49 protein-coding genes (2 of these 49 running past the window's edge) are annotated in these 57,671 nt (G+C 59.8%); 21 read left to right on the top strand and 28 right to left on the bottom strand.

Going from position 1 to position 57,671, the window contains the following annotated elements:
- The 8 genes from tldD to mreB all read right to left on the bottom strand — a co-directional run.
- Positions 1-933: the 5' portion of a metalloprotease TldD gene (gene tldD, locus PspS35_RS05090; RefSeq protein WP_159933014.1), read on the bottom strand. The gene continues 510 nt to the left of window position 1, outside the view; only the first 933 of its 1,443 coding nucleotides appear in the window; it begins with the start codon at positions 931-933; the stop codon falls past the left edge of the window.
- 16 nt (positions 934-949) lie between these two features.
- Positions 950-1,798: a carbon-nitrogen hydrolase family protein gene (locus PspS35_RS05085; protein ID WP_159933013.1), complete on the bottom strand. Its 849-nt coding sequence runs from the start codon at positions 1,796-1,798 to the stop codon at positions 950-952.
- Positions 1,799-1,846: 48 nt separating this feature from the next.
- The gene (locus tag PspS35_RS05080) at positions 1,847-5,662 is read right to left on the bottom strand and encodes a YhdP family protein (RefSeq protein WP_159933012.1); all 3,816 of its coding nucleotides are present in this window, start codon (positions 5,660-5,662) and stop codon (positions 1,847-1,849) included.
- Between the two features lie 76 nt (positions 5,663-5,738).
- The gene (rng, locus tag PspS35_RS05075) at positions 5,739-7,196 is read right to left on the bottom strand and encodes a ribonuclease G (protein WP_159933011.1); all 1,458 of its coding nucleotides are present in this window, start codon (positions 7,194-7,196) and stop codon (positions 5,739-5,741) included.
- 70 nt (positions 7,197-7,266) lie between these two features.
- The gene (locus PspS35_RS05070) at positions 7,267-7,863 is read right to left on the bottom strand and encodes a Maf family protein (RefSeq protein WP_159933010.1); all 597 of its coding nucleotides are present in this window, start codon (positions 7,861-7,863) and stop codon (positions 7,267-7,269) included.
- Positions 7,864-7,914: 51 nt separating this feature from the next.
- Positions 7,915-8,403: a rod shape-determining protein MreD gene (gene mreD, locus PspS35_RS05065; RefSeq protein WP_003171788.1), complete on the bottom strand. Its 489-nt coding sequence runs from the start codon at positions 8,401-8,403 to the stop codon at positions 7,915-7,917.
- Entirely contained in the window at positions 8,403-9,512 is a 1,110-nt protein-coding gene (mreC, locus tag PspS35_RS05060; RefSeq protein ID WP_159937983.1) for a rod shape-determining protein MreC, read from the bottom strand. Before mreC ends, mreD begins: the two co-directional genes overlap by 1 nt.
- Positions 9,513-9,650: 138 nt before the next feature.
- Positions 9,651-10,688 carry a rod shape-determining protein MreB gene (gene mreB, locus PspS35_RS05055; protein ID WP_002555108.1) on the bottom strand — a complete coding sequence of 346 codons (1,038 nt, stop codon included), beginning with the start codon at positions 10,686-10,688 and terminating at the stop codon, positions 9,651-9,653.
- Between the two features lie 210 nt (positions 10,689-10,898).
- On the opposite strand from mreB, the gene gatC reads away from it, so the two are divergent.
- From gatC to PspS35_RS05025, 6 genes are all read left to right on the top strand, one after another.
- Positions 10,899-11,186, top strand: coding sequence for an Asp-tRNA(Asn)/Glu-tRNA(Gln) amidotransferase subunit GatC (gene gatC / locus PspS35_RS05050; protein ID WP_003188556.1), 288 nt, complete (start codon positions 10,899-10,901; stop codon positions 11,184-11,186).
- A gap of 16 nt (positions 11,187-11,202) precedes the next feature.
- The gene (gene gatA, locus PspS35_RS05045) at positions 11,203-12,654 is read left to right on the top strand and encodes an Asp-tRNA(Asn)/Glu-tRNA(Gln) amidotransferase subunit GatA (RefSeq protein WP_159933009.1); all 1,452 of its coding nucleotides are present in this window, start codon (positions 11,203-11,205) and stop codon (positions 12,652-12,654) included.
- 10 nt (positions 12,655-12,664) lie between these two features.
- Positions 12,665-14,110 carry an Asp-tRNA(Asn)/Glu-tRNA(Gln) amidotransferase subunit GatB gene (gene gatB / locus PspS35_RS05040; RefSeq protein WP_159933008.1) on the top strand — a complete coding sequence of 482 codons (1,446 nt, stop codon included), beginning with the start codon at positions 12,665-12,667 and terminating at the stop codon, positions 14,108-14,110.
- Between the two features lie 158 nt (positions 14,111-14,268).
- A complete protein-coding gene (locus PspS35_RS05035) occupies positions 14,269-14,640 on the top strand; it encodes a septal ring lytic transglycosylase RlpA family protein (protein ID WP_159933007.1) in 372 nt (123 codons plus the stop codon).
- 59 nt (positions 14,641-14,699) lie between these two features.
- Positions 14,700-15,746, top strand: coding sequence for a calcium/sodium antiporter (locus tag PspS35_RS05030; protein WP_159937982.1), 1,047 nt, complete (start codon positions 14,700-14,702; stop codon positions 15,744-15,746).
- Positions 15,743-16,123 carry a carboxymuconolactone decarboxylase family protein gene (locus PspS35_RS05025; RefSeq protein ID WP_159933006.1) on the top strand — a complete coding sequence of 127 codons (381 nt, stop codon included), beginning with the start codon at positions 15,743-15,745 and terminating at the stop codon, positions 16,121-16,123. Before PspS35_RS05030 ends, PspS35_RS05025 begins: the two co-directional genes overlap by 4 nt.
- On the opposite strand, the gene PspS35_RS05020 is transcribed toward PspS35_RS05025, so the two are convergent.
- The 5 genes from PspS35_RS05020 to kdgD all read right to left on the bottom strand — a co-directional run bounded on the left by PspS35_RS05020 (position 16,120) and on the right by kdgD (position 22,714).
- A complete protein-coding gene (locus tag PspS35_RS05020; RefSeq protein WP_159933005.1) occupies positions 16,120-17,061 on the bottom strand; it encodes an AEC family transporter in 942 nt (313 codons plus the stop codon). The two genes, PspS35_RS05025 and PspS35_RS05020, sit on opposite strands and share 4 nt — an antisense overlap.
- Positions 17,062-17,274: 213 nt before the next feature.
- Positions 17,275-18,828: a galactarate dehydratase gene (gene garD, locus PspS35_RS05015; protein ID WP_159933004.1), complete on the bottom strand. Its 1,554-nt coding sequence runs from the start codon at positions 18,826-18,828 to the stop codon at positions 17,275-17,277.
- Positions 18,829-18,839: 11 nt separating this feature from the next.
- A complete protein-coding gene (locus tag PspS35_RS05010) occupies positions 18,840-20,204 on the bottom strand; it encodes an MFS transporter (RefSeq protein ID WP_159933003.1) in 1,365 nt (454 codons plus the stop codon).
- 98 nt (positions 20,205-20,302) lie between these two features.
- The gene (locus tag PspS35_RS05005) at positions 20,303-21,748 is read right to left on the bottom strand and encodes an aldehyde dehydrogenase family protein (protein ID WP_122309626.1); all 1,446 of its coding nucleotides are present in this window, start codon (positions 21,746-21,748) and stop codon (positions 20,303-20,305) included.
- Between the two features lie 54 nt (positions 21,749-21,802).
- Positions 21,803-22,714: a 5-dehydro-4-deoxyglucarate dehydratase gene (gene kdgD / locus PspS35_RS05000; RefSeq protein WP_106578655.1), complete on the bottom strand. Its 912-nt coding sequence runs from the start codon at positions 22,712-22,714 to the stop codon at positions 21,803-21,805.
- A gap of 234 nt (positions 22,715-22,948) precedes the next feature.
- Between kdgD and PspS35_RS04995 the strand changes: the two genes are divergently transcribed.
- The gene (locus PspS35_RS04995) at positions 22,949-24,103 is read left to right on the top strand and encodes a phospholipase (protein ID WP_159933002.1); all 1,155 of its coding nucleotides are present in this window, start codon (positions 22,949-22,951) and stop codon (positions 24,101-24,103) included.
- A gap of 146 nt (positions 24,104-24,249) precedes the next feature.
- Positions 24,250-24,492: a hypothetical protein gene (locus PspS35_RS04990; protein ID WP_159933001.1), complete on the top strand. Its 243-nt coding sequence runs from the start codon at positions 24,250-24,252 to the stop codon at positions 24,490-24,492.
- 65 nt (positions 24,493-24,557) lie between these two features.
- Here the strand turns inward: PspS35_RS04990 and PspS35_RS04985 are convergent, their stop codons facing one another.
- The 8 genes from PspS35_RS04985 to rplM all read right to left on the bottom strand — a co-directional run bounded on the left by PspS35_RS04985 (position 24,558) and on the right by rplM (position 30,351).
- Positions 24,558-25,304: a FadR/GntR family transcriptional regulator gene (locus PspS35_RS04985; RefSeq protein WP_159933000.1), complete on the bottom strand. Its 747-nt coding sequence runs from the start codon at positions 25,302-25,304 to the stop codon at positions 24,558-24,560.
- A 157-nt stretch (positions 25,305-25,461) separates the two neighbouring features.
- On the bottom strand, positions 25,462-25,881 hold the full coding sequence (locus PspS35_RS04980) for a ClpXP protease specificity-enhancing factor (RefSeq protein WP_159932999.1): 420 nt from the start codon (positions 25,879-25,881) through the stop codon (positions 25,462-25,464).
- Between the two features lie 17 nt (positions 25,882-25,898).
- On the bottom strand, positions 25,899-26,516 hold the full coding sequence (locus PspS35_RS04975; RefSeq protein WP_159932998.1) for a glutathione S-transferase N-terminal domain-containing protein: 618 nt from the start codon (positions 26,514-26,516) through the stop codon (positions 25,899-25,901).
- A gap of 149 nt (positions 26,517-26,665) precedes the next feature.
- Positions 26,666-27,445, bottom strand: coding sequence for a cytochrome c1 (locus tag PspS35_RS04970; RefSeq protein ID WP_159932997.1), 780 nt, complete (start codon positions 27,443-27,445; stop codon positions 26,666-26,668).
- The gene (locus PspS35_RS04965) at positions 27,445-28,656 is read right to left on the bottom strand and encodes a cytochrome bc complex cytochrome b subunit (RefSeq protein WP_032886244.1); all 1,212 of its coding nucleotides are present in this window, start codon (positions 28,654-28,656) and stop codon (positions 27,445-27,447) included. The genes PspS35_RS04970 and PspS35_RS04965 overlap by 1 nt, the downstream gene beginning before the upstream one ends.
- Positions 28,656-29,249, bottom strand: a complete 594-nt coding sequence (gene petA / locus PspS35_RS04960) for a ubiquinol-cytochrome c reductase iron-sulfur subunit (RefSeq protein WP_159932996.1) — start codon at positions 29,247-29,249, stop codon at positions 28,656-28,658. Before petA ends, PspS35_RS04965 begins: the two co-directional genes overlap by 1 nt.
- 266 nt (positions 29,250-29,515) lie before the next feature.
- Positions 29,516-29,908 carry a 30S ribosomal protein S9 gene (gene rpsI / locus PspS35_RS04955; protein ID WP_003216038.1) on the bottom strand — a complete coding sequence of 131 codons (393 nt, stop codon included), beginning with the start codon at positions 29,906-29,908 and terminating at the stop codon, positions 29,516-29,518.
- A 14-nt stretch (positions 29,909-29,922) separates the two neighbouring features.
- A complete protein-coding gene (rplM, locus tag PspS35_RS04950; protein WP_003171742.1) occupies positions 29,923-30,351 on the bottom strand; it encodes a 50S ribosomal protein L13 in 429 nt (142 codons plus the stop codon).
- 248 nt (positions 30,352-30,599) lie between these two features.
- Here rplM and PspS35_RS04945 point away from each other — a divergent pair, with 248 nt between their 5' ends.
- Entirely contained in the window at positions 30,600-31,640 is a 1,041-nt protein-coding gene (locus PspS35_RS04945) for an NADP(H)-dependent aldo-keto reductase (protein WP_159932995.1), read from the top strand.
- 112 nt (positions 31,641-31,752) lie between these two features.
- On the opposite strand, the gene PspS35_RS04940 is transcribed toward PspS35_RS04945, so the two are convergent.
- Positions 31,753-32,889 carry an acyl-CoA dehydrogenase family protein gene (locus PspS35_RS04940; protein ID WP_159932994.1) on the bottom strand — a complete coding sequence of 379 codons (1,137 nt, stop codon included), beginning with the start codon at positions 32,887-32,889 and terminating at the stop codon, positions 31,753-31,755.
- A gap of 220 nt (positions 32,890-33,109) precedes the next feature.
- Between PspS35_RS04940 and PspS35_RS04935 the strand changes: the two genes are divergently transcribed.
- Positions 33,110-34,030 (top strand): GlxA family transcriptional regulator, encoded by a 921-nt coding sequence (locus PspS35_RS04935; protein ID WP_174244858.1) that lies wholly within the window; start codon positions 33,110-33,112, stop codon positions 34,028-34,030.
- Positions 34,031-34,090: 60 nt separating this feature from the next.
- On the opposite strand, the gene zapE is transcribed toward PspS35_RS04935, so the two are convergent.
- The 3 genes from zapE to PspS35_RS04920 form a co-directional block, all read right to left on the bottom strand.
- Positions 34,091-35,185: a cell division protein ZapE gene (gene zapE, locus PspS35_RS04930; protein WP_053131627.1), complete on the bottom strand. Its 1,095-nt coding sequence runs from the start codon at positions 35,183-35,185 to the stop codon at positions 34,091-34,093.
- 79 nt (positions 35,186-35,264) lie between these two features.
- Positions 35,265-36,620, bottom strand: a complete 1,356-nt coding sequence (locus PspS35_RS04925) for a tryptophan--tRNA ligase (RefSeq protein ID WP_159932992.1) — start codon at positions 36,618-36,620, stop codon at positions 35,265-35,267.
- Positions 36,621-36,644: 24 nt separating this feature from the next.
- Positions 36,645-37,274 carry an alpha/beta fold hydrolase gene (locus PspS35_RS04920; RefSeq protein ID WP_159932991.1) on the bottom strand — a complete coding sequence of 210 codons (630 nt, stop codon included), beginning with the start codon at positions 37,272-37,274 and terminating at the stop codon, positions 36,645-36,647.
- A gap of 147 nt (positions 37,275-37,421) precedes the next feature.
- Here PspS35_RS04920 and PspS35_RS04915 point away from each other — a divergent pair, with 147 nt between their 5' ends.
- The gene (locus tag PspS35_RS04915) at positions 37,422-37,859 is read left to right on the top strand and encodes a DUF1043 family protein (protein WP_032886236.1); all 438 of its coding nucleotides are present in this window, start codon (positions 37,422-37,424) and stop codon (positions 37,857-37,859) included.
- A 70-nt stretch (positions 37,860-37,929) separates the two neighbouring features.
- Here the strand turns inward: PspS35_RS04915 and PspS35_RS04910 are convergent, their stop codons facing one another.
- The 3 genes from PspS35_RS04910 to PspS35_RS04900 all read right to left on the bottom strand — a co-directional run bounded on the left by PspS35_RS04910 (position 37,930) and on the right by PspS35_RS04900 (position 41,579).
- Complete coding sequence (locus tag PspS35_RS04910; RefSeq protein ID WP_159932990.1) at positions 37,930-39,663, bottom strand: ABC transporter ATP-binding protein/permease; 1,734 nt, start codon at positions 39,661-39,663, stop codon at positions 37,930-37,932.
- A 100-nt stretch (positions 39,664-39,763) separates the two neighbouring features.
- Positions 39,764-40,324, bottom strand: a complete 561-nt coding sequence (locus PspS35_RS04905) for a response regulator transcription factor (protein ID WP_003171731.1) — start codon at positions 40,322-40,324, stop codon at positions 39,764-39,766.
- Positions 40,317-41,579, bottom strand: coding sequence for an ATP-binding protein (locus PspS35_RS04900; RefSeq protein ID WP_159932989.1), 1,263 nt, complete (start codon positions 41,577-41,579; stop codon positions 40,317-40,319). The genes PspS35_RS04905 and PspS35_RS04900 overlap by 8 nt, the downstream gene beginning before the upstream one ends.
- A gap of 206 nt (positions 41,580-41,785) precedes the next feature.
- On the opposite strand from PspS35_RS04900, the gene PspS35_RS04895 reads away from it, so the two are divergent.
- From PspS35_RS04895 to PspS35_RS04850, 10 genes are all read left to right on the top strand, one after another.
- Positions 41,786-42,496 (top strand): SIMPL domain-containing protein, encoded by a 711-nt coding sequence (locus PspS35_RS04895; RefSeq protein ID WP_159932988.1) that lies wholly within the window; start codon positions 41,786-41,788, stop codon positions 42,494-42,496.
- Between the two features lie 169 nt (positions 42,497-42,665).
- Positions 42,666-45,971, top strand: coding sequence for a DUF6543 domain-containing protein (locus tag PspS35_RS04890; protein ID WP_159932987.1), 3,306 nt, complete (start codon positions 42,666-42,668; stop codon positions 45,969-45,971).
- Positions 45,972-46,067: 96 nt separating this feature from the next.
- The gene (locus tag PspS35_RS04885) at positions 46,068-47,669 is read left to right on the top strand and encodes an ABC transporter substrate-binding protein (RefSeq protein WP_159932986.1); all 1,602 of its coding nucleotides are present in this window, start codon (positions 46,068-46,070) and stop codon (positions 47,667-47,669) included.
- Positions 47,670-47,927: 258 nt separating this feature from the next.
- On the top strand, positions 47,928-49,556 hold the full coding sequence (locus PspS35_RS04880) for an ABC transporter substrate-binding protein (RefSeq protein WP_159932985.1): 1,629 nt from the start codon (positions 47,928-47,930) through the stop codon (positions 49,554-49,556).
- A 304-nt stretch (positions 49,557-49,860) separates the two neighbouring features.
- Entirely contained in the window at positions 49,861-51,465 is a 1,605-nt protein-coding gene (locus tag PspS35_RS04875) for an ABC transporter substrate-binding protein (protein WP_159932984.1), read from the top strand.
- Between the two features lie 170 nt (positions 51,466-51,635).
- A complete protein-coding gene (locus PspS35_RS04870) occupies positions 51,636-53,033 on the top strand; it encodes an OprD family outer membrane porin (RefSeq protein ID WP_159932983.1) in 1,398 nt (465 codons plus the stop codon).
- A gap of 80 nt (positions 53,034-53,113) precedes the next feature.
- The gene (locus PspS35_RS04865; protein ID WP_159932982.1) at positions 53,114-54,712 is read left to right on the top strand and encodes an ABC transporter substrate-binding protein; all 1,599 of its coding nucleotides are present in this window, start codon (positions 53,114-53,116) and stop codon (positions 54,710-54,712) included.
- Between the two features lie 76 nt (positions 54,713-54,788).
- Complete coding sequence (locus PspS35_RS04860; protein ID WP_017739471.1) at positions 54,789-55,799, top strand: ABC transporter permease subunit; 1,011 nt, start codon at positions 54,789-54,791, stop codon at positions 55,797-55,799.
- A gap of 10 nt (positions 55,800-55,809) precedes the next feature.
- Positions 55,810-56,721 (top strand): ABC transporter permease subunit, encoded by a 912-nt coding sequence (locus tag PspS35_RS04855; RefSeq protein WP_159932981.1) that lies wholly within the window; start codon positions 55,810-55,812, stop codon positions 56,719-56,721.
- A gap of 10 nt (positions 56,722-56,731) precedes the next feature.
- A protein-coding gene (locus PspS35_RS04850) for an oligopeptide/dipeptide ABC transporter ATP-binding protein (RefSeq protein ID WP_159932980.1) crosses the window boundary here: on the top strand, positions 56,732-57,671 show its 5' portion. 29 nt of this gene lie beyond the right edge of the window; 940 of the gene's 969 nt are visible here — the first part of the coding sequence; its start codon is at positions 56,732-56,734; the stop codon falls past the right edge of the window.

Below are 57,671 nucleotides of genomic sequence, written 5' to 3'. Positions count from 1 at the left end.
GTCATCGACGCTCAGCGAACCCCGGCGACCGGCCAGGGTGCCGTCATCGACGATGGTGCACAGCTTGGATGCAACCATTTCGCCCATGCGCCCGCTGTAGGCAGAGCTGCCCTTGCGGTTGAAGTCGCCTTCCAGGCCATGGCCCACGGCTTCATGAAGCAGAACGCCGGACCAACCCGACCCCAGCACCACCGGCAAGGTACCGGCCGGCGCGGGAATGGCTTCCAGGTTCACCAGCGCTTGGCGCAGGGCTTCACGGGCATAGCCCATGGCACGGTCGTCAGCGAGGAAGTAACGGTAGTCCGTACGCCCGCCGCCGCCGTGGCCCCCGCGCTCGCGGCGGCCGTTTTGCTCGACGATCACGCTGACATTGAACCGCACCAACGGCCGCACATCCGCCGCCAGGCCACCGTCGGTAGATGCCACGAGGATTCGCTCCCAGACACCGGCCATGCTCACGGTGACCTGCTGGATGCGCGGGTCCAGTGCACGGGTGGCCGCGTCGATACGCTTGAGCAGCTCAACTTTTTCCGCACGGCTGATCACTTCCAGGGGGTTGTCCGGCGCGTACAACTGGGCCACATCCTGGGTGCTGAACGCTTGTACCGTGCCGTTCTGGCCGGCACGGGAAATCGAGCGTGCCGCGCGAGCGGCGAGGCCCAAGGCTTCCAGAGTGATTGCGTTGCTGTAGGCAAACCCGGTTTTTTCGCCGGATTGCGCACGCACGCCGACGCCCTGATCGAGATTGAAGCTGCCTTCCTTGACGATGCCATCTTCCAGCGCCCAGGACTCGGAAATCTGCCCCTGGAAATACAGGTCGGCGGCATCGATGCCTGGCCCGGCGAGATCGCCCAGCACGGTTTGCAAGCTTTCGATGGTCACGCCACCGGGTGCCAGGAGGTGTTCACTGACTGAGGACAACAACTCGCTCATAGGTTTGGCCTTAAATTCATCGTTCCGAAGCAGGTCGCTGTGCGCCCTGCGAGAAAAAGCGCCGATGGTTGACCACCGGCATGCGCGCCCGTATCGACGCCTGTTCACTGCTATCGCGCTCGGCCAGTAACACCGCTTCGCCTTGATCCTGTTGTGCCAGCACCCGCCCCCAGGGGTCGACAATCGCCGCATGTCCGTAGGTTTCGCGCGGCCCCGGATGTACACCGCCTTGGGCGGCTGCCAGCACATAGCACTGCGTCTCGATGGCGCGTGCACGTACCAGCACCTCCCAGTGCGCGGCACCGGTCACTGCGGTAAAGGCCGAGGGCGCGGTAATCAATTCAGCCCCCGCCGCACGCAACTCACTGTACAACTCCGGGAAGCGCAGGTCGTAGCACACCGTCAAGCCCAGGCGGCCGACCGGCGTATCCGCTACCACCACATTGCTTCCAAAAGCATAGTCATCGGACTCACGATAGCGACCTCGCGCGTCCGCCACATCGACATCAAACAAATGCAGTTTGTCATAGCGGGCGACGATTTCGCCGCGATCATCGATCAGCAACGAGCAGGCATTGGACTTGCCGTTTGGATGATCCTTGGGGGGCAACGGCAATGTGCCGGCCACGATCCATAACGTGAGGTCGCGGGCAGCCTGTTTCAACCACGGGAGAATCGGGCCTTCGCCCAGCGCCTCGGCACGGCCGATGTCCGCCACGTCGCGCCGCCCCATAGCGGCGAAGTTTTCCGGCAACACCGCAAGCCTCGCACCGCCCGCCGCCGCTTGCTCCAGCAAACGCCGAGCCTGGGCCAGGTTGGCCAGCACATCGCTGTGGCTGACCATTTGAATTACCGCAAAGGACATGGGCCGACACTCCGTAATAGGCTTGTGGCCATGCTACTCCACAGGCCCTCAGTTTGGTTTTTCAAATGGCTTGTCGAACGTGATTTTCGGATCCTTCCAAGGCCCTTCCACCTTGTATTGCACGCTGGCAAAGCGCGAAACACGGTCGCCGATCAACTTGTCGATCAGGAACAACGCGCCGCCAATGGCCGGTGCGCCGACGATCAGCGCAGCGATCGGCAAGTTGTTGGTCACAGGCAATGTCACCAACAATTTGGCATTCACACGGTCGGCCACCAGGTCCAACGTACCGTTCAACTCCAGGTTGCTCGAAGGCCCGGTCAGCGTGATCGGCTCGCGGGTGACAAACACACCATCGCTTGCCGCCAGCAGGCCTTTGACCCGGTCGTAGCTCAAGCCCTTGCCGAGCAGGTCGGAGAAATCCAGCCGCAGGCGGCGCCCGATGGAGTTGAAGTTGAGCAGGCCGAACACCCGCAACGCCTGGGCGCCACCTTCCACTTCAACAAACTGGCCTTTACGGAAGGCTGCATCCAGGCTGCCGGAGAAGCGCTTTGGCCCGACCCAGGCCGGTGAACCCGGCCAACGGCCGTCCACATCCAGATGGAAATCCTCGCTGGTGACCGTGGGCGCGTACCCCCACCCCTTGAGCACATCGGCGATGTTCTTGCCGTCCAGGCGGCCTTTGTACCAGCTGCTGCTGCTCCCCGGGGCACCTTCCCATCCACCGGCGCCCTTGAGCTGCATGCCCTTCAGGCCCAAGTCCAGGTCGCTGAAGGCCAGGCCTTTTGTGGTTGGGCGGATTTTCAGCGACCAGGCGCCCACCAGGTCCGGGCCCTGGAATAACTGCGCAATGGCGATATCCAGCGCAGGGATGTCCTTGGGATCGATACTGGCCAACGGGTCCGGTGCGTTTTCATCAGCCTGCACCGTCGGGTCCACCGCCGGCAATTTTACGTATTGCAGGTTGACCCCTATCGGCGCGGCCTTGCTGTCCGGCAAGTTCACGCTGCCCTTGGCCTGCTGGCTGTCGAACTGCAGGCCCCAGGCAGCGGGCTTTCGGTCCAACTGCAGATTGACTTGATCGAACTGGGTGCCCAACCCGGTGAGCTTGCCGATCTTGAAGTCCGCGCCGCTCAACAGTTGCTTGGCACTGCCGCCCGGGTCGTTGCCGGCATACTGGTTGACCAGCTTCCTCCACGGATCGATATCCAACTCCGAGAGCACACCACGAATGCGCAGGCCCTTGGCAGCGGGCAGCACGGCATCGCCATCGCCGAGGAACAACTCGCCACGGCCGTCATTGAATTTGTCCGGCGGCGCAGCGAAGGTGAAGTTGGCCAGCTCGCCGTAGTCAAACCAGTAGCGACGCTCGGCGCCCTGCAAGGTCATGCGAAATACGCTGTCACGCCCCTGGCTGGCCGGCATGCCGAACGGCGCCGGCAAGTCCACCGCAACGCCCTTGAGGTTGGAACTGACCATCAGTTGGCTGTCGGCGCCATCCAGGTTCAGTTGCAACTGATACGGAATATCGCCGGACACTGGCAACGGCTGGCTGATTTTCAGCCAATCCGTCAGCCGCTTGACCGTCACCTGCCCCCTCGCCGCGACACGGGTGCTGATATTGCCCGGTTTGCCATCGGCAAAGATTTGCGCGGTGATCGGCCGGTCAAACGCCTGGGCCGTGATTTTCTCGCCACTCAGGCCCTTGGCGCTGTCGAAGCGGAAACTGCCCTTGAGCTGGGTCAGGTCCAGAGGCGGCTCCGCCAATTGCAGACGCGCCTTGTCGGTTTGGAAATCCACCACGATCTTGGGCTCGATGCCTTTGACCAGCGGAACGTCCAGGTCCAGCTTGCCTTGCAGGTCGCCTTCGCCTTTCCAGCCGGCAAAGGTAGAAGCAGTGCCAATCGGCGCTTCCTGAAGGATCTTCAGGCCGTCACCCAGGCCACCGGCAAAACCACCGGTAAGCAGCAGATGACTTTCCTTGCCGGACGGTGCGTGGGGAATATTGACGTAGACATCGTTGACCTTGGTATCCAGCAACTGGCCCTTGCTGGCCAGGATGCGCACGCCGGTCTCTTCGACAAACACCTCACCCTTGACCTTGCTCACATGAGGCCAACCCGGCTGGAACGCCAACTCGGCGTCATGCACCTTGAAGAACAGGCTGATATTGCGCGCAGCCGGCAGTGCATCGTGGTTCAGCGAGCCTTGGTACTGGAAGAAGCCTTGATCCACCGCGCCCTTGAGAATCGCCGTGCGCAGCCATTCATCCAACGCTGGGCTCAGCACGGCAGGCAGGTACTTGGACGTGAAACGCCCATCGCCGTCGACCATCCCGACCCGCAGGTCCATATAGTCTTCCTGGCTGTGGTCGAAATGCAGGCGAATCAGGAAGTCAGCAGCGATCTTGCCCTCTTCCCCCAGCACTTTGATATACGGGGCGATCAGGGTGAAGCCTTGTTTATCCAGCTTCCAGGTCAGGCGCGCATTGGCCTGAAGGTATTGCCAGGGCTTGGCGAAGATTGGATCGAGGTGCAGGGAAAAATCCTTGCTGTCCATGCGCAACTCGCCACCGCCCAGGTCGCCGCTGATACTGCCGGACACGTTTCGCGCGGCCGGTGCGCCGAAGTAGGCGTCAAACCCGACCCGCTCCAGGTTGGCGGCAAAACTGACTTTTTGATCGGTCGTGTCCTGAGGACGCAAAGCCACCAGCACATTGCGCAGCAGGCCGGTGGCCTTCAGATGCTCGACAGTCTTGGCGAAACCTTCCGGCAAGGGCGCCAGGGCATTGAGCAACGGCGTGATAGGGGTCAGGTCGAGGCGGTCTGCCTGCAGCTTCCAGACTTCCTGATCCTTGTCGGTCGCCAGGGTCTGCTGCACTTGCAGGCGCGACTCCCAGCGGGTCTCGCCCAAGTTCATCGCCAGCGAATCAAACAGTACCTTCAGGCCGGTATCACTGCGTTGCAGGTAAGCCGTGAGGGCTAGGTTTTCGATATGCACCGGCTTGCGCTCGGCGTAGCGGCCCTTCACCTGTGGCGAGTTGAGGCGCACTACCGCGCTTTGCACAGTGCCTTTGCCCCAGCTCAGCCAGAATTCACCGCCGGCCTTGAACTGCGTGAGTGTCCACTGCTGGGTCAGCCTGGCCGGAATCCACTTGGCCCAGTCGCTTTGCGGCAGGCTGAGATAAGCCTGGACCTCGGCGTCCTTCCATTGGCTGGCGCGAATGCGACTGCGCAGGCTCAGCGCCAGAGGCTGGCCATCCGGCAGGGTCAGGCGTGCGTCCAGCCGTTGCCGGGTGATGCCAGTGTGCAGGCTCAGGCCCACGTAGGTCAGGGTGACCGGTGCCTGGTCGAACGGTTGCAAGGTGACCTGGCTGTCGAGCAAGGACACGCGCTTGACCATCTGCATGCGCTTGAGCAACTGCTCAGGGTCCAGCGGCTGATCGTCCTGCACCGGCAGGCCCTGAAGCGCCCAATGGCCGTCCTTGTCTTCCTTGGCACTCAGTTGCAGGCCACTGACCTGCAGGTGCGCCAGGCGCACTTCACGCGCCACCAGGCTGTCCCAGATGGCCGGAACCACTTCGACCTGATCCAGGCGCAAGGCACTGCTGCCCTCGCCAACCATTACGTCATGAGCCAGCAACACCGGAGCGAAACCGCTCCAACGCCCTTCGAGACTACCGATGTGCAGCGGCATGCCCACCGCTGCCTGGGCCTTGGCTTCGACTTCGGCGCGGTATTCGGCAACCAGCGGTGTCAACTCGCGACCCAGGCTCACATACACCGCCGCCAACACCAGCAGCAACGCGCAAAGGCCCAGGCCCCAACGGGTCAAGGCGGCAAAAAAGCGTATCAGACGCTCCATGTCAGGCGACCCTCAAGGCAGTAGGCGGACGGCAGATCAAGGCCTGCCGCGCTCGAAGAAAGAAAGCGAATGGGGATCAGAGCAGCACCACGTCGTATTGTTCCTGGGAATACATGGTTTCAACCTGGAAACGGATTGTGCGTCCGATAAAACCCTCCAGCTCGGCAACGTTACCGGACTCTTCGTCCAGCAGGCGGTCGACCACTTTCTGGTTGGCCAGCACTCTATAACCTTCGGCCTGATAGGCTCGTGCCTCTCGCAGGATTTCCCGGAAAATCTCGTAGCAAACCGTTTCCGGGGTCTTCAACTTACCGCGGCCCTGGCAACTGCTGCACGGTTCGCACAGCACCTGTTCCAGGCTTTCGCGGGTGCGCTTGCGGGTCATCTGCACAAGGCCCAGCTCGGTAATGCCGATGATGTTGGTCTTGGCGTGATCGCGCTCCAGCTGTTTCTCCAGGGTACGCAGCACTTGGCGCTGGTGCTCTTGGTCTTCCATGTCGATGAAGTCGATGATGATGATGCCGCCCAGGTTGCGCAGGCGCAGTTGGCGCGCGATCGCGGTCGCCGCTTCGAGGTTGGTCTTGAAGATGGTCTCTTCGAGGTTGCGATGACCCACGAAAGCGCCCGTGTTGACGTCGATGGTGGTCATGGCTTCCGCCGGGTCCACCACCAGGTAGCCGCCGGACTTGAGTGGCACCTTGCGCTCCAGGGCTTTCTGGATTTCGTCTTCGACGCCGTACAGGTCGAAGATCGGCCGCTCGCCAGGGTAGTGCTCCAGGCGGTCGGCAATTTCCGGCATCAGTTCGGCAACAAATTGCGTGGTGCGCTGGAAGGTTTCCCGCGAATCGATGCGAATTTTCTCGATCTTGGGGCTGACCAGGTCGCGCAGCGTGCGCAGTGCCAGGCCCAGGTCTTCATAGATGACACTTGGCGCGCCGATGGTCTTGATCTGTGCGCCGATCTGGTCCCACAGGCGCCGCAGGTAGCGGATGTCCATCAGGATCTCGTCCGCGCCCGCGCCTTCAGCGGCAGTACGCAGGATAAAACCACCAGCCTCTTTGATGCCTTCGGCCGCCACGCAGTCGCTGACCACCTTTTTCAGGCGCTCACGCTCACCTTCATCTTCGATTTTCAGGGAAATGCCAACGTGGGCGGTGCGCGGCATATACACCAGGTAGCGCGACGGAATCGACAGCTGGGTGGTCAGGCGTGCGCCCTTGGAGCCGATGGGGTCCTTGGTGACTTGCACCACCAGGCTCTGTCCTTCATGCACCAGGGCGCTGATGCTTTCTACCGCTGGGCCTTCACGCAGGGAAATTTCCGAGGCATGAATGAACGCGGCACGGTCCAGGCCGATATCGACGAATGCCGCCTGCATGCCCGGCAACACCCGCACGACCTTGCCTTTATAGATATTGCCGACGATCCCGCGCTTTTGGGTGCGCTCGACGTGCACTTCTTGCAGAACACCGTTCTCTACCACCGCCACGCGCGATTCCATCGGCGTGATATTGATCAGAATCTCTTCACTCATGGCTGGGTCTCGTTCAGGCGTTTTCACAATAGTGACCGGTCGCTTAAGGCTGGGCGCTGGGGTAGTAAGTTCAGCGCGCGGTAAGGTTTTGCCAACAGGGTATGCCGAATTGAGCAAGCAGTTGCGCGGTTTCGCACACTGGCAGGCCTACAACCGCGGAATAGCTGCCGTTGAGCCCGGCCACAAACACCGAGCCAAGCCCTTGAATAGCATAGCCGCCCGCCTTGTCCTGGGGTTCGCCACTGTGCCAGTAGGCTGTCGCTTGTTCGACAGTAATCCCGCAAAACCGTACACGACTGCTTACACATTGGGTTTCACAGCGCAAGCCATCGGTGAGCGCGATGGCGGTGAGCACTTCGTGCTCGCGTCCCGCCAAGGCCATCAACATCGCCAGGGCATCAGCTTGGTCTACCGGTTTGCCAAGGATCTGGCCGTCCACGATCACCGCCGTATCGGCACCCAACACACAGGCGCCCGATGCATGTTCAAGCGCGGCAAATCCCGCCGCCGCCTTGCCGCGCGCAAGGCGCTCGACGTAGGCAACAGCCGGTTCGTTGGTAAGAGGAGTTTCATCGATAGCAGCGCTGACCACGGTGAAAGGCACACCGATCTGGGTCAGCAGTTCACGTCGTCTTGGGGAGCCCGAGGCCAGATAAAGCGAATTCATTGCAGACTCTCCCTGTGGGGTTCGATAACCAGGCAGAGCCTCGCAATCCATTCAATTGATCTTATAGCGACGACGTAACCCACGCAGGCCAAAACTGATCCAAGGCCACAGCAGCGCACTGACCAAGGCCGGCAACACCAGCGCCAGGGTAGGCTGGCGGTTGCCGGTCAGGGCGCTGAGCCACAGTTGCACCAACTGCGCCAGGCCGAAGATCACCAGGATCACCAGGCACTGCTGCCACATCGGGAACATGCGCAGACGCTGCTGCAGCGACAGCACCAGGAAGGTGATCAGTGTCAGGATCAACGCGTTCTGGCCCAGCAAGGTGCCATACAGCACATCTTCCGCCAACCCCAGGAACATGGCCGTGACCATGCCCACTTTATGCGGCAGGTTCAGTGACCAGAAGGCCAGCAACAATGCCAGCCAGAGCGGGCGCAGGATTTCCATGAATTGCGGCAACGGCGAAACGCTGAGCAGCAAGCCGATGGCAAACGTCAACCAGACAATCCAGCCATTGCGCGAATGAGTACCGGCCATTATTCCTCCCTCTGCCGCGTGGTGGCTGGCGCTGCGGCTGGTGGCTTGGCAGCGGGCGTCGTGGTGGCGGGTGGTTTCGCCGCTGTCGGTTTCACCGCAGTCGCACTATGGACCGCAGGCTTGGCCGGCGTGGCCACCGGCGCTGCCACGGCTGGCGTTGCCGCCGGAACAACGGGCGTCGCCGGTGCAGGCTTGGGCACCGTCGCAGGAATCATCGGTGCCGTGCCGTTCTTCTGGTCTTCCGCTTCCTGGGCCTGGGCGGCGTCGTTGGCGCGCTCTTCGGGGGTGCGGTTGTCGCTGAACACCAGCAGCAGGTAGCGGCTGCGGTTCAAGGCGGCAGTGGGCACGGCGCGCACAATAGCGAAGGGCTGGCCGGAATCGTGGATCACCTCCTTGACCGTCGCCACCGGGTAACCCGCCGGGAACCGCTGACCGAGGCCGGAGCTGACCAGCAGGTCGCCTTCCTTGATGTCAGCGGTGTCGGCGACGTGACGCAATTCCAGGCGCTCTGGGTTGCCGGTGCCGCTGGCAATCGCGCGCAAGCCGTTACGATTCACCTGCACTGGAATGCTGTGGGTCGTGTCCGTCAGCAACAGTACACGCGAGGTGTAGGGCATCAGCTCTACGACCTGGCCCATCAGGCCACGGGCATCCAGCACGGGCTGACCGAGAACCACACCGTCGCGCTCACCCTTGTTGATGATGATGCGATGGGTGAAGGGGTTCGGATCCATGCCGATCAACTCGGCCACTTCGACCTTTTCGTTGACCAGTGCCGAAGAATTGAGCAACTCGCGCAGCCGAACGTTCTGCTCAGTGAGGGCCGCAAGCTTTTGCATGCGCCCCTGCAGCAGCAGGTTTTCGGTCTTGAGTTTTTCGTTTTCGGCGACGAGCTCGGTGCGGCTGCCGAATTGGCTGGCCACGCCTTGGTAGAGACGTTGCGGCAGGTCTGTGATCCAGTAAGTCTGCATCAGCACCAGCGACATCTGGCTACGCACTGGCTTGAGCAGTGAGAAGCGGGCATCGACCACCATCAGCGCGACCGAAAGCACGACCAGCACCAATAAGCGCACGCCCAGTGAGGGGCCTTTGGCGAAAAGCGGTTTAATAAGCCGCTCCTCCCAGGCAAATGTTCTCTTTATTCATACGGCATCTAACCGGCCTGGATGCAGATCGAAGAGGATAAACGCCAACAGGCAGCACTGCAAAGTGCTGCCTGCGGGCAAAACATGGCGCAACCAACGATCTTATTCGCTGGAGAGCAGGTCCATGGTGTGTTTATCCATCATTTCCAATGCACGACCACCGCCACGCGCAACGCAGGTCAGCGGGTCTTCGGCGACGATCACCGGCAGACCGGTTTCCTGGGCCAGCAACTTGTCGAGGTCGCGCAGCAAGGCGCCACCGCCGGTCAGTACCAGGCCACGCTCGGCGATATCGGAAGCCAGCTCCGGCGGCGATTGCTCCAGGGCGCTTTTCACAGCCTGAACGATGGTGGCCAGGGACTCTTGCAGAGCTTCCAGCACTTCATTGGAGTTCAGGGTGAAGGCACGTGGAACGCCTTCGGCCAGGTTGCGACCGCGAACATCGACTTCGCGAACTTCGCCGCCCGGGTAAGCGGTACCGATTTCCTGCTTGATGCGCTCGGCGGTGGATTCGCCGATCAGGCTGCCGTAGTTACGACGTACATAAGTGATGATCGCTTCGTCGAAACGGTCGCCGCCTACGCGCACGGATTCGGCATACACCACACCGTTCAGGGAAATCAGGGCGATCTCGGTAGTACCACCACCGATATCCACCACCATCGAACCGCGAGCTTCTTCAACCGGCAGGCCGGCACCGATCGCAGCAGCCATTGGCTCTTCGATCAGGAACACTTCACGGGCACCGGCGCCGAGGGCCGATTCACGGATGGCACGACGCTCCACCTGGGTGGATTTGCATGGAACGCAGATCAGCACACGAGGGCTGGGCTGCAGGAAACTGTTTTCGTGAACCTTGTTGATGAAGTACTGCAGCATCTTCTCGCAGACACTGAAGTCGGCGATCACGCCGTCTTTCATCGGACGAATGGCAGCAATGTTGCCTGGTGTACGGCCGAGCATGCGCTTGGCCTCGGTGCCAACGGCAACGACACTTTTCTGATTACCGTGGGTCCGAATGGCCACAACCGATGGCTCATTCAGAACGATACCGCGCTCGCGCACGTAAATAAGGGTGTTGGCAGTGCCCAGGTCAATGGAAAGATCGCTGGAAAACATGCCACGCAGTTTCTTGAACATGGGGAAAGGACCCTAGGCAACGCGTGGGTAAAAAAGTGCGGCAAACTCTAACAACGACAGGGATTTTGGGCAAGGCGCCAATGTGCTAAATTGGCCGACTTTCTGTGCACCAACCCCCACAATCGCGGCCATATGACCGTAGAAATGCGGTAGTGTTCCGACAATCTAACACACGGACAGCCTCCGTTCTGTTTTCCACTGGAGATTCCCATGGCGCTTGAACGCTCCGACGTGGAAAAAATCGCGCATCTGGCCTCGCTTGGCCTCAATGACGCCGATCTTCCACAGACCACCGCAGCCCTGAACAGCATTCTCGGGCTGGTTGACCAAATGCAGGCCGTGAATACCGACGGCATCGAGCCTCTGGCGCACCCGCTGGAAGCCAGCCAGCGCCTGCGTGCAGACGTCGTGACCGAGCGCAATAATCGCGAGGCCTACCAGTCCATCGCACCAGCGGTCGAAAACGGCCTGTACCTGGTTCCGAAAGTCATCGACTAAAGGGAAAGAGCCTTTCATGCATCACATGACTCTGGCCGAGATCGCCCGCGGTCTCGCCGACAAAAAGTTTTCGTCCGAAGAGCTGACCAAGACCCTGCTGGCGCGTATCGCCGAGCTGGATCCCAAGGTCAACAGCTTCATCAGCCTCACCGAAGAGCTGGCCCTGAGCCAGGCCAAGGCCGCCGACGCACGTCGCGCCAACGGTGAAAACGGCGCACTGCTGGGCGCGCCAATCGCCCACAAAGACCTGTTCTGCACCCAGGGCGTACGCACCAGCTGCGGCTCGAAGATGCTCGACAACTTTAAAGCGCCCTACGACGCGACCGTAGTGTCCAAGCTGGCTGCCGCCGGGGCCGTGACCCTGGGCAAGACCAACATGGACGAATTCGCCATGGGCTCGGCCAACGAGTCGAGCTACTACGGCGCAGTGAAAAACCCGTGGAACCTCGAACACGTGCCGGGCGGTTCGTCCGGTGGTTCGGCTGCCGCGGTTGCCGCGCGCTTCCTGCCAGCCGCCACGGCCACCGACACCGGTGGTTCCATCCGCCAGCCTGCTGCGTTCACCAACCTCACCGGTTTGAAGCCGACTTACGGTCGCGTTTCCCGCTGGGGCATGATCGCCTACGCGTCCAGCCTCGATCAGGGCGGCCCCTTGGCCCGCACCGCTGAGGACTGCGCGATTTTGTTACAAGGCATGGCAGGATTCGATCCGCAGGACTCCACCAGCATCGACGAGCCCGTGCCAGACTACAGCGCCAGCCTGAACACCTCGCTCAAAGGCCTGCGCATCGGCGTGCCGAAGGAATACTTCAGCACCGGCCTCGACCCGCGCATCGCCGAATTGGTGCACAACAGCGTCAAGACGCTGGAAAGCCTGGGCGCCGTGATCAAGGAAGTCAGCCTGCCGAACAACCAGCACGCGATTCCTGCGTACTACGTGATCGCGCCAGCAGAAGCCTCCTCCAACCTGTCGCGTTTCGACGGCGTGCGTTTCGGCTATCGCTGCGAAAACCCGAAAGACCTCACCGACCTGTACAAACGCTCCCGTGGCGAAGGCTTCGGTGCCGAAGTACAACGCCGGATCATGGTCGGCGCCTACGCCCTGTCGGCCGGTTACTACGATGCTTACTACCTCAAGGCGCAGAAAATCCGTCGCCTGATCAAGAACGACTTCATGGCTGCCTTTGAAGAAGTCGATGTGATCCTCGGCCCAACCACGCCGAACCCGGCCTGGAAGATCGGCGCCAAGACCGGCGACCCGATCGCCGAGTACCTGGAAGACTTCTACACCATCACCGCCAACCTCGCGGGCTTGCCAGGCTTGTCCATGCCTGCCGGTTTCGTCGATGGCCTGCCGGTGGGCGTGCAACTGCTCGCGCCGTATTTCCAGGAAGGCCGCCTGCTCAATGTGGCGCACCAGTACCAGTTGAACACCGACTGGCACACTCGCACCCCTACCGGCTTCTGAGGAGAACACTATGCAATGGGAAGTTGTGATCGGGCTGGAGATTCATACCCAGCTCGCCACCCAATCGAAGATTTTCTCCGGTAGCGCCACCACGTTTGGCTCCGAGCCCAACACCCAGGCCAGCCTGGTCGACCTGGGCATGCCCGGCGTATTGCCGGTGCTGAACCAGGAAGCGGTGCGCATGGCGGTGATGTTCGGCCTGGCGATTGACGCCGAGATCGGCCAGCACAACGTGTTCGCGCGCAAGAACTACTTCTACCCGGACCTGCCCAAGGGCTACCAGATCAGCCAGATGGAATTGCCGATCGTCGGCAAGGGCTACCTGGACATCCCGCTGGAAGACGGCACCATCAAACGTGTCGGCGTGACCCGCGCCCACCTGGAAGAAGACGCAGGCAAGAGCCTGCATGAAGAGTTCAACGGCGCCACCGGTATCGACCTGAACCGCGCCGGCACGCCGCTGCTGGAGATCGTGTCCGAGCCGGACATGCGCAGCGCCAAGGAAGCCGTGGCCTACGTCAAGACCATCCACGCGCTGGTGCGCTACCTGGGCATCTGCGACGGCAACATGGCCGAAGGCTCGCTGCGTTGCGACTGCAACGTATCCGTGCGGCCAAAAGGCCAGACCGAATACGGCACCCGCTGCGAGATCAAGAACGTCAACTCGTTCCGCTTCATCGAGAAGGCGATCAACACCGAAGTGCGTCGCCAGATCGAACTGATCGAAGACGGCGGCAAGGTTATCCAGCAAACCCGCCTGTACGACCCGAACAAAGACGAAACCCGCGCCATGCGCAGCAAAGAGGAAGCCAACGACTACCGTTACTTCCCTGATCCAGACCTGCTGCCGGTGGTCATCGAAGACTCGTTCCTGGATGACATCCGCGCCACCCTGCCGGAATTGCCGCCGCAAAAACGCGAGCGTTTCCAGGAGCAGTTCGGCCTGTCGGTCTACGATGCCAGCGTATTGGCCTCCAGCCGCGAGCAAGCCGACTACTTCGAAAAAGTCGTGAGCATTGCCGGCGACGCCAAGCTGGCGGCCAACTGGGTGATGGTTGAGCTGGGCAGCCTGCTGAACAAGCAGGGCCTGGAAATCGACGAGGCACCGGTCACCGCCGAGCAACTGGGCGGCATGCTGCTGCGCATCAAGGACAACACCATCTCCGGCAAAATCGCCAAGACCGTGTTTGAAGCGATGGCTGCAGGCGAAGGCGGTGCTGACGAGATCATCGAGAAACGTGGTCTCAAGCAAGTCACCGACAGCGGCGCGATTTCGGCCGTACTCGATGAAATGCTGGCGGCCAACGCCGAGCAGGTCGAGCAGTACCGTGCGGCAGACGAAGCCAAGCGCGGCAAGATGTTCGGCTTCTTTGTCGGCCAGGCCATGAAAGCCTCCAAAGGCAAGGCCAACCCGCAACAGGTGAACGAATTGCTCAAAAGCAAGCTCGAAGGCTGACAGCGGTGAAGGGTCCAAGCCAGATTTCATGCTCGGCTCGGACCTCCTGTGGGAGGGGGCTTGCCCCCGATAGCGCAGTGTCAGTCACTCATGTTTTGACTGAATCACCGCTATCGGGGGCAAGCCCCCTCCCACATTTGATAATGGGGATACCTTGAATGACCCGTTTACTTGGCCTTTTAGCCCTGTTCTCCCTGTTGACCGGCTGCGCCAGCGGCCTCATCAATCCCAACGGCTACGACGAAACCGGCACCGCCTCCTATTACGGCTCCCGACACCACGGCAAAAAAACCGCCAGCGGTGAACCCTTCAACCAGCACGCCCTGACCGCCGCCCACCGGCAACTGCCGTTCGGCACCCGGGTCAAGGTCACCAATCTCGACAACGACAACTGGGTCGTGGTCCGCATCAATGATCGCGGCCCGCATACCAGTGGGCGCCTGATCGATCTTTCCCGCGAAGCCGCCGAGCAACTCGGCATGCTGCGCAGCGGTACTGCGCGGGTTCGCGTGCAGGCCATGAGCAACTAACCAGGAGGGCTCTGACCATTTTTGGATTATCCGCCCTGTCGCCCTGGAGCCTGCTCGAACTGGTCAGCGGCCTTGTGCTGCTGATCGTCGGCGCCGAAATTTTGGTGCGCGCGGCGGTGCGCCTCGCGGCCAGTCTCAAGGTACGGCCATTGATCATCGGCCTGACCATCGTGGCCTTCGGCAGCAGCGCGCCACAGATGACCGTCAGCCTGCAGGCGACCCTGGCCGGCAATACCGATATCGCCGTGGGCAGCGTGATCGGCAGCAGCATCTTCAACATCCTGGTGACCCTCGGCCTGTCCGCGTTGATCATTCCCCTGCGGGTCTCGCGCCAGTTGGTGCGCCTGGATATCCCGGTGATGATTCTCGCCGGCCTGTTGGTGTTTACCCTGGCGGCCAATGAAGAACTGACGCCGGTCGATGGCCTGCTGCTGCTGATTGCACTGATAGCCTATCTTGGCGTGCTGCACTACCAGACCCGCCATTCGCGCCGCCCACGTACGCTGGACACCGTGGCCCAGGCGCCCTGGCTGAGCAGCGTGTTGCTGATGCTCGGCGGCTTTCTGATCCTGGTGCTGGCCGGCCACCTGTTGCTCGGCGCGGCCGTGGACGTGGCCAGCGACCTGGGCCTGTCGGAACGCATCATCGGCCTGACGCTGATCGGTGTCGGCACCTCGCTGCCGTGCCTGGCCACCTCGCTGATTGCCGCCCTGCGCGGCGAGCGGGAAATTGCCGTGGGCAACGTGATCGGCAGCAACCTGTTCAACCTGTTGGGCGTATTGGGGCTCACGGCACTGTTGGCGCCATCGCCCTTGTCGGTGTCGCCCAACGCCCTGGATTTCGACCTGCCGGTAATGCTCGGCGTGGTGGTGTTGTGCCTGCCGGTGTTCTATACCGGTTACCGCGTGACACGCGCCGAGGGTCTGGTCTTCTTGGGGCTGTACCTGGCGTACGGGCTGCATGTGATGTCGTTCACTACCGGCATGCCCCTGGCCGCCAAGCTTGAACAATTGATGCTGCATTACGTCCTGCCAGCGCTGGTGGTGTTCCTGGTGTTCACCTCCCTGCGCGCCTGGCGCCGCCAACACAAGAGGGAATCGCAATGACCGATCAGAAAAAGCCCGGGGTTGAGATGCGTCGCCAGGTGATGGGCGATGTGTTCGTCGACCGCGCACTGGGCAATGCCACCGACTTCAGCCAGCCGCTGCAGGATTTCGTTAACGAACATGCGTGGGGCAGCGTATGGAACCGCGAAGGTTTGCCGCTGAAGACGCGCAGCCTGATCACCCTGGCGGCCCTGACTGCGCTCAAATGCCCGCAAGAACTCAAGGGCCACGTGCGCGGCGCGCTGAACAATGGCTGCACCGTGGAAGAGATCCGCGAGGCACTGCTGCATTGCGCGGTGTACGCCGGGGTGCCGGCGGCGATTGATGCGTTTCGTGCGGCGCAGGAAGTGATCGACAGCTACCAGAAAGAAGGCTAGATCCAGCCGCCCGCCTGCAACACGAAAATACCGATGTTCGTGGTCACCGCCGCCATCAAGGTGGTGATCACGATAATCGCCGCCGCCAGCTCATGATTGCCCTCGGCCGCCCTGGCCATCACAAAACTTGCAGCGGCGGTCGGTGCGCCGAAGTACAGGAACAGAATCCCCAACTCGGGCCCGCGAAAGCCCAGCAGCCAGGCGCCCAGCGTGGCGACGACCGGTAACCAGACCATCTTCATCAAGCTCGCGCTCAGCGCCATATTGCCGCTCTTGCGCAACGCCGCCAGGGACAACGTGCCGCCAATGCAGATCAACGCCAGCGGTAAGGTGGTGTCCGCCAGGTACTGCATGGACTTTTCCAACCAGCCGGGCAGGCCGATCTGAAAGTAGGCGAACGGCGCCGCCACGATCACGCTGATGATCAGCGGGTTGGCCACCACACTTTTGAAGACACTCCACGGGTCCGACTTGATCACCGGGCTGTACATCGCCAGCACAATGGTCGACAGCGTGTTGTAGAACAGGATCACCAGCGCTGCGAGGATCGCGCCGAGGGAGATACCGTAGTCGCCGTACATGCTGGCGGCCAGCGCCAGGCCGATCACTCCGTTATTGCCGCGAAACGCGCCTTGGGTGTAGATGCCCCGGTCTTCACGCTTGCAGCGAAAAATCGCCCAGCCCCAGGCCAGGGCAAAGCTTGCCAGCGTGGCGACGGCAAAATAGATCAGCAAACCCGGCTTGAGCGCCGAGTGCAAGTCGGCATGCAGGATGCCCAGAAACAGCAGCGCCGGCATGGTGACGTTGAACACCAGGGACGAAGCCGTGTGGATAAAGTTGTCGTTGATCCAGTTGATGCGCTTGAGCAGCACACCTAGGAACAGCATGGCGAATACCGGCGCGGTGATGGTGAGGGTGGTGAGGAAAATAGCCAGCATGCCGGGAGAACCTTGGTGAGCGTCGTTAGGTGGCTAATGATAAGCCACTACAACCCAGTTAGTCTGGTCCAGATCCCTGTAGTGAGCGGGCTTGCCCCGCGCTGGGTGGCGAAGCCGCCCCATCTCAGGCACTGAGTTCCCTCAGTTAGAGTTGAAAGTCCTGAGTTTAGGGCGGCTTCGCCACCCAGCGCGGGGCAAGCCCGCTCACCACAATCAGGTAATCGGCGCTGGGTTGAACAACGTGATGTCGTTATGCAACTTGTGATGCTCCGCCCACGTCTGCTTCTTGCCGCTGGCCACGTCCAGGTAGAAGTGGAACAACTCCCAGCCCAACTCCTCGATGCTCGCGCGCCCGGTGGCAATGCGCCCGGCGTCGATATCGATGAGGTCCGGCCAGCGCTGCGCCAGTTCCGTACGGGTCGAGACCTTCACCACCGGCGCCATCGCCAGCCCGTAAGGCGTGCCACGCCCGGTGGTGAACACATGCAGGTTCATCCCCGCCGCCAATTGCAGCGTGCCGCAGACAAAGTCACTGGCCGGTGTCGCGCAGAAGATCAGGCCCTTGCTCTTGAAGCGCTCGCCCGGGCCCAGCACGCCGTTGATCGCGCTGCTGCCGGACTTGACGATCGAGCCCAAGGACTTCTCGACGATATTCGACAACCCGCCCTTCTTGTTGCCCGGCGTGGTATTGGCGCTGCGGTCCGCTTCGCCCTTGGCCAGGTAACGGTCGTACCAGTCCATTTCCCTGACCAACTCCTCGGCCACTTCCTTCGTCTCTGCCCGAGATGTCAGCAAGTAAATGGCATCGCGTACTTCCGTGACTTCGGAAAACATCACCGTCGCCCCGGCCCGTAGCAACAAGTCCGAGGCGTAGCCCAGCGCGGGGTTGGCGGTGATGCCGGAAAACGCATCACTGCCGCCGCACTGCATGCCCAGGATCAACTCGGACGCCGGCACGGTTTCACGGCGGCGCTGGTCGAGTTTCTTCAAGCGGGTTTCGGCCAGTTCCATGATCTGCTCGATCATCTCGGTAAAGCCGTGGCTGGAATCCTGCAACCGGTACAACCACGGCTCGCTCAGGTCGACGGAGCTGTCGTTGTCGTGCATCACCTGCCCGGCCTGCAACTTCTCGCAGCCCAGGCTGATCACCAAGGCTTCGCCCCCCAGGTTTGGGTTGCGCGCCAGGTTGCGCACGGTGCGGATCGGGATGTAGGCATCCGTCGCGGTGATCGCCACCCCACAGCCGTAGCTGTGGGTCAGTGCCACCACGTCATCGACGTGGGGGTACTTGGGCAGCAATTCGTCCTTGATGCGCTTGACCGCATGGTCCAGCACCCCGGTCACGCACTGCACCGTGGTGGTGATGCCAAGGATGTTGCGCGTGCCGACAGTACCGTCAGCGTTGCGATAACCCTCGAACGTAAACCCCTCCAGCGGCGCCTGGGTTTGCGGCACGTCGGTGGACAGCGGCAAGCTGTCCAGCGGCGGCGCGGTAGGCATGCGCAGTTGATCTTCCTGGACCCAACTGCCGCGCGGAATCGGCGCCAAGGCATACCCAATGGTCTGGCCGTAGCGAATAATCTGACCGCCTTCGGGGATATCTTCCAGGGTCACTTTGTGGCTCTGGGGGATGAAATCCACGGTCACCAGGCCGTCCGGGAACTCGGTCCCGGCCGGTACGCCCTGGTCATTGACCACGATCACTACGTTGTCGCGCTCGTGCAAACGAATGGAGCGCGGCGAGTCGGCATGTTCAATCAACTGCATCACGGGGCCTCTCAGGAATGCGCTTCGGTTAGGTTGCTCAATGCTGGCCCTTGGGTTGGCGGCTCTTTGAGTACGACACGCTTGATCGGGCCGACGATGACCAGGTAGCTGAACACCGCTACCAGCGCATTCGCGCCGACGAACACCAGGGCCCATTTGAACGAGCCGGTGGTGCTGATGATGTAGCCGATCACGATAGGCGTGGTGATTGAAGCCAGGTTACCGAAGGTGTTGAACAAGCCGCCACTGAGGCCGGCGATTTGTTTCGGCGAGGTGTCGGACACCACCGCCCAACCCAGTGCGCCAACGCCTTTGCCGAAGAAGGCCAAAGCCATGAAGCCCACCACCATCCATTCAACATCGACGTAGTTGCACGCAATAATGCTGCTGGACACCAACAGACCCGCGATGATCGGCGCCTTGCGGGCGAAGGTCAGGGAATGGCCCTTGCGCAGCAGGTAGTCGGAGATCACGCCGCCGAGCACACCGCCGATAAACCCGCAGATCGCCGGCAACGAGGCAATGAAACCGGCCTTGAGGATGGTCATGCCGCGGTCCTGCACCAGGTACACCGGGAACCAGGTCAGGAAGAAGTAAGTGATGCCGTTGATGCAGTACTGGCCCAGGTACACGCCGAGCATCATGCGGTTGGTCAGCAGTTGACGGATGTAATCCCACTTCGGCCCGTCAGTTTTTTTACCTTTGCCTTTGTCCTGGTCCATATCGACCATCGCGCCATTGGCGGCGATGTGATTGAACTCGGCTTCGTTGATCATCGGATGCTGGCGCGGGCTGTGGATAACTTTCAGCCAGATCAGCGAGAACACGATGCCGATCACGCCCATCACGATGAACACGTGCTGCCAGCCGAAGCGGTAGACGATCCAGCCCATCAGCGGTGCGAACAGCACCGTGGCGAAGTATTGCGCCGAGTTGAAGATCGCCGAGGCCGTACCGCGTTCAGCCGTGGGGAACCACGCTGCCACAATCCGTGCGTTACCAGGGAAGGATGGTGCTTCGGCCAGGCCCACCATGAAGCGCAGCATAAACAGCGCAACCACGGCAGTGGAGACACCGAACTCACCGACATAGCCTTGCAGCACGGTGAACAGTGACCAGGTGAAGATGCTCAAGGCATAGACTTTTTTCGAGCCGAAACGGTCCAGCAGCCAGCCGCCGGGGATTTGCCCGGCCACGTAGGCCCAACCGAATGCAGAGAAGATGTAACCGAGGGTGACCGCGTCGATGCCGAGGTCTTTTTGCAGGCTGGAGCCTGCGATGGCGATGGTGGCCCGGTCGGCGTAGTTGATCGTGGTCACCAGGAACAGCATGAGCAGGATCAAATAGCGGACGTGGGTCGGCTTGGTCGCTTGCATGTAGATGTACTCCCACTAATTATTTTTTTTGCGGGTAATGGTTTTCTGTTTTTGTTGTGGGAACCGGCAGGCATCCGGCCCCCACTGGGTGATGCGTATTACGAACCGATGTAGCTGGTTTTCACCACGGTGTAGAACTCTTGTGCATAGCGACCTTGCTCCCGCGAGCCATAGGATGAGCCTTTACGGCCACCGAATGGAACGTGGTAATCCACACCTGCCGTCGGCAGGTTGACCATCACCATCCCAGCCTGGGAATGGCGTTTGAAGTGGTTGGCGTATTTCAACGACGTGGTGGCAATGCCCGCCGACAGACCGAACTCGGTGTCGTTGGCCATCGCCAGCGCCGCCTCGTAGTCCGCCACGCGAACCACGTTGGCCACTGGGCCGAAGATCTCCTCGCGGCTGATACGCATGGCGGCTTCGCTGTCGGCAAACAGCGTCGGCGCCAGGTAGTAGCCTTCGGTGTCACAGGTCACCAGACCGCCACCGCTGACCAGCCGCGCACCTTCGCTCTGGCCGATGTCGATGTATTTCAGGTCCTGGTCCAACTGCGCCTGGGAGACCACCGGGCCGATGTCGGTGCCGCTTTTCAGAGCGTGGCCGACTTTGATCGACTTCATACGCTCGGCCATCGCCGCGACGAACTGGTCGTGAATCCCGGCAGTAACGATCAAGCGGCTGGAGGCCGTGCAACGCTGGCCGGTGGAGTAGAACGCGCTCTGTACCGACAGTTCGACGGCCTGCTTGAGGTCGGCGTCATCAAGGATGATCTGCGGGTTCTTGCCGCCCATCTCCAACTGCACTTTGGCCTGGCGCGACACGCAGCTGACCGCGATCTGACGGCCCACGCCTACGGAACCGGTGAAGCTGATGCCGTCGACTTTCGGGCTGTTGACCAACACATCGCCGACCACACGACCGCTGCCCATCACCAGGTTGAACACACCGGCAGGGAAGCCGGCGCGGGAGATGATTTCTGCCAGCGCCCAGGCACAGCCCGGCACCAGTTCCGCCGGCTTGATCACTACGCAGTTGCCGTAGGCCAGGGCCGGGGCGATTTTCCACGCAGGAATGGCGATCGGGAAGTTCCACGGGGTGATCAGGCCGACCACACCGAGCGCTTCGCGGGTGACTTCCACGTTGACGCCTGGACGCACCGACGGCACGTAGTCGCCGGACAAGCGCAGGCATTCGCCGGCGAAGAACTTGAAGATGTTACCGGCGCGGGTCACTTCACCGATGGCTTCCGGCAGGGTCTTGCCCTCTTCCCGAGCCAGCAGGGTGCCGAGTTCTTCGCGGCGTGCGAGGATTTCACTGCCGACTTTATCCAATGCGTCGTGACGCGCCTGGATACCGGACGTCGACCAGGCCGGGAATGCGGCGCGGGCAGCGTCGATGGCGGCGTTGACTTGGGTGACGTCGGCCTTGGCATATTCACCAATGACGTCAGACAACTCCGAAGGATTGAGGTTGGTGCAGTAGTCGGCGCCGGTTACCCACTCGCCATTGATGTAGTTTTCAAAACGCTTTGCTTGGGACACGAATCTTCTCCTGACGCAAAAGGCCGCTGATTGCTCAGCGGCCTTGTTAATGGGTTATTGCGGGCCTTGCTTGTCGATCAGCGCGGCCAGGGCTTCGTATTCTTCCGGCAGCAGATCGGTCAGCGGCGTGCGCACAGGGCCTGCGTCATAGCCGGCGATTTTTGCACCGGCCTTGACGATGCTCACGGCATACCCGGCCTTGCGGTTACGGATATCCAGGTAAGGCAGGAAGAAGTTGTCGATGATCTTGGCGACGGTGGCGTGATCATCCTTGGCAATGGCGTGGTAGAAGTCCATCGCGGTTTTCGGGATGAAGTTGAACACCGCCGAGGAGTACACCGGCACGCCCAGGGCCTTGTAGGCAGCGGCGTAAACCTCTGCAGTCGGCAGGCCGCCGAGGTAGCTGAAACGGTCGCCCAGACGGCGGCGGATCGACACCATCAATTCGATGTCACCCAGGCCGTCCTTGTAGCCGATCAGGTTCGGGCAGCGCTCGGCCAGCCGTTCCAACAGCGGTGCGGTCAGGCGGCACACATTACGGTTGTAGACCACCACACCGATTTTTACCGATTTGCACACGGCTTCAACGTGGGCGGCAACGCCGTCCTGGCTGGCTTCGGTGAGGTAGTGCGGCAGCAGCAGCAGGCCTTTGGCGCCCAGGCGTTCGGCCTCTTGGGCGTATTCGATGGCTTGGCGCGTCGAACCGCCAACACCGGCGAGGATCGGCACGCTGGTGGCGCAAGTATCAACAGCGGTCTTTACCACTTGGGAATATTCGCTGGCCGCCAGGGAGAAAAACTCACCGGTGCCGCCTGCGGCGAACAACGCGGTGGCGCCGTAAGGAGCCAGCCATTCAAGGCGCTTGATATAGCCCGCTTGGTGGAAGTCACCCTGGGCGTTGAAATCGGTCACCGGGAAAGACAGCAGACCGTGGGAGAGGATGGACTTCAGCTCTTGTGGATTCATTATTCGAACACCCTGGGTAAAGACTTTCTGTCGAAAGATTGTTGTTGGTTTTGGTGATGTCGTACGTCATCGTACAACTATAAAAAGATTCGTCAACTGCAATTCATCGACTGCCGTCTTAAACGGTCATGAGGCGAGGGCTCTTGACGTAGGAAATTTATCCTCTATGCTCGTCATAACTGTATATACATACAGTTAACAAGGAAGATTCCTACGACATAGCAAGGAGCTAACATGTCAGGTCTTGAACTCGCAGCACCCCAAAAAAACCCACCAACCCTGCGCTTCGAAGGCGGCGAACACACGGCTATCGGTGACGACACCTTGTTGCGCTTCGCCAAGGACGCCCCGGCAATTCCCGCACGGCAAGTTGAGCTGCACCTGCCTAACGGGCTGGCACTGACCTATGGCCAAGTGATCGCCCTGGGCGGTGACTTCTATGGCATTGCGGGTCAGCCCATCAGCGATGGCGCCTCCCCTGCCGAGCGTGTGCAACGCTTCACTGCGGCCTTCAACTCACTGGCGGTACTGCCAGCGTCACGGGACGAAGCCGGCAAGATCCTTGCGGTGATGCAAAAGGAGATCGACGCGGTCAACCAGGCGATAAAAGACGGTAAACAACCCCATGAAGCCTATGACGCGCTGGGTGATACGTTGTCCGAGGAATGGAACCGCATCACCGGAGGTGGCAGCGCGGTGTCGGCACTGATTCCGCTGGGCCGTTACCTGAAGCTGGCGGCAGACAACGCCGACCACTTCGGCGAATGGGCACTGTTGGCCTACCTGGCGGGGCATACGGCAGCGTTGCAACAGGCCGTGGTCGCCCATCAAACCGGCACCGACCAGGCGCTCGAACTGGCGTATGCCATGAACAGCTTTGCTGATCACTTTTTGACCGATCTGTTTTCTGCCGGCCACTTGCGGGTGCCGCGCAAGCAACTGGCGGCAGTGGTCACACCGGGCGAGTTGGGCTCGCTGATCAGCCGTTTCATGCACGATGAGGACAGTAAATTCGGGCTCAAGGTGCGTAATGCAATGGGCGACGAGTGGCATGCCTATGGCGACAAACGCTATTTCGACAGCATCGACGCTGCCAATCGGGTACAGGTCAAACGCGCCGTTCAGGCATCCGCCGATGAGGTCTTCGAGACCTTCATCAGTGGCGTTGCGCCCTCACCGGCCAACTTCAAGGCGCCACTGTCTGTGCCGGACCTGAAGGCGACGCAAAATCCGGCGAATAACTTTTCGCCACTGTTCAAGATGGAGGATGGCAAGGTGCTGCGCCGCAAGGATGTGAATGACCTGAACGACAAGCACTGGACGGATGATTGGTGGGGTTGGAGTACGTATTTGTTGCTCAAGGACTACAAGCCGAATACCCCGGCTTAAGCGGTACCGCTTGTCGGTACTGTGATTTCTGACAGTTATGCACCGTTAACCAAGGGCGGATAACACACCTCAGGAGCTAATGCCTTAGCTCCTGAGGCGGAGCTGATTTTTGCTTCTTTTACTCACGCTGATGAGAAAGGTGCATCATGAAAACCACTGATGAAATTTTCGGCCTACTGGCCTCAAGTTTCGAAGCCAATCGGGATAAAAAAGATCAAGACTTTGATCCCTATATGCCTTTGGCTGAGCTGATTGCTGACAAGAACGAAAGGCTTCGCGTGATTGAAACGTCAGTGAAGGAGCTTCAGTTAACACTTCCTGACAAAGTGGCGGAGGAAACAACACTAGACTCGCTAGCTACCTATATCCAATCAAAACAACAGTCATAGAAAAACGCTCAACGGCAGACTGTGACGCTAAACACCGTGATCACCGAGTCACCTGCTGACATTCATCAGCCTGCCTTTTCAGCCTCTTCATGAGCATGGCGCAGCCGCTCGCGACTGTTGGTCAAATGCAAACGCATCGCCGCCCGCGCTGCGTCCGAATCCTGGCGGGCAATCGCCTCGTAAATCTCTTCGTGCTCGCGACTCAGGCGTCCCATGTAGTGCTGCTGGTCATCATGTGCCAGGCGCGCAGAATTCAGGCGCGTACGCGGAATGATGCTGGTGCCCAGGTGGGTCATGATATCGGTGAAGTAACGGTTGCCTGTGGACAGGGCGATTTCCAGGTGGAACGCGAAGTCGGATGCGACCGCATCGCCGGCGTGCGCCGCGCTTTCATTCAGGGCATCGAGTGCCGCACGCATGGCCGCCAGTTGTTCATCGCTGCGGCGCAGCGCGGCCAGGCCGGCGGATTCCACTTCCAGGCTGATACGCAACTCCAGGATCGCCAGCACGTCACGCAACGTGACCACGGTCGCCGGGTCGATACGAAAGCCGCTCGGGCTCGGCGTATCCAGCACAAAGGTGCCGATGCCGTGACGCGTTTCCACCTGCCCCGCCGCCTGCAAACGCGAGATGGCTTCGCGCACTACGGTGCGGCTGACGCCGTGGGCTTCCATGATTGCGGACTCGGTGGGCAGTTTATCGCCCCGTTTGAGTTCGCCGTCACGGATCTGCTCGGACAGCACCGTGACCAATTCCTGGGCAAGGCTGCGGCGCTTGCGGGGAAGACGAGGGGCGGTGCTGGCGTTTTCCATGTGGAGTCATCTATCTCGGTTGGGTAAAGAGGCATCATAGCCCATGGTGGTTGTACGATCACTGTTCAGTCGCGACTTTCACTTATATCCTGCGCGCAAAAAAATGCCTCGATACAGATCGAGGCATTTTTGCAGCACACCCGAAGGCGAACGCCGCTTATTTCACCACTTTCAGGCTAGGCCGGCCGCTTGGGCGCGGTGGCTCGGCATCCGGTGGTGGCAGATCATCACCGTCTTCGCTTTCGATCGATTCGTCTTCCTCGAAAGGCGACTCCAGATCAAACACCATGCCTTGGCCATTTTCCTGGGCATAAATCCCAAGCATGGCGCCAATTGGCACGTAGAGCGTGTGCGGTACACCGCCAAAACGCGCTTCGAAACTGACCGCCTCATTGTCCATGTGCAAGTGAAGCACTGCACTTGGCGATACATTCAGCACAATCTGTCCGTCACGGGCAAACCCCTGCGGTATCTGAACCGCAGGAAACTCGGAATTGACCAGCATGTGCGGGGTGCAATCGTTATCCACAATCCACTCATACAGCGCGCGGACCAGGTAAGGTCGACTGGAGTTCATCAACGGCTCCTTAAGCCTTAGCGCATATCGCGTTCGGCACCAGACAGACTCGCCTGGAAAGCCTCACGCGCAAACTGGCGCTCCATGTAATCAAGCAGCGGCTTGGCAGGCCGCGGCAGTTCAATGCCCATAATCGGCAAGCGCCAGAGTATGGGTAATAGGCAGCAATCCACCAGACTTTGTTCCTCACTGAGGAAAAAAGGTTTGTCTGCAAATAACGGCGAAACACCTGTCAGGCTTTCGCGAAGCTCCTTGCGCGCCACGACACGGGCCGCCTCTTTGCTACGCGAGTCCAGAATTACATCCACCAGGCCACACCAGTCGCGCTGGATCCGATGGATCAGCAGGCGACTGTTGGCACGCGCCACCGGATAAACCGGCAGCAAAGGCGGATGAGGGTAACGCTCATCCAGGTATTCCATCACCACGGTCGACTCCCACAACGCCAGGTCACGATCGACCAGGGTGGGCAAGCTGCCGTAAGGGTTCACTTCGATCAGTTTTGGCGGCTGACGGCCCGCCTCCACACTGATGATCTCGGCGCTGACACCCTTCTCTGCGAGCACGATACGTACTCGGTGGGAATAGTGGTCGGCGGGGTCGGAGTAACAGGCCAACCGATTGGTCACGCCCATGGCGGTCCTCCTCGCTTGTTGAAATTATCGAAAGCTCAAAAACGAGCGCGCCCAGCGAGCATCTCTGTAGCGGCGAGTATTACCCGACCGCTACGTGTTCAGAGATATCGCTGGGCGCGCAAGATTAACAGCAATTGCCTACGGTTGGATCAATGCACATCCTTCCAGTATTCGCGTTTGAGCAGATAGGCGAATACGAAGAAGAAGGCCAGGTACAACAGCACGTACGTACCGATGCGCTGGTGCTGCAGTTTAACCGGGTTGGCCGAGTAGGCCAGGAAGGTCACGAGGTTCTTGACCTTCTCGTCGAACTGCTCGTCAGTCAACGAACCGGGAGTTTCTATCTTCAGTTGATCGCACGCCTCATGGGTAAGCGGCGTACCGGTCAACGGATCGTATTGCTTCTTGCCGTTTTCAACGACCTGAACCTGCTTGCATCCTACCACTTGCTTGCCTTGCAGGCCGACCAGAACGTTAGGCATACCGACGTTCGGGAACACGCGGTTGTTCACGCGGTAAGGCCGCGCCGGGTCTTCGTAGAAAGACTTCAGGTAGCCATACAACCAATCGGTACCCCGAACACGCGCCACCAGGGTCAGGTCGGGCGGCGCGGCGCCGAACCAGGCCTTGGCGTCCGCCGGCTGCATGCCGATGTTCATGTGGTCGCCAATCTTGGCACCGGTGAACACCAGCTTGTCCAGCATCAGCTCATGGGGAATGCCCAGATCATCGGCAACCCGCTCATAACGCTGGAACTTGGCGCTGTGGCAGCCCATGCAGTAGTTGGCGAACGTACGCGCGCCGTCTTGCATGGCGGCCTTGTCCGACACGTCGATATCGACTTTTTCCAGTTCCGGGCCACCGTGCTCGGCAGCGAAGGACAGTAGCGGCAGGGCCGCAAGCATCAATGCAACGAATAATTTTTTCATCAGCCAGTCACCCTTTCCGGAACCGGTTTGGTCTTCTCGAGCCGGGTGTAGAACGGCATCAGAATGAAGTAGGCGAAGTACAGGAAGGTGCAGACCTGCGACAGCAGCGTACGCTCAGGAGTTGGCGCCAGTACGCCCAACACACCCAGGATCACGAACGAAATGCAGAACACCCACAGCCAGATCTTGCTCAGCCAGCCTTTATAGCGCATGGATTTGACCGGGCTTCGGTCGAGCCAAGGCAGCACGAACAGCACGGCGATGGCCGCGCCCATGGCAATCACGCCCATGAGCTTGTCGGGGATCGCCCGCAAGATTGCGTAGAACGGCGTGAAGTACCAGACCGGTGCAATGTGCTCGGGTGTCTTGAAGGCGTTGGCTTGTTCGAAGTTAGGCTTCTCCAGGAAATAACCGCCCATCTCCGGGAAAAAGAACACGATCGAGCAGAACACGAACAGGAACACGACTACGCCGACGATGTCCTTGACGGTGTAGTAAGGGTGGAACGGAATGCCATCCAGCGGGATGCCGTTCTCGTCCTTGTGCTTCTTGATGTCCACACCGTCGGGGTTGTTGGAACCCACTTCGTGCAGCGCCAGGATGTGCAGTACCACAAGGCCCAGGATCACGATGGGCAAGGCCACTACGTGCAAGGCAAAGAAGCGGTTCAGGGTGATGCCGGAGATCAGGTAGTCACCGCGAATCCACTGGGTCAGGTCGTTGCCGATGACCGGGATAGCACCGAACAGCGAGATGATCACCTGGGCGCCCCAGTACGACATCTGGCCCCACGGCAGCAGGTAGCCCATGAAGGCCTCGGCCATCAACGCCAGGTAGATCAGCATGCCAAACACCCACACCAGCTCGCGGGGCTTTTGATACGAGCCGTAGAGCAGGCCGCGGAACATGTGCAGATAGACGACGATGAAGAACATCGAGGCGCCCACCGCATGCAGCAATCGAAGGATTGCACCGTGGTTGACGTCACGCATGATGCCTTCAACGGAAGCGAACGCCTCTTCGGCCGAAGGGGTGTAGCTCATCGTCAGCCAAACGCCGGTGACGATCTGGTTGACCAGCACCAGAAGTGCCAGGGAGCCGAAGAAGTAGAAGAAGTTGAAGTTTTTCGGCGCGTAATACTTGCTGAGATGGTCTTCCCACATTTTAGTGGCGGGGAAGCGCGCATCCACCCAATCCATGAACTTGCTCATCACGCGTTCTCCTTATCGAGGCCAATGACAATGAGGTCGTCAGTTTCGTAAGTATGCGGAGGCACGGGCAGGTTCAGGGGAGCAGGTTGGGACTTGTAGACACGGCCGGCAAGGTCGTAGTGAGAGCCGTGGCATGGGCAGAAGTAGCCGCCGACCCAGTCCTTGCCCAAGTCGACGGGCGCGACCTCCGGGCGGAAGGTAGGCGAGCAACCCAAGTGGGTACACAGGCCAACCAGCAGCAGAATCTCTGGCTTGATGGAACGCACTTCGTTTTGGGCGTAGGCGGGTTGGTCGGAATTCTTGGATTGAGGGTCAGACAACTGGCCTTCGATCTTTTTCAGATTCCCCAGGATTTCCTCGGTACGACGAACGATGAAGACTGGCTGGCCGCGCCATTCAGCAATCATCTGCTGGCCTGGCTCGATCTTGCTGACATTCACCTTCACCGGTGCACCTGCGGCTTTCGCCTTGGCACTGGGAAACCATGACCCCACGAACGGGACCGCAGCCCCCACCGCTCCTGCAGCACCCACCACGGATGTGGCTGCTACCAAGAAGCGACGCCGGCCTGCATTCACGCCGTCATTGCTCATTCAGTCCTCTCCCATCAGCTTTTTGGCCTGTTAAATCAGGCGTCTACTAAGTGTTGAATCTTTACTTATAAAAATTTTGTCGGATGGTAATGAAAAGCCCCACGTATGACAAGGGAATTGCCCAGGGCTTAGCCTCCAGGCCTTGTAGTATAGGGGGTCTACGGATGTGGCAAGTTGTCACGGTAAAAAATGTGGATAAATCGCAGGCAATAAAAAACGCCCAGCTCCGTGAGGAGGCTGGGCGTTTTTGTGGAACGTAAAGCGAATTAACGCTTCGAGTACTGCGGACGCTTACGCGCTTTACGCAGACCGACTTTCTTACGTTCAACTTCACGGGCATCGCGAGTTACGAAGCCAGCTTTGCGCAGAGCGCCACGCAGGGTTTCGTCGTACTGCATCAGAGCGCGAGTGATACCGTGGCGGATTGCGCCAGCTTGACCACTTACACCGCCACCGATAACGGTGACGTAGATGTCGAACTTCTCAACGGTCTCGGTCAGTTCCAGCGGCTGACGAACTACCATGCGGGCAGTTTCGCGACCGAAGAAGTTTTCCAGAGTGCGGTTGTTGATCGAGATGTTACCAGTGCCCGGACGCAGGAAAACGCGTGCGGTTGCGGTTTTGCGACGGCCAGTGCCGTAATTTTGAGTCGCCGACATAATGAACTATTCCGTTAAAACTTCAGTTCTTGGGGCTGCTGAGCAGCATGAGGGTGTACAGCGCCCGCATAGACTTTCAGCTTGCGAAACATATCGCGACCCAGTGGGCCCTTAGGCAGCATACCTTTGACCGCGATTTCGATCGGGGCTTCAGGCTTCTTGGAGATCAGGCCTTCGAAGTTCGAAGACTTGATACCGCCTGGGAAACCGGAGTGACGGTAGTACATTTTGTCTTGCGCTTTGTTGCCGGTAACACGTACCTGCTCAGCGTTGATGATCACGATGTAGTCACCGGTATCAACGTGAGGGGTGTACTCAGGCTTGTGCTTGCCACGCAGACGGCTGGCGACTTCAGTGGCCAGACGACCCAGGGTCTGACCAGCGGCGTCGACGACAAACCAGTCGCGCTGAACTGTTTCCGGTTTTGCAGTAAAAGTTGTCATTCTTTAATAGCCTCAGGGGCCGCCCTGTAAATTAGACGGCGGATCTTACTGAATAGTGCGTACTTTGACAAGTCAAAGGCAGCCGGATACAGACGCTATCGGGGGCTCGGGTCGGCGCGTCCGTTCAACGGCAAGATTCTTCGGCAGGCGGCGCATCACTTCCACTGCAGAAAGAGGTGGGCAATTATGCAGATTGCGAAAAAAATTTCAACCTGCTTTTATGATTGTTTTCCCTGAAGGAGTACCCGATGGATTATCGACAGCTGGGCCGTACGGATCTGAACGTGAGCGCGATAGCCTTGGGCACCATGACCTGGGGCGAGCAGAACAGCGAGGCAGAGGCCTTCGCGCAGATCGAGCGGGCCAAGGCCGCGGGGATCAACTTCCTCGATACCGCAGAAATGTACCCGGTGCCGCCCAAGGCCGACACCTATGCCACCACCGAACGCTACATCGGTAATTACTTCAAAAGCCGTGGCGACCGCGCCGACTGGATCCTCGCCAGCAAGATCGCCGGCCCCGGCAACACCATCGATTACATCCGCGATGGCCACCTGCGCCACAACCGCAAGCACATCGTCGACGCCCTGGACGCCAGCCTCAAGCGCCTGCAGACCGACTGGATCGACCTTTACCAACTGCACTGGCCAGAGCGCAGCACCAACTTCTTCGGCCAACTGAGCTACAAGCACAAGGACGAAGACGACCTCACCCCGCTGGAGGAAACCCTCGAAGCGCTGGACGAACAGGTGAAAGCCGGCAAGATCCGCCACATCGGCCTGTCCAACGAAACCCCGTGGGGCACCATGAAGTTCCTCGCCCTGGCCGAAGCCCGTGGCTGGACCCGTGCGGTGTCGATCCAGAACCCCTACAACCTGCTCAACCGCAGCTTTGAAGTGGGCCTGGCGGAAATCGCGATTCGTGAACAGTGCGGCCTGCTGGCCTACTCGCCCCTGGCGTTTGGCATGCTCAGTGGAAAATACGAGAACGGTGCACGCCCGGCCAAGGCGCGACTGACGGAATACAGCCGTTTCAGCCGCTACTTCAACCCACAGTCGCAAGCAGCGTGCAGCCGCTATGTCGCACTCGCACGAGAACACGGCCTGGACCCGGCGCAGATGGCGTTGGCGTTTGTGACACAACAACCGTTTGTGACCAGCAATATCATCGGTGCCACTTCGCTTGCGCAACTGGACAGTAACATTGCCAGTGCTGAGCTTAAGCTGTCGAAAGAGGTGCTGGAGGGGATTGAGGCGATTCAGAAGGATCATCCGAACCCTGCGCCTTGATTGATCTGTAGACGGCTATCGCAGGCAAGCCAGCTCCCACATTTGGAATTGTGAACACCTTCAAATGTGGGAGCTGGCTTGCCTGCGATGAGGCCCTAAGCACCACCGCAAATCAAAGCGCCCGCGCAATAATCTCCTTCATGATCTCGTTGGTCCCCGCATAAATTCGCTGAACCCGCGCATCCGCCCAGGCCCGTGCAATCGGGTATTCCCACATGAAGCCGTAGCCGCCGTGCAACTGCACACACTCGTCGAGCACCTTGCATTGCAGGTCGGTGGCCCAGTACTTGGCCATCGCGGCCGTAGGCACGTCCAGCTTGCCTTCCAGATGCAGCGCCAGGCACTTGTCGACAAACACCCGACCGATCTGAATCTCGGTGGCCATCTCCGCCAACTTGAAGCGAGTGTTCTGGAAATCGGCAATCGCCTTGCCGAACGCCTTGCGCTCGCGGGTGTACTCCAACGTCCATTGCAAGGCCGCTTCGGCCGAAGTGATGGCGCCGATCGCCACAGTCAAACGCTCTTGAGGCAGTTCCTGCATCAAGTAGGCGAAGCCCATGCCTGCCTGGCCCAGCAGGTTTTCCCTGGGCACACGCACATCCTGGAAAAACAGCTCTGAGGTGTCCTGGGCCTTCATGCCGACCTTCTCCAGGCGCTTGCCCTTGGCGAAGCCCGGGGTATCGGCCTCTACCAGAAACAGGCTGATGCCCTTCGCACCGGCCTTGGGATCGGTCTTGGCCACCACGATCACCAGTTCGGCCAGGTAGCCGTTGGTGATGAAGGTCTTGGAGCCGTTGATCACATACTCATCGCCGTCCAGCACGGCGGTGGTCTTGACCCCCTGCAGGTCGGACCCGGCGCCCGGCTCGGTCATCGCGATGGCGGTGACCATTTCGCCGGAGATCAATTTGGGCAGGTATTTGTGCTTAAGCGCCTCACTGCCGTAATGCAGGAGGTAAGGCGCGACAATGTCCGAATGCAGGGAGAAACCAATGCCGGTAAGGCCCAGCCGGCTGATTTCCTCGATCACCACCGCGCTGTACAAAAAGTCTGCGCCCAAGCCGCCATATTCCTCAGGCAGATGGGAGCACAGCATCCCCGCCTCCCCCGCTTTGCTCCACAGACTGCGGTCGATGTAACCCTGTTTTTCCCATTGCCCGTGGAACGGCGCAGCGTCTTTTTCGAGGAAGGTGCGCACGCTGTCGCGAAAGAGTTCGTGTTCCGGGCTGAACAAAGTTCTGGGAATCATGGGGCACCTGCGTGGATTGTCGGACAAAGACGAGCCAACAGAGCCTATGCCGCGAAAGCGTCACAGGACACTGGACACATGCGACAAAAAATAAGACGATCCAGCCGTCTGGTGACCACTTTCCCCTATAAGAATAAATGAAATTATGTCTAACCAAATCTCCACGCCCCTGCGGCGCGTCAGTATTTTGGCCATTGATCGGGTATTCGCTTCAACCCTCATGCAAGCCAAGGATTTCTTCCACCTCGCCAGCCTGCGTTACGGCAAACAGCAAGGCCTGGGCCTGACCCCGGCGTTCGAAACACGCCTGGTCAGCCCCGACGGGCAATCGGTGAGCAGCTTCAGCGATGTGATCATGCCGGTGGACGGTGGCCTGGAAGATGCCGACATCATCGTGTTGCCGGCCTTCTGGGATGACTTCGACGCCCTGTGCACACGCTATCCCCAAGTGCTGCCGTGGCTGCGCGAACAACACGCGCGCGGGGCCGTGCTCTGTGGTGAGGCCACCGGGGTGTTCTGGCTGGCCGAAGCCGGGCTGCTCGATGGCAAGGAGGCGACCACCTACTGGCGCTTTTTCAATGCCTTCAGCGAACGCTTCCCCCATGTGCAACTCAATCAGGACAAGCACCTCACCGACGCCGACAACCTGTATTGCGCCGGCGGCACCACCTCAGCCTGCGACCTGTATATCTACCTGATCGAACGCTTCTGCGGTGCCAACATCGCCCAGGCCGTGGCCCGCGATATTCTCTACGAAGTACAGCGCAGCTATTCGCCAGGACGCATCGGGTTTGGTGGGCAGAAGTTGCACCAGGACGTGATCATCCTGCAGATCCAGCATTGGCTCGAAGAGCACTTTGCCGACAAGTTCCGCTTCGAAGACGTCGCCCGGGAACACGGCATGAGCATCCGCAACTTCATGCGGCGCTTCCAGACGGCGACGGGTGACAAGCCGCTGCATTACCTGCAACGCCTGCGCATCGAGACAGCCAAGGGCTTGCTCTCGGGCAGCCGCAAGAGCATCAAGACCATCAGCTATGAGGTGGGTTACGACGATGCGAGCTTCTTTGCGCGGTTGTTCAGGCAGCACACGCAATTGTCGCCGAACCAGTATCGCCAACAGTTCCAACAGGCCGCGTAAGCAAATGTGGGAGGGGGCAAGCCCCCTCCCACATTGGATCTCCAGTGCTCTGGAAATCGCTTAGGGTTTGTGCCCGCGAGACAGGAACTCGTGGGACTGCATTTCCAGCAAGCGGCTGAGCGTACGCTGGAATTCGAAGTTCAAGCGACCGCCTGTATACAGATCCTTGAGCTCCACTTCCGCCGAGATGATCAGCTTGACGTTACGGTCGTAGAATTCATCGACCATGTTGATAAACCGTCGCGCGATGTCGTCGGTGGTGACGCTCATCTGCTCCACGCCGCTCAAGATCACCGCATGGAAGATCTTGCCCAGTTCGATGTAGTCGTTCTGGCTACGCGGGCCGTCGCACAGCTGACGGAATTCAAACCACGCCACGTCATCGCAGGTACGCAGGGCGATGATTTCGCGGTTCTCGATCATCAACTTGTCGTTTTCCACCGCCTGGGTGCATTCCGGCGTGAGGGCACGGAAGCTTTTGCGCAGGCTTTCGTGGGCCGCTTCGTTGAGCGGGAAGTGGAACAACTCCGCTTGCTCCAGATGCCGCAGACGGTAGTCGACGCCGCTGTCGACGTTGACGATCTCAGTGTTCTGCTTGATCAGCGCAATGGCCGGCAGGAAGCGTGCACGTTGCAGGCCGTCCTTATACAGGCCGTCTGGCACGATGTTCGAGGTGGCGACCAGGGTCACGCCGTTCTTGAACAGCTCTTCCATCAGGGTGCCGAGGATCATGGCGTCGGTGATGTCGGAGACGAAGAATTCATCGAAGCAGATCACCCGCGCTTCGTCGGAGAAGCGCTTGGCGATGATGGTCAGCGGGTTTTTCTCGCCCGGCAGGGTCTTCATCTCTTCGTGCACACGCTTCATGAAGCGGTGGAAGTGGGTGCGGACCTTTTCCTTGAACGGCAGCGCTTCGAAGAAGGTGTCGACCAGGTAGGTCTTGCCACGGCCTACGCCGCCCCAGAAGTACAAGCCCTTGACCGGCGTATGGTCTTTCTTGCCAAACAGCTTGCTGAGCATCCCCGGCTTGCTTTGCGAAGCCGCGACCAGGTCGTCGTACAGGCGCTGCAAATGACGCACCGCCGTTTCCTGGGCCGCGTCATGGAAGAATTCAGGGCGTTTCAGATCAGCTTGATATCGTTCTAGGGGCGTCATAATTTCGTTAGCAAGGCAACAAAAACGGGCCGTCACTGTAACGACGGCCCCGGATAATGGCAATCAACCCTTGGTCGGGTTAATCCTCGATGGGCGTCAACGCAACGCGCAGGGCCTGGATGGCGGCATCGCGGGTCGCGCTGTCGGCGAACTGGGCGCTGTCGGCCACGGCCGCGTCGTCCAGCCATACGCTGAAGCCCAGGGCCTCGGGGCGCACGTCCAGCATCACACCGCTTTGCAATTGCTTGGTCACTGCACCCGCTGCTTTGCCGTCGGCAAAGTTGCGCGACAGCAGCAACTGCTCACCATCGGCGGCCAACAGGCGGAAGCGGAAGCTGCCGTCGTCTTCGCGAAAGCTCACAAAGCGCGCAGCTTTCGCGGCCTTTTTCTTGACAGTGACCGGCGCCGCAGCCTGCTCGACGAATGAACGCAGGCCCACCGCCTCACGCAACTCAGCCAGGAATGGCGCAGCCACGGCACGGGCCTTCTTGGCGCCGACCAGCAGCAGGTCTTCCATGTCCGACGGACGCGACATCAGTTGATGGTAGCGCTCGCGGGCTTCACCCAATTGACCGTCCAACAATTGGAACAGACGGCTCTTGGCCTCGCCCCAACCCAGGCCTTGCAGCAACTCTTCGCGAAACTCGGCTTCCTGGGCCTTGCTGGCGAACGCCTGGTACAGGGTGAACAGGTGCGAGTTGTCCGGGTCCTTGGCTTCGCCGGGCGCGCGCGAGTCGGTGACGATCCGCGAGATGGCGTCCTTCATGTCCTTGGCGCTGGTGAACAACGGGATGGTGTTGTCGTAGCTCTTGGACATCTTGCGGCCGTCCAGGCCCGGCAAGGTGGCGACGCTTTCTTCGATCAACGCCTCAGGCATGGTGAAGAATTCTTTGCCGTTGCCGAACAGGTGGTTGAAACGCTGGCCGATGTCGCGGGCCATTTCCACGTGCTGGATCTGGTCACGGCCGACCGGCACCTTATGGGCGTTGAACATCAGGATGTCCGCCGCCATCAGCACCGGGTAGCTGTACAGGCCCATAGTGATGCCCGCATCCGGGTCTTCGCCGGTTTCGACGTTCTTGTCCACCGAAGCCTTGTAGGCGTGGGCGCGGTTGAGCAGGCCCTTGGCGGCCACACAAGTGAGCAACCAGGTCAACTCGGGGATTTCCGGGATGTCGGACTGGCGATAAAAGGTCACACGGTTCACATCCAGGCCGCCGGCCAGCCAGGTCGCGGCGATTTCCATACGCGAGCGCTGGATGCGCTGCGGGTCATCGCATTTGATCAGGGCGTGGTAGTCGGCCAGGAAGTAGAAGGAGTCGGCATTGGCATCCTGGCTGGCGAGGATCGCCGGGCGGATCGCACCGGCGTAGTTGCCCAGGTGCGGCGTGCCGGTGGTGGTGATGCCGGTGAGAATACGGGTACGAGTCGTCATGGTTAATCGCTTGTCAGACTGCTATCAATTCGAGAGGCGCGGCAGCACCAGATCCTTCAGATCGGTGAGCTTGCCATGAAAAAAGTGTCCGCATTCTGCCACTTTCAGCAGCTCATGGGGGCGATTCAGGGCAGCGGACCAGTCGTAGACGGTCTGCGGGTCGACCACTTCGTCGGTTTCCGGCTGGATCAGGGTCAACGGGCAGCCTTGGGGCAGCACATCGGTATCGCGCAAGCGCATCACGGCGGCGGCGACCATGAACAGGTGTGCGAGTTTTTCGCCCTTGGCTTCCAGGCGACCACCGAGGCTGGCGGCCACATAACCACCGAACGAGAAACCGAGCAAGGTCATCGGCAGGTCGGGGTGTTTTTCCCGTAGCCAGGTGGCGGCCGCTTGCGCATCGTCGACTTCGCCGGTGGCCATGTCGTGGGTACCGGCACTCGCACCGACGCCACGGTAATTAAACCGCAGCGTAATCAAACCGGCATCGCGAGCGGTGCGTTGCAGGGTCGAAACGACTTTATTGAGCATGGTCCCGCCCTGCACCGGGTTGGGGTGGCAGATCAGCGCCAGGCCACGTGGCTCGGGGTGATCCAGGTACAGGGCTTCCAATTGGCCTACCGGGCCATCGATCAAAACGGGGGTTTCACGCATGAGCAAGGAATGAACTCCGTGACCTCTCAAAGGGTCGACTCGTCTAGCTAAAAGTCTGTGCATGGCATCATTGCGAGCTTAATCGCGGTATACAGCGCAGGTTTGAGCCGTTAACGTAAAGCAAAGCCGTTTATAGAGGAAGGACTCGTGGAACACTCGCTCTTAGTTTGGTTGTTGCCGACTCTTGCCCTGGTTGCCGGTGTCGCCATTGGATTCCTGGTTGCTCGCCTGCTGCCGAATGCCGCGCCTAACCGCACGCAGCGTCAGCTGGATGACATTCAGGAACGTTTTGACAGTTATCAGAACGAGGTTGTTACCCACTTCAACAGCACCGCAAACCTGGTCAAGAAGCTCACTCAGAGCTATCAGGAAGTACAGGATCATCTCGCCGATGGCGCCAACCGCCTCGCCCTCGACGACATCACTCGTCAGCGCCTGCTGGCCGCGTTGCATTCCGATGCACCGCAAACTCCACGGGAACGCCTGACCCCACCCCGGGAAAACCAGGAGCCGCCACGGGACTACGCGCCAAAAACGCCAAACGCCCCAGGGATGCTGGATGAGCATTACGGCTTGAAGAAGTAAGTTATTTTCAAGCAATAAAGAAGCCCGGCTGATCGATGATCAACCGGGCTTTTTGTTGGGTCTCAGTCGACTAACAGCTCCCCTCCCGCACTAACTCCTGCAGGAGTCCGCCTTCGATGCGCACATGCCGCCCATGGAAACGCTTGAGGCTGCTGCGATGCCCCACGCTGACGATGCTCAGCCCTGGCAACTGATCGATCAACGCCTGGTACAGCGTCGCCTCATCCTCTTCATCCATAGCCGAGGTGGCTTCATCCATGTACAGCCACTGCGGCGCGAACAACAGTGTGCGGGCGAACGCCAAGCGTTGCTGCTCACCTGGCGAGAGCATGCGCTGCCAATGGTTGGCTTCGTCCAGACGCGAAATGAGGTGTGGCAGGCGGCAGGTCTGCAGGACCTGTGCATAACGTTCTGCCGGATAACCGCCGTCCGCCTGTGGATAACTCAGCACCGCCCTCAACGTGCCAATCGGCAGATAAGGCTTTTGCGGCAGGAACAGATAGCGCTCGGCCGGCAAGCGAATGTTGCCGTGGCCGTTGGGCCACAGGTTGCCCATCGCCCGCAGCAGGGTGGATTTACCACTGCCGGAACGGCCGCTGAGCATCAGGCGTTCGCCTTCGGCTACCGTGAGGTTGGCGCCTTGCAGCAAATGACGACCGTCGGCCAGGTCCAAGCTGAGGTCGCTCACTTGCAGATCACCGCCCTGCTGCTGCAGCGCGATGCCCAGGGTGCGGGTTTCGTTTTCTTCCATCGCCTGGCCGAAACTCAGCAGGCGGTCACAGGTGGCGCGCCAACTGGCAAGTAGGGTGTATGCGTCGACAAACCAGCTCAAGCTGCCTTGCACACTGCCAAACGCCTGGGCCACCTGCATCAACACACCCAGCTCGATCTTGCCGGCGAAGTAGCGCGGTGCCGCCACCACAAACGGGAAAATAATCGCGATCTGCGAATAGCCGCTGGTGAAAAAACTCAGGCGTTTCTTGACCTGCATGATGCTCCAGAAGTTGCTCCACACCCGCCCGAACCGCGCACTCAGTTGCTGATGTTCATTGGGCTCGCCATTGAACAGCGCGATGCTTTCGGCATTCTCGCGCACCCGCACCAGGCTGAAACGCAAGTCGGCTTCGAAACGCTGCTGGCGGTTGCTCAGCCCGATCAGCTTTCGACCGATCAAGTGGGTCAACCAACTACCCACCAGCGCATACACCAACGCGGCCCAGAACATATAGCCAGGAATGGAAATGCCCCACACCTCGATACTGCCGGACACGCCCCACAGAATCACCGAGAACGACACCAGGCTCACCAAGTTGCTGACAAAGCCCAATCCCAACGTGAGCGTACCGTTGGTAAACGCGTTGAGGTCTTCGCAGATACGCTGGTCGGGGTTATCGGTATAGCCGCCGTATTCCAGGTGGTAGTAGTTCTTGTGGCCCAGCCATCGGGCGAAGTAGGTTTGCGTCAGCCAGCGCCGCCAGCGGATGGTGAGCATTTGCTGCAGATAAGAGGTGAACACGCCGGTCACGATCGCCACCACAGCGATCAGGCTGAAGTACATCAGCAGGTGGGTGAAGGCATCGTAGTCTTTGTGTTCGAGGGCGTTGTAGAAGTCGCGGTTCCAGCTGTTGAACCACACCGACACCGCCACGCTGAACAGCGACAGGCCCAACACCACCAGCAACAGCAGCCAGGCCTGGCCCTTCTCCTCACTGCGCCAGTACGGAGTGATCAGTCGCCACACCCTGGGTAGGAATTGCCCGCGCACAGCATCGTTGACCGCAGAGTACTCAGCGTTCTGATTCATGGTTCAGGCTCGGTAGGAAAGAGGAGACAGGTGTATGAACCGATCATAGTTGATCGGTTCAGGGCTCCGTGCGGCCTGAAGCGGGTTGTTCAGCCTAGGTTCAGCGTCGTACCGGACGCTTCTGCAGCTTGCGTTGCAGGGTGCGGCGGTGCATGCCCAACGCACGGGCGGTGGCGGAGATGTTGCCTTCGTGTTCAGTGAGGACGCGCTGGATGTGCTCCCACTGCAGACGGTCCACCGACATCGGGTTTTCCGGCACCAGGGTGTCGAGATCGGCATGCTCGGACAGCAGCGCGGCCAGCACGTCATCGGCGTCCGCCGGTTTGCACAGGTAGTTGCAGGCGCCGCGCTTGATGGCCTCGACGGCGGTAGCGATGCTGGAGTAACCGGTGAGGATCACCACGCGCATTTCCGGGTCGAGTTCGAGCAGCTTGGGCAGCAGCACCAGGCCGGAGTCGCCGTCCATTTTCAGGTCGAGCGCGGCGTAGTCCGGCAGGTCGGCCTGGGCGATGGTCAGGCCTTCTTCGGCCGAACCTGCGGTGCTCACGCGAAAACCACGACGGCTCATGGCACGCGCCATGACGCGGGTAAAGGTGGCGTCGTCATCTACCAGCAGCAGGTGCGGCAGTTCTTCGCCTTCGACTTGGATCTCGTCACTCATCGATATCTCCTCGTGCGACACGGGGCAGGCGCAGCTCGGTGAGCGTGCCACCTTCCTCATGACTATAGAGCTTCACTGAGCCGCCCGCGCGGGTCACGCTGGCCTTGCTCAAAAACAGGCCCAGGCCGAAGCCTTTGCCCTTGGTGGTAAAGAAGGGTTTGCCGATCTGCTCGGCAATGGCCAGCGGCACGCCCGCGCCGTGGTCACGAATACTGATGGTGACGTTTTCCGCGTCCCAGTCCAACTGCACGCCCAGGCCTTCGGGGCAAGCGTCAGCGGCATTGTTGAGCAGGTTGAGCAGCGCCTGGGTCAGGTCCGGTGGCGGCGCCATGCGCGGTACGGTGCCCTGCCCCAGCAGGTGGAATCGGTAGCTGGCTTCGGGACGCATCAGGTGCCAGCGATTGAGTGCTTCGTCGAGCCACTGGGTGACGTCTTGCATGTCGACCGCCAGGCGGCGATTGGCTTCGGCGGCGCGCACCAGTTGCTGCAAGGTCTGCTTGCACTGCTTGACCTGTTCGCGCAGCACCCCGAGGTCCTCTTGCAGCGCCGGGTCGTGGTGGTCCTGGGTCATTTCATTGAGCAGTACGCTCATGGTGGCCAACGGCGTGCCCAGCTCATGGGCGGCACCGGCAGCCTGGGTGGCAACGGCCAGCAACTGCTGGTCGCGCAAGCCTTCTTCACGGCGAATGGCGCGCAGCTCTTCTTGCCGGCGCAGCTCCTCGGCCATACGGGCGGCGAAGAAGGTGATGACGGCGGCAGACAGGGCGAAACTCAGCCACATCCCGTAGATCTGCAGGTTTTCCCGGGCGATGGGGAACGTTTGCAGCGGGTAGAAGCGCGCCAGCAGCAGGGTGTACAACGTCAGGGCGATGCCCGACAGCGCCACCGAGTAACGCCAGGGCAACGTCACCGCCGCGATGGTCAGTGGCACCAGGTAATAAGACACGAACGGGTTGGTGGAACCACCCGAGAAGTAAAGCAACACACTGTGGATAAACAGGTCGCAGGCTAGTTGCAGGGCGTATTCCAGCTCGGTCACCGGCCACGTGGTGCGCAAGCGGATAGCCGTGAACACGCACAGCACGATCGAGAAACCCAGGGTCACGCCCAGTTGCAGCCACGGCAGTGGCAGCAGGTCGAACCAATAGGCAAGCCCGACCGAACCAGCCTGTGCGGCCAGTACCAGGGTACGGATGAACGTCAGGCGCCAGAGATTCTGGCGGGTGGCGGAAGTCAGTTTTACGGCGGCGAGCATGAGCTCTCCCGGTGGGCGCTGCGAGCAGATCGGCAGGAGTATAAACGAAGCCGACCTGCTGGCACGGCGCGTGTGGCTCTTTGCCGCAGCCTGGGCAGATGACCGTTCGTCGGCACCACGAACATTTGTAGGTGATGTGTAAACCCGAAGAACCCGATGCCACCGTCTACAGTCATACCGATACGAACACCCCCTAAGGAGCTTCCATGTCTCGTTTCATTCGCAGTGCAGTCGTCATCGCCCTCAGCGCCGCCACCCTGGCCAGCCTTCCAGCCATGGCCGCCGACGCACTGAACTACAACCAGATTTCCCTGCGCGCCGAGGTCAGCCAGGAGGTTGCCCGCGACAAGATGATCGTCACCCTGTACACCGAATCCCAGAATGCGGACCCAGCCAAACTCGCCGCCGAAATCACCACCACAATGAACAAGGCCCTGGGCCAGGCCCGTGAAGTCAAGGCCGTGACCTTGCGCCAAGGCAGCCGCAACAGCTACCCGATCTACGACAACAAGAACCAGAAGATCACCGGCTGGCGTGAACGCGCCGAACTGCGCCTGGAAAGTGCGGACTTCCCGGCCCTCTCCAAACTGACCGGTGAACTGCTCAATACCCTGAAAATGGAAAACATGGACTTCGCTATCGCCGATACCACGCGCAAGGCCAGCGAAGATGCCCTGCTCAAAGACGCCGTTGCCGCGTTTAAAGCCCGTGCGCAACTGGCCACCGACGCGCTGGGCGGCAAGGGCTACAAGATCGTCAACTTGAACTTCAATACCAATGGCTACCCACAACCTTATGCCCGTGGAGGGATGATGATGAAGGCAGCCATGATGGATTCGGCACCGACCCCGGAAGTGGAAGCCGGCACCAGCCAGGTCAGCATGAGTGCCGATGGCGTGATCGAAGTATTGCAATAACCACAGCGTCGACAAAAAAGCAGCCTGTGCAGGCTGCTTTTTTTCACCCGTTGTCATATGCAGCGGTACATTCGCAGGAATCAATCACGGGGTATTCGCTACACAAATAGCGCCATAGCCAACAGGGAGTGTTGTGGCGACATCTATTTATGTCACGAGACCTGAAATCATGTCCTCACCTGTCATCCATACACCCCTGCCACAGCAGCAACACATAAACCGCTTACCGACTGAGCCGACACAAACACCCCAATCATCCATAACGCGGCCCACCCAGAACGAGCCCCGCACAACAGCCTCCCCTCACGAAACCGCGCTGCTCAACGCTTACATGGCTGCGGTGCAGGACAAAGTGCTGGGTAACAACCCCGGGCCTGTCAAGGTTCCGCCCCAGAGCACCCTGGGCCAATGGCTAGAACTGTATCGGGCGCAATGGCAGCACCCCGTCGTTCAAGGCTGGATGCATGAACAGAAGATCGATCAGAACACAATCCTGACCATCAACCCTCGCACAGGCGCCCTGACAGCCAACGCCAACGGGGAAATGAAAACCTTCGCCCTCACCGACAATTCTGGCTGGGGACAAGTGAGCCGCCCGCTTGTCGAGGTCGCCAAGGTTATCGCGCCAGGCACTGTCGAGCGGTTGCAGGTGCGCTTTGGCGACGACGCCATACAAGTGCGCGCAGGCGTGATCGCCAACTTTCAGGGTGAACCCCTTCCGACATCACTGGCCGAGGCCAGGGCACAAATCCGGCGGCTGGAGCACAACGAAGCCTTCGACCCCATCGCGCCGGATGACCGCGTGCGCCCAGCCAACCGTCGCTCGGCGCAAGCCTTGAATACCCTCAAACTCAGCGCCGAAAAGTTTTATACCCAAGCGCCGCAAGCCCTGGCCTACAAACACTTGGCGGTGGAGGTTGCCAAGGTGTTGCCTGACGTGCGCGCGCAAGCGAAACAATGGGCGGAGTCCGTCATTTTCAAACTGACCGGCCAGCACGTGGACGCCGATACGATTTACTTGAACCGTTTCAATGGTTCTCAAAGTGCCTCAACGGCGACCGGCTGGGAGCACATGAACGAGGAGCCGACCGCCTCTCTGCGCCTGCCGGATGCACTGCTGAAAAACTTCTCCGAGGGCGACTGGGTTCCCGGCAACCTGGACTCGGAAGGCGGTTTATATAGAGACGGCCCCGGAAAAAGTAAAACCGGAGGATACGGTGCGCATAACCAATTCCCCCTGGCGCCGTCGACACTTATGCACGCGAGTTGGAAAACCGACTTCCAAGCAGTCATGACGCAAAAAATCGACAGTTTCTGGAACGCAAAAAGCCATGACTACCAGACCGCGATCAAAGGCGAATTCGTCTACCAGGCTCGAAAGCAACTGAACGCCGCCGCCGATAGGCCACCCGCCGAGCGAATGCTGCTAGCGCCCGAGCATCGGTTCACCCGTGAGGACTACCGTTTAGTCATGGGCGCGGCGTCCAATCTCCCACTCGACGAAAATGCACCACTCACGATGCAGCAGCTAAGCGCCCAGGCTCCTGCAAAAGGTGTGGTCCACGCGTACGCATTCAATATCAAGGGCCTGCTGTCTAACGATATTGTGCGATTCAGTGCTGCCGACGGGACCCGCCAGGTCCTCTACATTCCCGGTTCGGCACCTGCTTTTCTCCGGTTCGACTCCCAGGAGAAACTGGATCAATGGGTGATGGACCAAGCCAAGGACCCGAAAAAACGCGCGTCCTTGACTGCTCATTTTCCGCTGATCGCCCGCCAGGACCATGAGCCCGGCACGATTGAAAAACTGGCAAAGGTGTTCATGCCCGTGTTGTGGTTAACAAATGTGGGCAGAAAAACAGAAGGCCTGGAAACCACTCTCGAACAACTGGCCAGCGGTAACCTGAAAGGCAGGACATTGACCGGCGCAGGATCGCACATTGAAGACGACGTTTTCTCTGCCATAACTTCGGCCACCCATGCACGCATGACTCATGACGCCGACGTTATGATCAAGTCCAACAGCGAGGTGACACGCGACACTTGGCTTAACGACATCACCGTTGCAGCCGGTTTGCTGGCCAAACTGGCGCCTATTGCCGCGCCCGTGGCCGCTGCTGCCGTTGCGACCAGTTTGGCTGAGCTGGCGCTAGGGGCGCAAAAACAAGCATCCGGCGATACGCTGGCTGAACGCAACGACGGCGCTAGCAAGGCATTCGATGGCCTGTTGAACACCTTGTTCTCGATCGGAGCCAGTAGCCAGGCTGAGGATCCGTTCATTCCCCCTGAAGAAAAACCGCTCGCACTCACTCCGAGCGAGCGTCCTCGGGGTGAAAGCCCCAAAACCCTGCCGCCCCCCAACCCCCTGCAGCCCAGCCAGGCGGGCAATATCAGCCAATACGCGGTAAAGAACGCTGAACAGCTCATTGAAGATGCGGTACGTAACGCCAAGGGTATGTACCAGACCAAAGACCCAGCAACGGGCCAGGACAGATGGTTTGTCCGCTATACCGACGCGACCGGCAGCCGCCAGGTCTATGAAATAAAAGGCGACTTCAAATTGAGCAATGACTATGTCGAGATCGTCGATCCCGGGACAGGCAAGCCGGTGATGACGGTATACGCCAAGGGAGAGGGCGAATGGGTACGCGCCCCTGCAAACGGTGGTACACGGTGGCAGTGGAAGGGTGCGCCCGTACCGCCCTCCGGAAGCGACATTAAGCTAACGCCAAGGCTGTCGAACGGCTTCGAGATCTTGGGCGATCCTGAAAAAAGTGGCGCCGCCAGGTTTGACCAGCTCTTCAAATACGACAGCAACATCGCTTACGACCAAGCGTTGAGTAACTTTGAAGAGGCAGGAACCCTCAAAAGAAAAATGACTGTTTCCTGGACCGTCCAGGACAATAACTTCGAGGTTCTCCCAAGCGAAAAGGCAGAGCCCCATGAGAATGGCCCAACGCCCTATTCGTCTAATTTTACAAGGGATTTAAACCGCGATAATTACACCGTCCGGATAAAACAACCCAATGGCTTCGTCACCCAGGAGCTGGACGCCACAGGGCCTGCCAATGGAGAAACGCTGCGCAAGCGCCTGCTGCAGTTCGAAAGCGCTATCCCTGACCCCAACTTGCGTTCGCGTATATCGGAAGTCGCTCATCAGGGCAGTATTGCTCCCACTGCGGTGGAGTTGAAGATGAATCTACTGCAAGACGATGTAGGGTTCAGAGGTACGAACACCCATTACGTCATCACCTATGATCCAACTGCCAAAACAGCTGAAGTCAGCTTCAACGCCCACTTTGTCTTGCTCGACCTGGATCAAGATGCGGCAGTGATTCCCGAGTTGGAGGTCACCGCACAGCGAAGCTTCCGGATTACGGAAAGCAACAGACTGAACGAGCAGGCAAACCCCTACGTCATCGAAAAACGCGCGCCCTTTACCATGAGCACATCCGTTACCCAAAACATGAAATAGCCCGACGGCTACCTCATGAGCCAGAACGGCGGTAACCTCGGTCACCGCCGTTTTCGTTTGGGCAGTGTTTATACACCTGCCATTTCAGGGGTCTCCATGGAAAGAATCGCCTTCAAACCGCTCCTCCTCGCCGCTGGCCTGCTGGCGTTCATGCCAATGGCTCAGGCAGCCAGCACCCTGGTCTACTGCTCCGAAGCCAGCCCCGCTGGCTTTGACCCCAGCCAGTACACCAGTGGCACCGACTTTGATGCCTCAGCCGAAACCGTGTTCAACCGACTGACCCAGTTCAAGCGTGGCGGTACCGAGGTCGAGCCTGGCCTGGCGACACGCTGGGAAGTATCCAAAGAGGGCCTGACCTACACCTTCCACCTGCGCGACGGCGTCAAGTTCCACACCACCGATTTCTTCACTCCGACGCGCGACTTCAATGCCGATGATGTGCTGTTCACGTTCAATCGCCTGCTGGATGCCCAAAGCCCGTTCCGCAAGGCCTATCCGTCCGAGTCGCCGTACTTCACCGACATGGGCTTGAACACCACGATCAAGAGCGTCGATAAGCTCGACGAACACACCGTGCGCTTCAACCTTAACAACGTCGATGCCTCGTTCGTGCAGAACCTGGCCATGAGCTTCGCCTCGGTCCAATCCGCTGAATACGCCGCCCAGTTGCTCAAGGAAGGCAAGGCCGAAGACATCAACCAGAAGCCGATAGGCACCGGCCCCTTTGTGTTCAAGCGTTACCAGAAAGACTCGCAGATCCGCTATGTGGCCAATAAACAGTATTGGAAACCCGAGGATGTAAAGCTCGACAACCTGGTCTTCGCCATCACCCCGGATGCGGCATCGCGCCTGCAAAAACTCAAGGCCGGCGAATGCCAGGTCAGCGGCTACCCGCGCCCGTCCGACATCGAGGTGATGAAACAGGACCCCAACCTGCGTGTGCTGCAACAGGCCGGGTTCAACCTGGGATTTTTGGCCTACAACGTGACCCACCCGCCGCTGGATCAACTCAAGGTGCGTCAAGCGCTGGACATGGCCATCGACAAGCCGGCGATCATCAAGGCCGTGTACCAGAGCGCCGGGCAATTGGCGCAAAACGCCTTGCCACCGGCGCAGTGGTCTTATGACCCAAGCATCAAGGACGCCCCCTACGATCCGACCAAGGCAAAGGCGCTACTAAAAGAAGCAGGGATTGCACCCGGTACCACCATCAACCTGTGGGCCATGACAGTCCAGCGCGCGTCCAACCCGAATGCGCGGATGTCCGCCCAGATGATCCAGCAGGACTGGGACAAGGTCGGCATCAAGGCCAACATCGTCAGCTATGAGTGGGGCGAATACATCAAGCGAGCTAAAAATGGCGAGCACGATGCGATGATTTACGGCTGGACTGGCGACAATGGCGACCCCGACAACTGGCTTGGCGTGCTCTACAGTTGTGCCGCGGTCAAGGGCAGCAACTACGCCAAATGGTGTAACCCGGCCTACGACAAGCTGGTGCAGCAGGCCAAGGTCAGCAGCGACCGCGAGCAGCGTATCAAGTGGTATCAACAGGCACAAAAAATCCTTAAGGAACAGGTACCTATAACGCCTATTGCAAACTCGACGGTTTTCCAGCCACTGCGCAAAGAAGTGCAGGACTTCAAGATCAGCCCATTTGGGCTGACGCCGTTCTACGGCGTGAGTCTAGATAAGTAACAAGAGCGCCCCAACCGAGTGCGCCAGACGCTTCGGTTGGGCTTTTTTGGTGCGCTAGATGCACCGAAAAAACCCTCAAAACAGGCACAATTATGTCGAAAGTTTCATAATTGCGACATTCCTGTACGTTCGTACCACTCTTTCCGGCTTGCGGCAGTTCAGCATCTTGCAATGGGTATGGCGCCTGCATAAGTATCCGCAGGCCGACTCACGAGGTCGCCCTCACCACCAAAAATGACAACAAATCATGAGGCCAACATGCTTAAACACGCAGTCATTCCGTTAATCGTTAGCGCGGGCCTTATGGCCGCAGCCCCTTTCGCCCAAGCGGCGACTAACCTGGTGTTCTGCTCCGAAGGGAGCCCGGCCGGTTTCGACCCAGGCCAGTACACCACCGGAACAGACTTCGATGCTTCGGCCGAAACCATGTTCAACCGTCTGAGCCAGTTCGAACGTGGCGGCACCGCCGTCGTTCCCGGCCTGGCCACGAGCTGGGACGTGTCCCCGGACGGCCTGACCTACACCTTCCACCTTCGCGAAGGCGTCAAGTTCCACACCACCCCGTACTTCAAGCCCACTCGTGAATTCTCGGCTGACGACGTACTGTTCACCTTCAATCGGATGATCAACAAAGACGATCCATTCCGTAAGGTCTACCCTACTGAGTTCCCGTATTTCACGGACATGGGGATGGACACCAACATCAAGAACATCGAGAAAGTCGATGCCCACACCGTCAAGTTCACCCTTGGCACCGTGGACGCCGCTTTCATCCAGAACATGGCGATGAGCTTCGCGTCGATCCAATCGGCCGAATATGCCGCCCAACTGCTCAAGAACGGTACGCCGCAGGACATCAACCAGAAGCCGGTCGGCACTGGCCCGTTCGTGTTCAAGAGCTACCAGAAAGACTCGAACATCCGCTACACCGGCAACAAAGACTACTGGAAGCCTGAAGACGTCAAGATCGACAACCTGATCTTCGCCATCACCACCGACCCGTCGGTACGCATCCAGAAGCTCAAGAAAAACGAATGCCAGATCACCCTCTTCCCACGCCCGGCCGACCTCAAGGCGCTGGGTGAAGACAAGGACCTGAAACTGCCGAACCAGGCCGGTTTCAACTTGGGTTACGTCGCCTACAACGTCATGGACAAGGTCAAGGGCAGCGACCAGCCCAACCCGCTGGCTGACCTGCGCGTGCGCCAGGCGCTGGACATGTCGGTGAACAAGCAACAGATCATCGACTCCGTGTACCAGGGCGCCGGCCAACTGGCCGTCAACGCCATGCCGCCGACCCAATGGTCCTACGACACCACCATCAAGGACGCCGCCTACGACCCCGAGAAAGCCAAGGCGCTGCTCAAGGAAGCAGGCGTCAAGGAAGGTACCGAGATCGTACTGTGGGCGATGCCGGTGCAGCGCCCTTACAACCCGAACGCCAAGCTGATGGCTGAAATGCTGCAGAACGACTGGTCCAAGATCGGCCTGAAGGTCAAGATCACCAGCTACGAGTGGGGCGAGTACATCAAGCGTTCCAAGGGTGGCGAGAACCAGGCCATGATCATTGGCTGGAGCGGCGACAATGGTGACCCGGACAATTGGCTGAACGTGCTGTTCGGCTGCGACTCCCTGTCGGGCAACAACTTCTCCAAGTGGTGCGACAAGAAATTCGACGGCGTCGTGAAAGAAGCCAAGGCCACATCGGATGTCGCCAAACGCACCGAGCTGTACAAGCAGGCGCAACATATCCTCAAAGATGCAGTCCCGATGACACCTATCGCGCACTCGACGGTGTATCAACCCATGCGCAACACCGTACAGGACTTCAAGATCAGCCCATTTGGCTTGAACTCGTTCTACGGCGTGAGCGTCAGCGGCAAGTAAGGATCATTGACGGCGACGTTTCATAACGTCGCCGTTAGTGCATCCGCCGGACCTATAGGAAACAGACTACGTTCGCAATCGTTGCCTCCTACAGCAACGAGCTGCGATCTATGTCTCCGTTGCCTACAAGGTCAATCTGATTTGGCGCATTTACTCTGAAGTCCACGACCCATACCGTCGTAGGACAGCAGAGGCTCCAGCTTGGAAAAGGCACTTGCTGTGTGTGGGATCAGTGATATCTCCCTGGCCGAGCGCCAGGGTGATGGTTTGCTGATGACAACTACAAACAAGGATCGGGATCGTCATGCGCCATACCACCGTTCTATCCGCTATTTTTGGCACCAGCCTGCTGGCCATCGCCACGATGGGCCACGCCGCCGACAAGAAGAGCCTGGTGTTCTGCTCGGAAGGCAGCCCGGCAGGTTTTGACACCGCGCAATACACCACCGCCACCGACAACGACGCGGCCGAGCCGCTGTACAACCGCCTGGTCGAGTTTGAAAAAGGCGCAACCAACGTGGTGCCGGGCCTCGCGACCAAGTGGGATATTTCCGAAGACGGCCTGACCTATACCTTTCACTTGCGTGAAGGGGTGAAATTCCACAGCAACAAGGAATTCAAGCCGACGCGGGACTTCAACGCCGACGACGTGCTGTTCACCTTCAACCGCATGCTGGACCCTGAGCATCCGTTCCGTAAGGCCTACCCCACCGAGTTTCCCTACTTCAACGGGATGAGCCTGAACAAGAACATTGCCAAGGTCGAGAAAACCGACGAACACACTGTGGTGATGACCCTGAACACGGTGGACGCCGCGTTCGTGCAAAACATCGCCATGAGCTTCGCCTCGATTCTGTCGGCCGAATACGCCGAGCAGTTGCTCAAGAGCGGCAAGCCCAGCGACATCAACCAGAAGCCGATCGGCACTGGCCCGTTCGTGTTCCAGCGTTACCAGAAAGACTCGCAGGTCCGTTATGTGGGCAACAAACAGTACTGGGACCCGAGCCGTGTTCAGCTCGATCAACTGATCTTCGCCATCAACACCGACGCCTCGGTGCGGGTGCAGAAGCTCAAGGCCGGCGAATGCCAGGTGACCCTGCATCCGCGTCCGGCTGACGTCGATGCGCTCAAGGCCGACCCGACCCTGCAACTGCTGACCAAACCGGGGTTCAACCTCGGCTACATCGCCTACAACGTGCGCCACAAGCCCTTCGACCAGCTCGAAGTACGCCAGGCGCTGGACATGGCGGTGAACAAGCAGAGCATTCTGAACGCCGTGTATCAGGGCGCGGGGCAACTGGCGGTCAATGCCATGCCGCCGACCCAGTGGTCTTACGACGACACCATCAAGGACGCCGCCTACAACCCGGAAAAAGCCAAGGAACTGCTCAAGGCTGCCGGCGTGAAGGAAGGCACCGAAATCACCCTGTGGGCGATGCCGGTGCAACGACCGTACAACCCCAACGCCAAGCTGATGGCCGAAATGCTGCAGAGCGATTGGGCCAAGATCGGCCTGAAAGTGAAGATCGTCAGCTATGAATGGGGCGAGTACATCAAGCGCACCAAGAACGGTGAGCACGATATCAGCCTGATCGGCTGGACCGGCGACAATGGCGACCCGGACAACTGGCTGGGCACCCTCTACAGCTGCGACGCCATCGGCGGGAACAACTACTCCATGTGGTGTGACCCGGCGTACGACAAGCTGATCAAGCAAGCCAAGGTCGTCACCGACCGCGAACAACGGACTGTTCTTTACAAACAGGCGCAGCAATTGCTCAAGCAGCAAGTGCCGATCACGCCTGTCGCCCACTCGACGGTCAACCAGCCGTTAAGCGCCAAAGTCGAAGGGTTCAAAGTGAGCCCCTTCGGCCGCAACGTGTTCTCGGGCGTCAGTATTACCCCATAAGAAAATAACCGGATTGCAGGAGAGCGAAGTCAGCTCTCCGGCAAACGTGCAGCCATTTGTTGGGAAATTTCCTACGGCAAACGTTTGCAAGTGCCTGAACGAGTTACACACCAATAGTCGGTTCACCTAAAAAGACCGGCATAAAAAAGAGAACCAAAGGAGCTTCACCCATGAAACTGAGCAGCAAAGCGCTTCTGGCCCTGGCCATCAGCACCATCACGGCAACTGCGTACGCTGAAACCCAGAGCCAGGATTTCGTTCCTACCACATTGGCCGGCACCAGCGCCCAAAGCGAGGCCACGGGTTTTATTGACGGTCAAAGCCTGGGCGGCACCACACGTAACTGGTACTCCACCGAGAAGAAATTCCGTGGCCAGCGTTTCTCCTATGAGAAACACAATCAGACGCGCACCGACGCGAACCGCACAAACTGGGTACAGGGCACCATCCTCAACTACTCCTCGGGCTTCACCCAAGGAACCGTAGGTGTGGCGACCGAAGTCGCGGCTTACAACACCGTGGTCCTGGACCGGAGCAAGCGAGATATCAAGGGCGGTTCCAACCGTACCCTGGCTGACTCCGACGGTGATGCAGTAGGCCAATGGAGCAAGCTGGGCCTGGCTAACGTCAAGTTCCGCGTATCCAACACCACCTTGACCGCCGGTCGCCAGAATTTCAGCAGCGGCATCGTCGACACCATCGGCAACCGTGCCCTGCCGTCGAGCTTCGAAGGTGTGAGCTTCAACAGCGAAGAGCTGAGCAACCTGTCGTTCCAAGGCGGTATTTTCGATCGCGTTTCGCCGCGTACCGAGCAGAGCCTGACCAAATTCGTATCCGAGTACGGCAATGGCCAAAAGACCGACAAGGTCAAAACCCTGGGCTTCAACTACCAGCCGTTCAAGAGCCTGAAGACCAGCGTTTTCGCCGCTAACGTCGAAGACTTCTGGAACCAGTACTACTTCGGTGCCACCCACCAATTGGGTGATGCACAGACCCTGGCACTGACCACCGGCCTGAACTACTACAAAACCACCGACACCGGCAGCAAGAAGATGGGCAACATCGACAACGACACTTACTCGTTGTCCCTGGGGCTGACCCACAAGGCTCACAGCCTGACCTTCTCGTACCAGGAAGTTGACGGTAACGAGTACTTCGACTACCTGCACGAAACCAACGGCATCTACCTGGCCAACTCCCTGACGTCCGACTTCAACGCCCCGAACGAGAAGTCCTTCCAGGTCGCCTACGGCATCAACATGGCCGAATACGGCGTGCCAGGCCTGAAGTTCAACATCTACTCGGCACGCGGCTGGGGCATCGACGGTACCCACTACACCGGCACGGCCTATGGCACCGCTGGCAAGTCCCGCAGCGACCTGCGTCTGATGGACGGCGAGAAGCACCAGGAATACGGCGTTGGCACCACCTACGCGATTCAGAGCGGCCCACTCAAGGCCACCACTATCCGTGGCACCTACGTGACTCACCGCGCCAGCGCAGAACAGCCTGACGGTAACATCAAAGAATTCCGTCTGGTGACCACCATCCCGTTCAACATTCTTTAATCAGCGCCAGGTAAACGGCGGGCTCAGGACGAGTCTGCCGTCTACGCTTGTCTGGTCCCATCGATTGCAGAGGGCTCCGAATGAAAATGCTCCCGCTACAAGCTGCCGTGGCTGCTGCGCTGTTGAGCGTGGCGGTCGGAATTTCGGCCAAACCGCTGGTGGTCTGCACCGAAGCCAGCCCGGAAGGTTTTGACCCGGTGCTGTACACCACCGCCGTCACCGCCGACGCCGCTGCCGAAACCATGTTCAACCGCCTGGTCGACTTCAAACCCGGTACCACCGAAGTGGTGCCTGCACTGGCCAAAGACCTGCCAGAGATCAGCGCCGATGGGCTGACCTACACCTTTCACCTGCGTGACGACATCAAGTTCCACACCACTGACTACTTCAAACCCACGCGCAACCTGAATGCCGACGACGTGCTATGGAGCTTCCAGCGCCAGTTGGACCCGAAACACCCGTGGCACAGCAAGTCCAACGTGGGCTACCCGTACTTCGAGAGCATGGGTTTCAAGGAGCTGCTCAAGAGCGTAGAGAAGACCGACGATCACACCGTGGTCTTTACCCTGACCCGTCCTGAAGCACCGTTTCTGGCTGACCTGGCGATGGCGTTTTCCTCGATCCATTCGGCCGAATATGCCGACCAGTTGCTCAAGTCCGGCAAGACCGATGACCTGAACGCCAAGCCGATCGGTACCGGGCCGTTCATCTTTACCCGCTATCAGAAAGACGCCCAAGTACGCTTCAAGGCCAACCCGGACTACTTCCGTGGCAAGCCGCCGGCCGATCCGTTGATCCTGGCCATTGCCACCGACAACAACGTGCGCCTGCAAAAGCTCAAGGCCAACGAGTGCCAGGTCGCGCTGTACCCCAAGCCTGATGACATCCCGAGCATCAAGAAAGACCCGAACCTGAAAGTCGATGAACTGGCCGCGATGACCACCGCGTACACCGCCATGAACACCACGCACAAGTACATGAGCGACGCGCGGGTACGTCACGCCATCAACATCGCGTTCGACAAGAAAGGCTACAACGAATCGCTGTACGGCAAAGGCAACGCCGTCGACGCCACCGGCCCGTATCCGCCGACCTTGCTGGGCTTCAACGACACGCTGAAAAACCCCGAGCGCGACCTGGACAAGGCCCGTGCCCTGCTCAAGGAAGCCGGCGTACCGGAAGGCACCGAATTCACCCTGTTCACCCGTAACGGCGGTGGCCCGACCAACCCCAACCCGATGCTCGGTGCCCAGCGCATGCAGGCGGATTTGGCGCAGATTGGCCTGAAGGTCAACATCAAGGTCATGGAGTGGGGCGAGATGCTCAAGCGCGCCAAGGCCGGTGAACACGACATGGTTTCAGCCGGTTGGGCCGGTGATAACGGCGACCCGGATAACTTCCTCACGCCGAACCTCAGTTGCGATGCAGCGAAAAACGGCGAAAACTACGCCCGCTGGTGTAACAAAGAGTTTCAGGACTTGATCGACAAGGCCCGCGCCGATGCTGAACCCCAGCAGCGGGCTGCACTCTATCAACAAGCCATGGCGGTTTTCGAGAAGGACCAACCGTGGATTCCCATGGCTTACCCGAAAATGTTCACCGCCATGCGCAAAAACGTCGAGGGTTATACCCAAAGCCCGCTGACCACCAATAACTTCGCCACCACCCAGGTGAAGTAAATAAGAGAAACGCTCGGCGCCGCCCACTGGGACGGCGCCGAACCTGCCTAACCGGCTGATTGAGGTACACAACAAGATGTTTAGTTTTATTGCCCGCCGACTGGGGTTATTGATCCCCACGTTTTTCGGCATCACGTTGCTCACGTTTGCGTTGATTCGCATGATCCCTGGCGACCCCGTCGAAGTCATGATGGGCGAGCGGCGCGTCGACCCCGAGATGCACGCACAGGCAATGGAGCGCCTTGGCCTTAACAAGCCGTTGTATGCGCAATACCTGGACTACGTCGGCAAGCTCGCCCAAGGCGACCTTGGCGAATCGCTGCGCACCCGCACCAGCGTGTGGACCGAGTTCACCGCCCTTTTCCCCGCGACCCTGGAACTGTCCATGGCCGCCCTGTTGTTCGCCGGCATCCTGGGCCTGTTGGCCGGGGTGATCGCGGCACTCAAGCGAGGATCCCTGTTCGACCATGGGGTGATGGGCATCTCCCTGGCGGGATACTCGATGCCGATCTTCTGGTGGGGCCTGATCCTGATCATGTTCTTCTCCGTCAGCCTGGGCTGGACCCCGGTGTCCGGGCGGATCGACCTGCTCTACGACATCGAGCCGCGCACCGGCTTCATGCTCATCGACACGCTGCTGGCTGACGAGCCCGACGCGTTCTTCGACGCCCTGCACCACCTGATCCTGCCGGCCATCGTACTGGGCACCATCCCGTTGGCAGTGATTGCACGGATGACCCGTTCATCCATGCTCGAAGTGCTGCGCGAAGACTACATCCGTACCGCCAAGGCCAAAGGCCTGTCGCCGGCCCGCGTCGTATTCGTCCACGGCCTGCGCAACGCACTGATCCCGGTACTCACCGTGGTCGGCCTGCAAGTCGGCACGCTGCTGGCCGGTGCGGTCCTGACCGAAACCATTTTCTCGTGGCCCGGCATCGGCAAATGGCTGATCGAAGCCATTGGCGCACGTGACTACCCGGTGGTGCAAAACGGCATCCTGCTGATCGCCTGCCTGGTGATCCTGGTGAACTTCGTGGTGGATATCCTCTACGGCTTCGCCAACCCACGCATCCGTCACCAGCGCTGAGATCATGACCATGACCACACCTACTCCCGTGTCAGCAGTCGATCAAAGCCTGCTGTATCCGTCGCCGTACAAAGAATTCTGGCAAGCCTTCTCCAAGAACAAGGGCGCAGTTGCCGGCCTGGCATTCATGGTGCTGATCGTGTTCTGCGCGATCTTCGCCCCCTGGGTGGCACCGCATAACCCGAGCGAGCAATACCGCGACTTCCTGCTGACCCCGCCGTCGTGGCTGGAAGGCGGGCAGATCCAGTTCCTGCTCGGCACCGACGAGCTGGGCCGTGACCTGCTCTCGCGCCTGATCCAGGGTTCGCGCCTGTCGCTGCTGATCGGCTTGTCGTCGGTGGTGATGTCGCTGATCCCGGGCATCCTGCTGGGCCTGTTCGCCGGGTTCTTCCCGCGTTTGCTTGGCCCGACCATCATGCGTCTGATGGACATCATGCTGGCCCTGCCATCGCTGCTGCTGGCCGTTGCCATCGTCGCAATCCTCGGCCCTGGCCTGATCAACACCGTGATCGCCATCGCGATCGTGTCGTTGCCATCCTATGTACGCCTGACCCGCGCAGCGGTGATGGGCGAGCTGAACCGTGACTACGTGACCGCCGCCCGCCTCGCTGGCGCCGGCCTGCCACGCCTGATGTTCATCACCGTGCTACCCAACTGCATGGCACCGCTGATCGTACAGGCCACCTTGAGTTTCTCCTCGGCGATCCTCGACGCGGCGGCCTTGGGCTTCCTCGGTCTTGGTGTTCAACCGCCAACCCCTGAGTGGGGCACCATGCTGGCCTCGGCCCGTGACTACATCGAACGCGCCTGGTGGGTGGTGAGCTTGCCTGGTTTGACCATTTTGCTCAGCGTGCTGGCAATCAACTTGATGGGTGACGGCCTGCGCGATGCGCTGGACCCGAAACTCAAGAACGCCGCCTGAGGAGATTCCCATGTCACTGTTAGAAATCAAGAATCTCAACGTACGCTTCGGCGACAAGACCGCTGTACCGGTGGTCGATGGCCTCGATATTTCGGTCGACAAGGGCGAAGTCCTGGCCATCGTTGGCGAGTCGGGTTCGGGTAAGTCCGTGACCATGATGGCGCTGATGGGCCTGATCGAGCACCCTGGCATCGTCACCGCCGACGCGCTGACCTTCGACGGCAAGGACATGCTCAAGCTGAGCAATCGCCAGCGCCGCCAGATCGTCGGCAAAGACCTGGCGATGGTCTTCCAGGACCCGATGACCGCGCTGAACCCCAGCTACACCGTGGGTTTCCAGATCGAAGAAGTGCTGCGCCTGCACCTGAAAATGTCCGGCAAGCAAGCGCGCAAGCGCGCCATCGAGTTGTTGGAAAAGGTTGAAATCCCAGGCGCTGCCAGCCGGATGGACGCCTACCCGCACCAACTGTCCGGCGGTATGAGCCAACGGGTGGCAATCGCCATGGCCATTGCTGGCGAGCCGAAGCTGTTGATCGCCGATGAACCGACCACCGCGCTCGACGTGACCATCCAGGCGCAGATCATGGAGCTGCTGCTGGCCCTGCAGAAAGAACAGAACATGGGCCTGGTGCTGATCACCCACGACCTGGCAGTGGTGGCTGAAACCGCCCAGCGCGTGTGCGTGATGTACGCCGGCCAAGCCGTGGAAGTCGGCCAGGTGCCGCAACTGTTCGACATCCCGGCCCACCCGTACAGCGAAGCCCTGCTCAAGGCGATTCCCGAGCACAGCCTCGGCGCCTCGCGCCTGGCCACGCTGCCGGGCATCGTGCCCGGCCGCTATGACCGCCCGCAGGGTTGCCTGCTGTCGCCGCGTTGCCCGTATGTGCAGGACAGCTGCCGCCAGACCCGTCCGGGCCTTGACCCTAAATCCAACAGCCTTGCGCGCTGCT

Source organism: Pseudomonas sp. S35, assembly GCF_009866765.1.
In the GTDB taxonomy this organism is placed as follows: Bacteria; Pseudomonadota; Gammaproteobacteria; order Pseudomonadales; family Pseudomonadaceae; genus Aquipseudomonas.
This window is presented reverse-complemented; position numbering and strand designations above follow the sequence as displayed.

Bases quoted from the DNA above. Each gene is read 5' to 3' on its own strand.
- PspS35_RS04885 (WP_159932986.1), top strand. From the start codon at position 46,068: ATGGAAAGAATCGCCTTCAAACCGCTCCTCCTCGCCGCTGGCCTGCTG.
- mreB (WP_002555108.1), bottom strand. From the start codon at position 10,688: ATGTTCAAGAAACTGCGTGGCATGTTTTCCAGCGATCTTTCCATTGAC.
- PspS35_RS04940 (WP_159932994.1), bottom strand. From the start codon at position 32,889: ATGATTCCCAGAACTTTGTTCAGCCCGGAACACGAACTCTTTCGCGAC.
- PspS35_RS04985 (WP_159933000.1), bottom strand. From the start codon at position 25,304: ATGGAAAACGCCAGCACCGCCCCTCGTCTTCCCCGCAAGCGCCGCAGC.
- PspS35_RS04895 (WP_159932988.1), top strand. From the start codon at position 41,786: ATGTCTCGTTTCATTCGCAGTGCAGTCGTCATCGCCCTCAGCGCCGCC.
- PspS35_RS04965 (WP_032886244.1), bottom strand. From the start codon at position 28,656: ATGAGCAAGTTCATGGATTGGGTGGATGCGCGCTTCCCCGCCACTAAA.
- rplM (WP_003171742.1), bottom strand. From the start codon at position 30,351: ATGACAACTTTTACTGCAAAACCGGAAACAGTTCAGCGCGACTGGTTT.
- PspS35_RS05070 (WP_159933010.1), bottom strand. From the start codon at position 7,863: ATGAATTCGCTTTATCTGGCCTCGGGCTCCCCAAGACGACGTGAACTG.
- PspS35_RS04900 (WP_159932989.1), bottom strand. From the start codon at position 41,579: ATGCTCGCCGCCGTAAAACTGACTTCCGCCACCCGCCAGAATCTCTGG.
- PspS35_RS04995 (WP_159933002.1), top strand. From the start codon at position 22,949: ATGTCAGGTCTTGAACTCGCAGCACCCCAAAAAAACCCACCAACCCTG.
- PspS35_RS05085 (WP_159933013.1), bottom strand. From the start codon at position 1,798: ATGTCCTTTGCGGTAATTCAAATGGTCAGCCACAGCGATGTGCTGGCC.
- PspS35_RS04875 (WP_159932984.1), top strand. From the start codon at position 49,861: ATGCGCCATACCACCGTTCTATCCGCTATTTTTGGCACCAGCCTGCTG.
- PspS35_RS05025 (WP_159933006.1), top strand. From the start codon at position 15,743: ATGACCGATCAGAAAAAGCCCGGGGTTGAGATGCGTCGCCAGGTGATG.
- petA (WP_159932996.1), bottom strand. From the start codon at position 29,249: ATGAGCAATGACGGCGTGAATGCAGGCCGGCGTCGCTTCTTGGTAGCA.
- PspS35_RS04855 (WP_159932981.1), top strand. From the start codon at position 55,810: ATGACCACACCTACTCCCGTGTCAGCAGTCGATCAAAGCCTGCTGTAT.
- zapE (WP_053131627.1), bottom strand. From the start codon at position 35,185: ATGACGCCCCTAGAACGATATCAAGCTGATCTGAAACGCCCTGAATTC.
- PspS35_RS04980 (WP_159932999.1), bottom strand. From the start codon at position 25,881: ATGAACTCCAGTCGACCTTACCTGGTCCGCGCGCTGTATGAGTGGATT.
- gatB (WP_159933008.1), top strand. From the start codon at position 12,665: ATGCAATGGGAAGTTGTGATCGGGCTGGAGATTCATACCCAGCTCGCC.
- PspS35_RS04905 (WP_003171731.1), bottom strand. From the start codon at position 40,324: ATGAGTGACGAGATCCAAGTCGAAGGCGAAGAACTGCCGCACCTGCTG.
- PspS35_RS04970 (WP_159932997.1), bottom strand. From the start codon at position 27,445: ATGAAAAAATTATTCGTTGCATTGATGCTTGCGGCCCTGCCGCTACTG.
- garD (WP_159933004.1), bottom strand. From the start codon at position 18,828: ATGCAGTTGATTGAACATGCCGACTCGCCGCGCTCCATTCGTTTGCAC.
- PspS35_RS04870 (WP_159932983.1), top strand. From the start codon at position 51,636: ATGAAACTGAGCAGCAAAGCGCTTCTGGCCCTGGCCATCAGCACCATC.
- PspS35_RS05020 (WP_159933005.1), bottom strand. From the start codon at position 17,061: ATGCTGGCTATTTTCCTCACCACCCTCACCATCACCGCGCCGGTATTC.
- PspS35_RS04945 (WP_159932995.1), top strand. From the start codon at position 30,600: ATGGATTATCGACAGCTGGGCCGTACGGATCTGAACGTGAGCGCGATA.
- PspS35_RS04990 (WP_159933001.1), top strand. From the start codon at position 24,250: ATGAAAACCACTGATGAAATTTTCGGCCTACTGGCCTCAAGTTTCGAA.
- rng (WP_159933011.1), bottom strand. From the start codon at position 7,196: ATGAGTGAAGAGATTCTGATCAATATCACGCCGATGGAATCGCGCGTG.
- PspS35_RS05080 (WP_159933012.1), bottom strand. From the start codon at position 5,662: ATGGAGCGTCTGATACGCTTTTTTGCCGCCTTGACCCGTTGGGGCCTG.
- gatA (WP_159933009.1), top strand. From the start codon at position 11,203: ATGCATCACATGACTCTGGCCGAGATCGCCCGCGGTCTCGCCGACAAA.
- mreD (WP_003171788.1), bottom strand. From the start codon at position 8,403: ATGGCCGGTACTCATTCGCGCAATGGCTGGATTGTCTGGTTGACGTTT.
- PspS35_RS04860 (WP_017739471.1), top strand. From the start codon at position 54,789: ATGTTTAGTTTTATTGCCCGCCGACTGGGGTTATTGATCCCCACGTTT.
- PspS35_RS04920 (WP_159932991.1), bottom strand. From the start codon at position 37,274: ATGCGTGAAACCCCCGTTTTGATCGATGGCCCGGTAGGCCAATTGGAA.
- PspS35_RS05010 (WP_159933003.1), bottom strand. From the start codon at position 20,204: ATGCAAGCGACCAAGCCGACCCACGTCCGCTATTTGATCCTGCTCATG.
- PspS35_RS04865 (WP_159932982.1), top strand. From the start codon at position 53,114: ATGAAAATGCTCCCGCTACAAGCTGCCGTGGCTGCTGCGCTGTTGAGC.
- PspS35_RS04890 (WP_159932987.1), top strand. From the start codon at position 42,666: ATGTCCTCACCTGTCATCCATACACCCCTGCCACAGCAGCAACACATA.
- PspS35_RS04975 (WP_159932998.1), bottom strand. From the start codon at position 26,516: ATGGGCGTGACCAATCGGTTGGCCTGTTACTCCGACCCCGCCGACCAC.
- PspS35_RS04880 (WP_159932985.1), top strand. From the start codon at position 47,928: ATGCTTAAACACGCAGTCATTCCGTTAATCGTTAGCGCGGGCCTTATG.
- kdgD (WP_106578655.1), bottom strand. From the start codon at position 22,714: ATGAATCCACAAGAGCTGAAGTCCATCCTCTCCCACGGTCTGCTGTCT.
- PspS35_RS04910 (WP_159932990.1), bottom strand. From the start codon at position 39,663: ATGAATCAGAACGCTGAGTACTCTGCGGTCAACGATGCTGTGCGCGGG.
- PspS35_RS04935 (WP_174244858.1), top strand. From the start codon at position 33,110: ATGCAAGCCAAGGATTTCTTCCACCTCGCCAGCCTGCGTTACGGCAAA.
- gatC (WP_003188556.1), top strand. From the start codon at position 10,899: ATGGCGCTTGAACGCTCCGACGTGGAAAAAATCGCGCATCTGGCCTCG.
- PspS35_RS05035 (WP_159933007.1), top strand. From the start codon at position 14,269: ATGACCCGTTTACTTGGCCTTTTAGCCCTGTTCTCCCTGTTGACCGGC.
- PspS35_RS04925 (WP_159932992.1), bottom strand. From the start codon at position 36,620: ATGACGACTCGTACCCGTATTCTCACCGGCATCACCACCACCGGCACG.
- rpsI (WP_003216038.1), bottom strand. From the start codon at position 29,908: ATGTCGGCGACTCAAAATTACGGCACTGGCCGTCGCAAAACCGCAACC.